General features: G+C 43.7%; 52 protein-coding genes and 4 pseudogenes (2 of these 56 running past the window's edge). 12 read left to right on the top strand and 44 right to left on the bottom strand.

Features of this window, described 5'->3' with window-relative positions:
- The 9 genes from bioB to MKX59_RS13780 all read right to left on the bottom strand — a co-directional run.
- Positions 1-239, bottom strand: partial view of a biotin synthase BioB gene (bioB, locus tag MKX59_RS13820; protein WP_023988882.1) — the 5' portion only. The gene continues 769 nt to the left of window position 1, outside the view; 239 of the gene's 1,008 nt are visible here — the first part of the coding sequence; its start codon is at positions 237-239; the stop codon falls past the left edge of the window.
- 203 nt (positions 240-442) lie between these two features.
- Positions 443-1,744 (bottom strand): hemolysin family protein, encoded by a 1,302-nt coding sequence (locus tag MKX59_RS13815; RefSeq protein WP_179085934.1) that lies wholly within the window; start codon positions 1,742-1,744, stop codon positions 443-445.
- A 388-nt stretch (positions 1,745-2,132) separates the two neighbouring features.
- Positions 2,133-2,588: a spore coat protein GerQ gene (gene gerQ / locus MKX59_RS13810; RefSeq protein ID WP_023988884.1), complete on the bottom strand. Its 456-nt coding sequence runs from the start codon at positions 2,586-2,588 to the stop codon at positions 2,133-2,135.
- 56 nt (positions 2,589-2,644) lie between these two features.
- Positions 2,645-3,067: a cell wall hydrolase gene (locus tag MKX59_RS13805; RefSeq protein ID WP_023988885.1), complete on the bottom strand. Its 423-nt coding sequence runs from the start codon at positions 3,065-3,067 to the stop codon at positions 2,645-2,647.
- Positions 3,068-3,187: 120 nt separating this feature from the next.
- Positions 3,188-3,937: an SDR family NAD(P)-dependent oxidoreductase gene (locus tag MKX59_RS13800; RefSeq protein ID WP_023988886.1), complete on the bottom strand. Its 750-nt coding sequence runs from the start codon at positions 3,935-3,937 to the stop codon at positions 3,188-3,190.
- Positions 3,938-4,071: 134 nt separating this feature from the next.
- Positions 4,072-4,467: a DUF2500 domain-containing protein gene (locus MKX59_RS13795; protein ID WP_013371386.1), complete on the bottom strand. Its 396-nt coding sequence runs from the start codon at positions 4,465-4,467 to the stop codon at positions 4,072-4,074.
- A 188-nt stretch (positions 4,468-4,655) separates the two neighbouring features.
- A complete protein-coding gene (locus tag MKX59_RS13790; RefSeq protein ID WP_264453717.1) occupies positions 4,656-4,838 on the bottom strand; it encodes a hypothetical protein in 183 nt (60 codons plus the stop codon).
- 153 nt (positions 4,839-4,991) lie between these two features.
- Positions 4,992-6,242, bottom strand: coding sequence for a WD40/YVTN/BNR-like repeat-containing protein (locus tag MKX59_RS13785; protein WP_023988888.1), 1,251 nt, complete (start codon positions 6,240-6,242; stop codon positions 4,992-4,994).
- A gap of 164 nt (positions 6,243-6,406) precedes the next feature.
- The gene (locus MKX59_RS13780) at positions 6,407-7,798 is read right to left on the bottom strand and encodes an amino acid permease (protein WP_023988889.1); all 1,392 of its coding nucleotides are present in this window, start codon (positions 7,796-7,798) and stop codon (positions 6,407-6,409) included.
- A gap of 232 nt (positions 7,799-8,030) precedes the next feature.
- Between MKX59_RS13780 and MKX59_RS13775 the strand changes: the two genes are divergently transcribed.
- Positions 8,031-8,960 carry an L-lactate dehydrogenase gene (locus MKX59_RS13775; protein WP_013310450.1) on the top strand — a complete coding sequence of 310 codons (930 nt, stop codon included), beginning with the start codon at positions 8,031-8,033 and terminating at the stop codon, positions 8,958-8,960.
- A gap of 118 nt (positions 8,961-9,078) precedes the next feature.
- On the opposite strand, the gene MKX59_RS13770 is transcribed toward MKX59_RS13775, so the two are convergent.
- Positions 9,079-10,182, bottom strand: coding sequence for a DUF3900 domain-containing protein (locus MKX59_RS13770; RefSeq protein WP_028541652.1), 1,104 nt, complete (start codon positions 10,180-10,182; stop codon positions 9,079-9,081).
- Positions 10,183-10,570: 388 nt separating this feature from the next.
- Between MKX59_RS13770 and MKX59_RS13765 the strand changes: the two genes are divergently transcribed.
- Positions 10,571-11,788 carry an MFS transporter gene (locus MKX59_RS13765; RefSeq protein ID WP_340858483.1) on the top strand — a complete coding sequence of 406 codons (1,218 nt, stop codon included), beginning with the start codon at positions 10,571-10,573 and terminating at the stop codon, positions 11,786-11,788.
- Positions 11,789-11,922: 134 nt separating this feature from the next.
- Here the strand turns inward: MKX59_RS13765 and MKX59_RS13760 are convergent.
- The 6 genes and pseudogenes from MKX59_RS13760 to MKX59_RS13735 all read right to left on the bottom strand — a co-directional run.
- Positions 11,923-12,128 (bottom strand): annotated as a pseudogene (locus MKX59_RS13760) (ABC transporter ATP-binding protein); the annotation flags it as partial.
- A gap of 189 nt (positions 12,129-12,317) precedes the next feature.
- Positions 12,318-13,280, bottom strand: a complete 963-nt coding sequence (locus MKX59_RS13755) for an alpha/beta fold hydrolase (protein ID WP_371263077.1) — start codon at positions 13,278-13,280, stop codon at positions 12,318-12,320.
- A 228-nt stretch (positions 13,281-13,508) separates the two neighbouring features.
- Positions 13,509-14,876: a sensor histidine kinase gene (locus tag MKX59_RS13750; protein ID WP_068942555.1), complete on the bottom strand. Its 1,368-nt coding sequence runs from the start codon at positions 14,874-14,876 to the stop codon at positions 13,509-13,511.
- Entirely contained in the window at positions 14,873-15,547 is a 675-nt protein-coding gene (locus tag MKX59_RS13745; RefSeq protein WP_023988895.1) for a response regulator transcription factor, read from the bottom strand. The genes MKX59_RS13750 and MKX59_RS13745 overlap by 4 nt, the downstream gene beginning before the upstream one ends.
- Before the next feature lie 380 nt (positions 15,548-15,927).
- Positions 15,928-16,302, bottom strand: a complete 375-nt coding sequence (locus MKX59_RS13740; protein ID WP_226887810.1) for a hypothetical protein — start codon at positions 16,300-16,302, stop codon at positions 15,928-15,930.
- Between the two features lie 482 nt (positions 16,303-16,784).
- Positions 16,785-17,081 carry a PTS sugar transporter subunit IIB gene (locus MKX59_RS13735; protein WP_023988898.1) on the bottom strand — a complete coding sequence of 99 codons (297 nt, stop codon included), beginning with the start codon at positions 17,079-17,081 and terminating at the stop codon, positions 16,785-16,787.
- Positions 17,082-17,914: 833 nt separating this feature from the next.
- Here MKX59_RS13735 and MKX59_RS13730 point away from each other — a divergent pair.
- The 4 genes from MKX59_RS13730 to MKX59_RS13715 all read left to right on the top strand — a co-directional run bounded on the left by MKX59_RS13730 (position 17,915) and on the right by MKX59_RS13715 (position 23,506).
- Entirely contained in the window at positions 17,915-19,522 is a 1,608-nt protein-coding gene (locus MKX59_RS13730) for an acyl CoA:acetate/3-ketoacid CoA transferase (protein WP_023988899.1), read from the top strand.
- Between the two features lie 117 nt (positions 19,523-19,639).
- Positions 19,640-20,884 carry an L-lactate MFS transporter gene (locus MKX59_RS13725; RefSeq protein WP_023988900.1) on the top strand — a complete coding sequence of 415 codons (1,245 nt, stop codon included), beginning with the start codon at positions 19,640-19,642 and terminating at the stop codon, positions 20,882-20,884.
- A gap of 83 nt (positions 20,885-20,967) precedes the next feature.
- Positions 20,968-21,927, top strand: coding sequence for a DUF561 domain-containing protein (locus tag MKX59_RS13720; RefSeq protein WP_023988901.1), 960 nt, complete (start codon positions 20,968-20,970; stop codon positions 21,925-21,927).
- Positions 21,928-22,117: 190 nt separating this feature from the next.
- A complete protein-coding gene (locus MKX59_RS13715) occupies positions 22,118-23,506 on the top strand; it encodes a sigma-54 interaction domain-containing protein (protein ID WP_071558673.1) in 1,389 nt (462 codons plus the stop codon).
- 159 nt (positions 23,507-23,665) lie between these two features.
- On the opposite strand, the gene MKX59_RS13710 is transcribed toward MKX59_RS13715, so the two are convergent.
- The 9 genes and pseudogenes from MKX59_RS13710 to MKX59_RS27605 form a co-directional block, all read right to left on the bottom strand.
- The gene (locus MKX59_RS13710; RefSeq protein WP_226887809.1) at positions 23,666-23,959 is read right to left on the bottom strand and encodes an ROK family protein; all 294 of its coding nucleotides are present in this window, start codon (positions 23,957-23,959) and stop codon (positions 23,666-23,668) included.
- Between the two features lie 72 nt (positions 23,960-24,031).
- A pseudogene (locus MKX59_RS13705) lies at positions 24,032-24,279 on the bottom strand (YdeI/OmpD-associated family protein); the annotation flags it as partial.
- Positions 24,280-24,659: 380 nt separating this feature from the next.
- On the bottom strand, positions 24,660-25,376 hold the full coding sequence (locus MKX59_RS13700; RefSeq protein ID WP_075154256.1) for an ABC transporter permease: 717 nt from the start codon (positions 25,374-25,376) through the stop codon (positions 24,660-24,662).
- A 13-nt stretch (positions 25,377-25,389) separates the two neighbouring features.
- Entirely contained in the window at positions 25,390-26,340 is a 951-nt protein-coding gene (locus MKX59_RS13695) for an ABC transporter ATP-binding protein (RefSeq protein ID WP_028541663.1), read from the bottom strand.
- Between the two features lie 90 nt (positions 26,341-26,430).
- Positions 26,431-27,612, bottom strand: a complete 1,182-nt coding sequence (locus tag MKX59_RS13690; RefSeq protein WP_068942559.1) for an alpha/beta hydrolase family protein — start codon at positions 27,610-27,612, stop codon at positions 26,431-26,433.
- Positions 27,613-27,833: 221 nt separating this feature from the next.
- Positions 27,834-28,889 carry a HAMP domain-containing sensor histidine kinase gene (locus MKX59_RS13685; protein WP_028541664.1) on the bottom strand — a complete coding sequence of 352 codons (1,056 nt, stop codon included), beginning with the start codon at positions 28,887-28,889 and terminating at the stop codon, positions 27,834-27,836.
- 1 nt (position 28,890) lies between these two features.
- Positions 28,891-29,586, bottom strand: a complete 696-nt coding sequence (locus MKX59_RS13680; RefSeq protein WP_013310135.1) for a response regulator transcription factor — start codon at positions 29,584-29,586, stop codon at positions 28,891-28,893.
- A 721-nt stretch (positions 29,587-30,307) separates the two neighbouring features.
- Positions 30,308-30,844, bottom strand: coding sequence for a hypothetical protein (locus tag MKX59_RS13675; RefSeq protein WP_069080622.1), 537 nt, complete (start codon positions 30,842-30,844; stop codon positions 30,308-30,310).
- Positions 30,845-30,930: 86 nt separating this feature from the next.
- Positions 30,931-31,116 (bottom strand): competence protein CoiA family protein, encoded by a 186-nt coding sequence (locus MKX59_RS27605; RefSeq protein ID WP_069080621.1) that lies wholly within the window; start codon positions 31,114-31,116, stop codon positions 30,931-30,933.
- Between the two features lie 105 nt (positions 31,117-31,221).
- Here MKX59_RS27605 and MKX59_RS27600 point away from each other — a divergent pair.
- Both MKX59_RS27600 and MKX59_RS13660 read left to right on the top strand, forming a co-directional pair.
- Positions 31,222-32,405, top strand: a pseudogene (locus MKX59_RS27600) (IS1380 family transposase); the annotation flags it as partial.
- A 693-nt stretch (positions 32,406-33,098) separates the two neighbouring features.
- The gene (locus MKX59_RS13660; RefSeq protein ID WP_069080620.1) at positions 33,099-35,060 is read left to right on the top strand and encodes an endonuclease MutS2; all 1,962 of its coding nucleotides are present in this window, start codon (positions 33,099-33,101) and stop codon (positions 35,058-35,060) included.
- 361 nt (positions 35,061-35,421) lie between these two features.
- Here MKX59_RS13660 and MKX59_RS13655 read toward each other — a convergent pair whose 3' ends face one another.
- From MKX59_RS13655 to MKX59_RS13630, 6 genes and pseudogenes are all read right to left on the bottom strand, one after another.
- Positions 35,422-36,324: an ROK family protein gene (locus MKX59_RS13655; protein ID WP_023988912.1), complete on the bottom strand. Its 903-nt coding sequence runs from the start codon at positions 36,322-36,324 to the stop codon at positions 35,422-35,424.
- A gap of 60 nt (positions 36,325-36,384) precedes the next feature.
- On the bottom strand, positions 36,385-37,191 hold the full coding sequence (locus tag MKX59_RS13650; RefSeq protein ID WP_340858482.1) for an HAD-IIB family hydrolase: 807 nt from the start codon (positions 37,189-37,191) through the stop codon (positions 36,385-36,387).
- Between the two features lie 534 nt (positions 37,192-37,725).
- Positions 37,726-38,103: pseudogene (locus MKX59_RS13645) on the bottom strand (MFS transporter); the annotation flags it as partial.
- Positions 38,104-38,139: 36 nt separating this feature from the next.
- Positions 38,140-39,141 carry an ROK family protein gene (locus tag MKX59_RS13640; RefSeq protein ID WP_068942569.1) on the bottom strand — a complete coding sequence of 334 codons (1,002 nt, stop codon included), beginning with the start codon at positions 39,139-39,141 and terminating at the stop codon, positions 38,140-38,142.
- A 455-nt stretch (positions 39,142-39,596) separates the two neighbouring features.
- The gene (locus tag MKX59_RS13635) at positions 39,597-40,553 is read right to left on the bottom strand and encodes a tyrosine-type recombinase/integrase (protein WP_076295085.1); all 957 of its coding nucleotides are present in this window, start codon (positions 40,551-40,553) and stop codon (positions 39,597-39,599) included.
- A 383-nt stretch (positions 40,554-40,936) separates the two neighbouring features.
- A complete protein-coding gene (locus MKX59_RS13630; protein ID WP_028541675.1) occupies positions 40,937-41,209 on the bottom strand; it encodes a hypothetical protein in 273 nt (90 codons plus the stop codon).
- 169 nt (positions 41,210-41,378) lie between these two features.
- Between MKX59_RS13630 and aiiA the strand changes: the two genes are divergently transcribed.
- The 3 genes from aiiA to MKX59_RS13615 all read left to right on the top strand — a co-directional run bounded on the left by aiiA (position 41,379) and on the right by MKX59_RS13615 (position 43,066).
- Positions 41,379-42,134, top strand: a complete 756-nt coding sequence (gene aiiA / locus MKX59_RS13625) for a quorum-quenching N-acyl homoserine lactonase AiiA (RefSeq protein WP_028541676.1) — start codon at positions 41,379-41,381, stop codon at positions 42,132-42,134.
- Positions 42,135-42,203: 69 nt separating this feature from the next.
- Positions 42,204-42,383 (top strand): hypothetical protein, encoded by a 180-nt coding sequence (locus tag MKX59_RS13620; protein ID WP_143757869.1) that lies wholly within the window; start codon positions 42,204-42,206, stop codon positions 42,381-42,383.
- 515 nt (positions 42,384-42,898) lie between these two features.
- A complete protein-coding gene (locus tag MKX59_RS13615) occupies positions 42,899-43,066 on the top strand; it encodes a hypothetical protein (RefSeq protein WP_007432475.1) in 168 nt (55 codons plus the stop codon).
- Between the two features lie 102 nt (positions 43,067-43,168).
- Here MKX59_RS13615 and MKX59_RS13610 read toward each other — a convergent pair whose 3' ends face one another.
- The 11 genes from MKX59_RS13610 to MKX59_RS13560 form a co-directional block, all read right to left on the bottom strand.
- A complete protein-coding gene (locus tag MKX59_RS13610; RefSeq protein ID WP_076265286.1) occupies positions 43,169-44,215 on the bottom strand; it encodes a FecCD family ABC transporter permease in 1,047 nt (348 codons plus the stop codon).
- 1 nt (position 44,216) lies between these two features.
- Positions 44,217-45,281 (bottom strand): FecCD family ABC transporter permease, encoded by a 1,065-nt coding sequence (locus MKX59_RS13605; protein WP_023988921.1) that lies wholly within the window; start codon positions 45,279-45,281, stop codon positions 44,217-44,219.
- A gap of 224 nt (positions 45,282-45,505) precedes the next feature.
- Positions 45,506-46,456 carry an ABC transporter substrate-binding protein gene (locus tag MKX59_RS13600; protein ID WP_371918004.1) on the bottom strand — a complete coding sequence of 317 codons (951 nt, stop codon included), beginning with the start codon at positions 46,454-46,456 and terminating at the stop codon, positions 45,506-45,508.
- Positions 46,457-46,524: 68 nt separating this feature from the next.
- Positions 46,525-48,240: an ABC transporter ATP-binding protein gene (locus MKX59_RS13595; RefSeq protein ID WP_023988923.1), complete on the bottom strand. Its 1,716-nt coding sequence runs from the start codon at positions 48,238-48,240 to the stop codon at positions 46,525-46,527.
- A gap of 32 nt (positions 48,241-48,272) precedes the next feature.
- Complete coding sequence (locus MKX59_RS13590) at positions 48,273-49,280, bottom strand: ABC transporter substrate-binding protein (RefSeq protein WP_023988924.1); 1,008 nt, start codon at positions 49,278-49,280, stop codon at positions 48,273-48,275.
- A gap of 220 nt (positions 49,281-49,500) precedes the next feature.
- Positions 49,501-50,421: a ribose ABC transporter substrate-binding protein RbsB gene (gene rbsB, locus MKX59_RS13585; RefSeq protein WP_023988925.1), complete on the bottom strand. Its 921-nt coding sequence runs from the start codon at positions 50,419-50,421 to the stop codon at positions 49,501-49,503.
- Positions 50,422-50,455: 34 nt separating this feature from the next.
- A complete protein-coding gene (locus MKX59_RS13580) occupies positions 50,456-51,424 on the bottom strand; it encodes an ABC transporter permease subunit (RefSeq protein WP_013310465.1) in 969 nt (322 codons plus the stop codon).
- A 1-nt stretch (position 51,425) separates the two neighbouring features.
- Entirely contained in the window at positions 51,426-52,907 is a 1,482-nt protein-coding gene (locus tag MKX59_RS13575; RefSeq protein ID WP_023988927.1) for a sugar ABC transporter ATP-binding protein, read from the bottom strand.
- Between the two features lie 30 nt (positions 52,908-52,937).
- The gene (gene rbsD, locus MKX59_RS13570) at positions 52,938-53,372 is read right to left on the bottom strand and encodes a D-ribose pyranase (protein ID WP_023988928.1); all 435 of its coding nucleotides are present in this window, start codon (positions 53,370-53,372) and stop codon (positions 52,938-52,940) included.
- Between the two features lies 1 nt (position 53,373).
- The gene (rbsK, locus tag MKX59_RS13565; protein ID WP_068942581.1) at positions 53,374-54,252 is read right to left on the bottom strand and encodes a ribokinase; all 879 of its coding nucleotides are present in this window, start codon (positions 54,250-54,252) and stop codon (positions 53,374-53,376) included.
- Positions 54,245-55,273, bottom strand: a complete 1,029-nt coding sequence (locus tag MKX59_RS13560; protein ID WP_053325576.1) for a LacI family DNA-binding transcriptional regulator — start codon at positions 55,271-55,273, stop codon at positions 54,245-54,247. The genes rbsK and MKX59_RS13560 overlap by 8 nt, the downstream gene beginning before the upstream one ends.
- Positions 55,274-55,485: 212 nt before the next feature.
- Here MKX59_RS13560 and MKX59_RS13555 point away from each other — a divergent pair, with 212 nt between their 5' ends.
- A complete protein-coding gene (locus MKX59_RS13555) occupies positions 55,486-56,214 on the top strand; it encodes a DsbA family oxidoreductase (RefSeq protein WP_023988931.1) in 729 nt (242 codons plus the stop codon).
- Between the two features lie 94 nt (positions 56,215-56,308).
- On the opposite strand, the gene MKX59_RS13550 is transcribed toward MKX59_RS13555, so the two are convergent.
- Both MKX59_RS13550 and MKX59_RS13545 read right to left on the bottom strand, forming a co-directional pair.
- Positions 56,309-57,097: an SDR family oxidoreductase gene (locus MKX59_RS13550; protein ID WP_023988932.1), complete on the bottom strand. Its 789-nt coding sequence runs from the start codon at positions 57,095-57,097 to the stop codon at positions 56,309-56,311.
- A 188-nt stretch (positions 57,098-57,285) separates the two neighbouring features.
- Positions 57,286-57,671, bottom strand: the 3' portion of a protein-coding gene (locus MKX59_RS13545) for a copper amine oxidase N-terminal domain-containing protein (protein ID WP_069080612.1). The gene runs 619 nt beyond the window's last position; only the last 386 of its 1,005 coding nucleotides appear in the window; the start codon falls outside the window, past its right edge — the gene reads right to left on this strand; the stop codon is at positions 57,286-57,288.

Raw genomic sequence — 57,671 nt, 5'->3', positions numbered from 1 at the left:
TGTGAGCAATAACCGCAATCCTCCGGGCATAGGCCACTTTTGGCATTGATGATCATGTTGAGCTTTACTTTTTTTTCATAGAAATGATGCCGCACCCGAAATGAAGCTTGCATAATCGGTAATAATTCTTCATCGTCGGCTTCCAGTACCGCTATGCCTTCTTCCAGCAATACACGGCTGCCGTGTATTGCTTTTTCAGCCAACGAGTCCCATTCTATAACCTTGTTTAGTAAATTCATACTTCTTGCCTCCCAAAATTTAATGATCAGGTAAATGGATAAGATTTTCAGCGTAGAGAAGTTCTTTTTTTATTGTCAACCTAAAGAATTATAATAAGGTTGACAATTACACGAACATCATATCAATTCATGTCCATTCTGTAAAGAAGACAAAATAAAAAGCGACCCCACATCGTTCAAGGTCGCTCTCTAGATTTATTCCGTTATGAGACTCCTGCTTCTTCCACGATGATAGGCTGTTTTATCAGCCGAATACGTGAAATCCGCTTGTTTTCAACTTCTTCTACCGTGAACATACATCCCTCAAACACTACAGACTGGCCAGGCTGTGGGGGAATAACCTCGACATGTGAGTACAGCCAGCCCCCTACCGTATCATAATCCTCATGATCAAGATCCAGTCCAAAGCGATCGTTCACTTCATCAATTAATAACATGCCGTCAATGGAAAATTCCTCGTCATTAATCTGCTCACAACTTGGACGCTCCTGATCGAACTCATCCTGAATTTCACCAACGATTTCTTCCATAATATCTTCCAGTGTTACCATACCCGATGTACCGCCATATTCATCAATCAAAATTGCGATTTGCGTCTTGCTACGCTGCATACGTTTGAGCAGATCACTAATTTGCGTAGATTCAGGGACAGCAAGAATCGGTCGAATCATCGTACGGGTATCCAGTGTGTTCGCCCGTAGAAGGTCCTTAATATGGATAAAGCCGATAATATGGTCCTTATCTTCGGCGCAGATTGGATAACGGGTTCTCATGCTTTCCGTCGCAATCGCGAGATTTTCTTCTGTGGACTCATTACTGTATAAGCAGATCATCTCAGTTCGCGGAATCATGATTTCCCTGGCGGTCGTGTCGGTAAAATCAAATATATTATCAACAAGCGCCAATTCCGTATTATCAATTAGTCCGCTCTTATTGCTTTCTTTCATCAGAATGCGTATTTCATCTCCGGTATGCGCGGAATCGTCATTCTCGGATACCGGCTCCAGACGGAATAAACGCAGCAGGCTGTTCGCCATTCCATTCAACGCCCATATGAATGGATACATCAACTTGTAAAACCAAGTCATCAGCATGGCTGAATACAGCGTAATGGTCTCAGATTTACGAATAGCTATCGTTTTGGGCGCCAATTCACCCAACACAATATGCAGAATCGTAATGACAATAAATGCAATAACCACGGCAGTACCGTGCACATATACCGCTCCTAATCCGGCGGCTGTAAATACAGGTTCGATCAAATGTGCGATGGCCGGCTCTCCGATCCATCCTAGTCCCAACGATGCTAGTGTAATACCCAACTGGCAGGCAGACAAATAAGCGTCCAAGTTGTGTAACATATTGGCGGCGTACACGGCCTTTTTATTGCCCGCTTCCACCAATGTTTCAATACGGCTGCCTCTGACCTTCACCATGGCAAATTCCGCAGATACAAAAAAACCATTCAATAGTACTAATGCAAAAACAATAAATAAGTTAAACATACTCGGTAAAGGGTCACTCAATATGCTCCCCATCAGCCGTCATTACGGCAGACAGGCGCACCTCCTTCGGATAGTTTCATCATAGACAGAACGATAACACATCATAAGCAGCGTCAACTTCCCAACACATTCACTCCTTCCGGCTTCCAAAGCCATATTCCGCATAAATGATTAGATCATTCATCAGCTTATATTTAATTATATAACTATACTCTATACAGTCAAACCACAAGCAATGTCAGAAAAAACAGCTCCTCTATCATTTAGGTCGTAAAGCTCTCGTTTTCGCCGCTTACCATCAAGAAAGCTACTATATTTGAGAAAGATTATAAACAAAATACATCCCCTGCCGTCTGGCAGAGGATGTAGACTCATATATATGAAGGCATCAGCGAACCGGGGATGCACCCGGGTTCCCGATGACGCCGGGATATTGGTACAACAACGGCTCATCAAATGTTGCATAGTCCAGGTTTAGCATTAGTAGAATAGTCCGTTTGCCCGTCGCCGGATCACTAATAATAATGTGGTCCCGACCTGCTGCTTCCAGAATGCCTTTGAATATTTTCGCATTCCATTCCCGGTTATTTTCATAGGTCATATAAAAGGTTCCCGTTTTTCCTAAGTTCAAGCGTAAAATATTTTCGATGTATGATTGCTCGTATTGCGGAGTCTGAACCTGCACTACGGTACCCGTTGGTGTCATAGGGCTGCCACTACTTACTTGAGGTGGAAAGCCAGTCATAGGCTGCATGGTTCCGATTGGAGTCATCCCTCTTGGCCATTCGGGATACCCATTGCCGGAAGCATAAGATACGGGACGGTAAGCTTGCTGTGAAATCATGTAAATTCCTCCTAAAATAGTTTAAATTTAATTCTTAAAGCCATTCTGTAAATTGTCTAATATACATTAGGACAATCCTGTACAGTCGGGCTAAAAAAGCAGTGGGCTTTAAAACGTCCGGTATTGACCTGGCTATACCAGGTATCTGGGCAGTCTCCGGCAGGTCTGAAAAACCATAATGAATTGGATGCCGGACGTATTTTCTCTCCATTGATTACACGCTGGGCAAGTCGAATGTCCCGATCACGGGCTTTCTGATAAAAATACCCCTTCTGAGTAGCCTCAAACCCGCCGGGGCTTTGAAACACCATGTCATTCATCATACGTATGCCCTGGAAATCCAGGCAATTGGATAAAATCCGGTTCACCCCAACATTACCGACCATGAGCATTCCTTGCTCTCCTTCGCCTTCGGCCTCAGCCCGCATCAGTCGGGCGAGGGTCCTTACATCCTCTGAGTTGGTCTTGATTACAGCCACCGCGTCCCCTCCTCGCTTCTCCATCACATACCCTATCGTATGGTACAAATGCCCAATGGGTGACAGTCCAGAAAAACAAAAAAATAGCCCCAAGACTGGGACTACTCATTTAGGCTTTTATTATGGCTCATAAATCATTTTGCGCGTCATGCCACCATCTACTACCAGATTCGTGCCTGTTACAAAATCATTGCCAGGTTGTGTCAAATACAGACAGGCCCGTGCGATGTCTTTAGGGGTTCCTACTCGCCCAGACGGATGCTGTTGATGGTCTTCTGCACGCAGTTGCTCATAATCCCCGGTTTCAATCCACCCTGGACTGATGCAATTGACCTGAATCCCGTCCTTTCCTAGCGACATAGCCATCGCGTGTGTAAGGGCCGCAATGGCTCCTTTGGATGCCGCGTAGGCTTCTGTATCCGGCTCTGACATGAAAGCTCGTGTAGAGGTCATATTGACCACAGAGCCACCTTCTACGTTTCGTTTCATTACCTTAGCCGCTTCCCTAGTGGCAATAAAACAGCTGCGTACGTTTGTATTCAAAATGTCATCCCATTCTGCTATCGTTAACTCATATGGAGATTTCCATTTGGACACGCCAGCGTTGTTAATTAGCGTATGAATCGTACCGTATTCTTCTTCCGTGGCACGGATTAGCGCCACTATATCTTCTTCCTTCCGCACATCACAAGGAATAAAAATGGCCTGATAGCCTTCGTTCCGGGCCGCTGCAGCGGCTGCGGCACCCTCTTCCTCATTGTGGTCCGCAAATACAACATGGGCACCCTGAGCAGCGTAGGCAAAAGCGACCTCTTTCCCGATGCCATGCGCCGCTCCTGTTACAATGACAACTTGTCCCTCAAATGACACAAATCATTCCTCCTCTGAACTACTCTGTTCTAGTATATATGTACCAAAATGTGCTGTACAAGAAACATCTACAGCCCCCTATCCTGATTTCTCGCAGAAGGCTGTAAATGAATCCAAGAACATTAGACTGAATTCTACATTTTAACCTGTTCCAAGCTATAGCGATTAAGACGCTGAAACCCGATATACCTTGTACCCTGAAAAGTAAGCCGTCCCTCATCACCTTCAGCGCATTGACCATATTCTTCCCCAGATACCTTGAACTCCATCCGGTCGCCACTCTCCACCTCGAAGGTTACGTAATAGAAAGTATAGGTACGAGTCCCTTGTTCCTCCTGCCGCCTCTGTTGGAGATGTGTCCTTCTGGCTGTAATTCGGGAACCGACCGTCAATACAGGCTGTCTTTTATTCCGACTCCATTCCATGACTTCCCTGCCTGCAGACAACACGACAATTCCCAACACGACAACGAAAAATACGGGCAGTACCGTGCCCAGCCAATCGAACATCCATAATGACTCAAATCCCATGCACCGCACTCCTCTCCGCCAGGCATTCCACAGGGAAACTACCGGGCATCCTGACCTGACCTAAGCTTTCTATAACAGTATATGTATGTTCCTGCCCAAATTTGATAGCAACTCTCAAGAACGCCAAGAGCCCCCACGGAATAATCCGGGAGGCTCAAGATATGGCGATATCAGAATGATGCATCGATTTACACATGTACAAGCTGGAGATAACGTTGTGTTTCATTCAGAACTTCATGATCTTCGTCTTCAGCGTAACGCTCTGCACACTGCTTGCAGTCCTCTTCAGTCGTGCAACCATAGGCATCCTGGCAAGTATAACAAAATTGAAGGTAGTATTGGGTTAACATATGATCCTGATTCGCTGTCATGATTATCACTCCTATCGTTGTTTACAGGTTTAGTATAACAGCGGCTTATTCGTTGGTTTGTGATTTTTTTCACATATAGTCGTATAAAATTTAAATTTTTTAAAAATAAAACGCCCTGGGAAAAACACCCCAGGGCAATCAGCTTTATAGCGATTATAAAATTCTCCAGTTCGCACCGCCGTCCGTCGTCTTCAGCAGCAGTGACTTCTTATCATCAAGGCGTTCCAAAAGGAGCCAACCCACCGAAGAAGAAGCGAAACGGAGCTTGACCGATCGTGGGTAGTCTTTTAGCTTCAAAGGTAGCACTTTGTTGCCTGTGAGACTTGTCCACGTCTTCCCCCCATCCAATGTACGGCTCATTCCGGTTTCAGTTATGATCCACCCTTCCTTTTCGTTTAGAAACGTACGTCCAGGGATAATAGAATTAATGTTGCTACTCAGACCCAAAGGCACACCGCTCCATTGGGCCCCTGTATCATTTGTAAACAGTCCATTATATTTTGTGCCGTTAGCCCCATAGCAAAGAACCGGAATCCAATACGAGGAACTGCTCCCTTTCAGAGACTGCTGAGCTTCTGCTTTGGCCTGAGGGCAGCCTTGTATTCTGTTAGCTACCGGAGTCCAGGTTTTCCCTTGATTCGAAGTCTTGTATAACTTAACACTGCTATCCAGATTGATCGCTACAAATCCCTGATTGTTGGAAGAAAAGCTCATTCCTGCCAGACTGCCCCGATCGGGTAAACCTGAGCCTGTTTTGTTGGATGTCGTACCAGAACTTTGCGCAACTTTATTCCACGTGGCTCCCCCGTCAGTGGTGTGATACAACAGTTTTTGTTGATCCTGCTCATTCAGTTTTACATATGCCATGATCCAGCCAGTAGTTGGATTTACATATTGAATCGAGCTCACATGATCCCCGCTTGGAAGCGCTGAAACATCCCAGCTCTGTCCTCCATCTGCTGTTCTCAGAATGACGGTTGCTGTTTTGTCCAAATTTTGACGGACAACCCAACCGTGACGAGAATCAGTGAAACTGATGTCCTTTCCATATTCAAGTTTGTCTTGAAATTGGACATTTTCGGAGGGAGAAATATTATTCCATGTCTTTCCGCCATCATGAGTATCATAAAGCCGGAGCTCATTATGGGTAACTCCCCAAACTAACCCTTTATTGTTATCAATTAAATGAAAATCCGCTATTCGCGTCTGAACTACATATTTGGCGTTGGGATCGCCCACCTTTGGAGTCACTGGTGGATTAATAGTAATCGTCTGACCCTGGTCATCAGGTTCCTCAATCGGAGGTTTAGTTAACGTTTCTGGGGCTTCAGCAGAACAGGCAGTCAGTAGAATGCCCGTCAGTAGCAGTACTCCCCCTAAGAGCGCACGCCAGCGCAGTTTCATATAAAAATCCTCCCTCGATGGCATGCTGTAATCACGTGCCAAAAGCTTATCTGAAACAGAATTATACCATAAACGCCTCTATGTGACACTTTTAGCGTAATGTCAAAAAAAACCGGACCCTTCACAAAAGTGCAGGATGCCGGCTTTTTTTATACTAGAATTTATTAAGATTTACGGTTCAACAAACTTTTGTGGTATCCATAGAAGAAATAGATCAGCAATCCAAGCAGGAGCCACACAATGAATCCAATCCAGGTGCTAATATGAAGCTGAAGCATCAGACCGATGCAAACCAAAGCACTTAAAAGCGGGAGCAACGGCACCCACGGCACGGTAAAGCCTCTTTTCAAATCAGGGCGTTTCTTGCGCAGCACGATAACCCCTACCGATACCACAGCAAAAGCGAACAGGGTTCCAATACTCGTCAAATTGGTCAGTGCATGTAATGGAAACAATCCACTAGCCAATGCGATAATGCTGCCCACCAGCCAAGTGCTTCGTATCGGTGTTTGAGTTTTGGCATTTATTTTGGATAAAAAAACGGGTAAAAGGCCATCACGTGACATAGAGAAAATTAACCGCGTTTGACCAAACAACAGCACCAGTAAAACGGTGGTCATCCCCGCAATCGCACCGACTGAAATCAATCCGGCAACAAAATCCTGATGAATAAAGCGGAGAGCAAACGCAACAGGATCACTTACCCCCAACTGCGTATAAGGTACCATTCCAGTTAGTACAACTGAAACCGCAATATACAGTACCGTGCAGATCGCTAGAGAAGAAATAATGCCGATGGGCATATTCCGCTGCGGATTGCGAACCTCTTCGGCTGCAGTTGAGATGGCATCAAAACCCAGATAAGCAAAAAATACGATTGCCGCAGCACTCAAAACACCAGAAAAACCATAAGGCAAAAATGGTGTCCAGTTGTCAGGCTTAACATAAAAGATACCGATCCCAATAAATAGCAATACAACTCCGACTTTAACACAAACCATTATTAAATTGAATCGGACCGTCTCCTTGGCTCCGAGACTCAGTAACAGTGTAATGAGCATAATGATGCACACGGCTGGTAGATCAATAATGGTTCCCTTAGTTGAATCGAAGGCTGCGGTTAAAGCCAGCGGTAAATGTACATCAAATCCAGCCAGCAAGCCTTGAAAGTAAGCAGACCATCCACTACTCACAGAGGCGGCCGCCACTCCGTATTCCAGAATCAGGTCCCAACCCAGTACCCAGGCCAAAATTTCTCCAAATACAATATAACTATACGCATAAGCGCTCCCAGCTGCGGGAACTGTAGATGAAAGCTCCGCATAACACAAGGCTGCTAGTACGCAGGCAATACCTGCAATAACAAAGGAGAGCATCAATCCAGGACCTGCATTTTCTGCTGCTGCCTTGCCAGTAATAACAAAAATCCCAGTACCGATAATACATCCTACACCTAGCATGGTGAGATCAAAGGCACCCATTGTTCTCTTTAAGTGACCTGTAGATCCGCTTTCCTCATGCGGGAGCAGTCCTGTTTTTTTTCGAAATAAGTCCATATGCCGAATCCTCTTTCCATAATTTCATGCGTCAATATCGGTGCTGCAACGCTTTAGTGCGTGTTCTTATCATTCGATTAATTATTAGCGAGCTCGTCTTTGAAGTCAAGGAAAAATGTCATATTTCTTTGCGGTGGGTAAATATATACGGTACACTAAGTTGGAAAGATAAATTTTTAAGAAATACCCCAAAATGAAAAGGTATTCAACCCGAGAAGGAGATGAGGATTTTATGAGCTTAAAACCTTACAAACGAAGTAGAGTGGCCATTGTCGGCATGGGAGCGGTTGGTACAACAACCGGCTATACCCTACTGCTGCGCCAACGCATGTCAGAACTTGTCTTTATTGATGTCAACGTCAAAAAGGCGAAGGGGGAAATGCTCGATATGAATCATGGGCTTCCCTTTCTCGGCGGTGTCAAAGTGTGGGCAGGTGATTATGAAGACTGCCGTGATGCAGATATCATTATTGTTACAGCAGGGGCTTCACAAAAGCCGGGAGAAACGCGCATTGATTTGCTGAAGCGTAATGCCGAAATTTTTGAAAGTATTATTGATAATATCGTTAAGGTCAATACACACGGCATTTTGCTGATCGCTACCAATCCAGTGGACATTCTCTCCTACATCTCTTGGAAACGCAGTGGTTGGCCTTCAAGCAGAGTCATTGGGTCAGGTACGTTGCTGGACAGCGCACGCTTCCGTTATTTGATCGGGAAGCAAAAGGGCATCGATCCACGAAGCATCCACGCCCATATTATTGGAGAACACGGTGACTCCGAGTTACCTGTATGGAGCACAGCCAACGTAGCTGGAACTCCACTGGAGCTGGGTGAAGAAACGAAAAATGAAATTTTTGAAAATACCAAGAATGCTGCCTATGAAATTATAGATGCTAAAGGCGCAACTTCTTATGCTATCGGGCTGGCTCTCGACCGAATCGTAGCCGCCATTCTCGGGGACGAGGGGTCGGTACTTAATGTGTCCACCTTGCTGGAAGATTATAACGGAGTATCTGACGTATATTTAGGTGTTCCAAGTATCGTAGATCACAATGGGGTACGTGAAATTTTGGATCTTCCGCTCAATGACGAGGAACGTGCAAGATTGCTTCAATCTGCGGACAAGCTGAAGGATCAAATTAGCAAAGTTCATATGTAGATCGCGAACATAAATACTAAACAAAACTGGCCTCCACAGCGGTAATATCCGTTGAGAGGCCAGTTTTTTAGTCATTATAATGTAAAAGTTCAGTTTGTCGTCCTGCTATGCATTCGAATTACCAAGGTGGCGTATCGCCATCCACGTCCTCATTTTCATGCTGGCGTTTCTCTTTTAGCCGCTCAGCCACCGTTTCAAACGATTCAGGTTGGAGCAACTCAATCGGTGAAAATCCCTTTTCAAACGTAAATGCATCACCTTCAATAATAAGTGCATATCTATCATGAAGTTTCGTGATATGCAGTTTGGCGCCAAAGTCGGACAGTAGCCCACGCACGGCCGTATCATCTAGTTTGAAACGAACTTCAATTTCTGGTTTCAGCTCGACAATATGCTGTGCAGCCTCTACGACCTGAAGGGGTTCCCATTTCCCTTGCAGATCCCGTTTTTCGCTAGCCGCCCACAATTCCAGATCGCGCTCTTCCTGCTGTCTTTCCTCATTAGATGCATCCGGCCATTTGGTTTCTACATAGTTCTGAACGAAGCCCATGACATGCTCATTGACGATTTCCGGCATGGATTGCTCATAGGTCACGAATTTCAAAAAATCTTCAAAATACCGGGCATGCGAAGACTGGTGAATTTTAAGCTCCCACTCATCGTTCATCCCTTCCTCAAGCATGTAAGGATACATGATGGATTTCATATTACGGGCAGAAATAGCCATTTCGACCTCACTCACCAGACTGCTTTCAGTAATTCTGGCAATTTTAGGTTCAAAATCACATTTAAGCACAAAAATAAACGGATCATCCGAGTGTGTATTCAAGGTAGCCTGTACAATGATCAGCGCTCCGCCGCGTACTGCGCTCGTATCCAGATACATCCGCACCAGATCGTCACAAGCATTTTTAAAATCTTCCTTATCCTCTGCTGCCCGCAGTCGGGCGAACATATTGAAATTCGGATTACTGCTCAATTCATGCTCCGGTTCGACGATAAAGCGGCCGATTTTGGTCGGTGCCTGCTCTGTGCTGGGGTTTTTTTCAACCTTCCGCTTGCTAATACGAGCAAATTCCCCGTCCAGAAATTTTTTAACATCGCTTTCGTCATAATCGTAGTCGTCCATTGTAGCGTAATGCTTATAGGACTTACCACCCTGTCCTTCTTTTCCATCTACCTGAATTACAAAAAAAGATAAAAAATCCACTTGAAAGTTCATTTACGTTCCATTCGCTCCTTTTCAGGCATGTACGCGTAATTATATCACTATGATTTTAAAAGGTACATCGGATTCAGATCCCTATTATTAGATAAATAGTTTAGTTAACATAATATTTATTATGTTGATAGTTTTTTATTTAGATATTATTCCCAATTCACAAGTTTAAAGTGAGTACTTTTACCACTATTCTAATTCACGTCCTTAAGGATCATTGACCTCTTTATTTTCCATGCTCTACTTTCTTCATGATTTCAAAAAACATTTGACTAATCAGTAGTTTATTTATTATATTATCTATTATTATATAGACAAAAATATATTTTGTTTATATAAAATGATATTTCAAGGGGGTTGCGCCCTGAAAACAGGAAAGGAGAGTTTGTTGTTGTTTAAAAATCCATATATAAGGACCATTATCGCCTCCAATGCGCTGCTAAATTTGGGCATTTGGGTGCGCAACTTTGCCATACTGTTGTATGTAACAGATTTGACTAATAATGATCCCGTATACGTATCGCTCATTTCGGTTGCTGAATTCATGCCTATTTTTCTGTTCGCTATCATTGGAGGAACATTCGCGGACCGTTGGCGGCCCAAACGGACCATGATTAGTTGCGATTTGCTATCCGCGGCCTCTATTTTTATTGTTTTGTTGGCATTATGGTACGGGTCATGGCAGGTGCTTTTGCTGTCCACTTTCTTTTCAGCCATTCTATCTCAATTTTCTCAGCCGTCTGCGATGAAGATATTTAAGCAGCATGTAGCACCAGAACAGCTACAGGGAGTGATGGCCCTTTTTCAATCTCTCATGGCATTATTTATGGTTATCGGCCCTGTTATCGGTACATTTATTTATCAACACTTTGGAATTTTCACTTCAATGTCTATAACCGGAATATTGTTTCTCATCTCGGCGCTTGTTCTGACTCGCATTCCACAAGATGAACAATCACTTGAGATAGATGATCAACCAACTCATTTCATTCAAGAGCTTAAAGAAGGAATACGTTATGTATGGAATAACCGCACACTTCGCACGCTTGGGGGAACATTTACCGTAATTGGGCTGGCTGTCGGACTTATTCAACCATTAATGGTTTTTGTCGCCATCGAGAACCTTGGACAAAACAAGGAATTCCTGCAATGGCCGTTAATGGCGAACGGAGCGGCTATGCTGGTGGGAGGCGGCCTGATTATGGGGGTTGCCAAAAAAGCACAGCCGCAATTGCTGCTGGTGGCCGGACTTTTGGTCAGCACACTGACAACCTTTGGTGTCGGATGGTCACACAATATTGTGCTGACAATGGCACTACAAGTTTTCAGCGGCATATTTTATCCTTGCATTCATATCGGTATCAACACAATGATGATGAAAAACGCCGAAGCTGCTTTTATCGGCCGCGTCGGTGGTGCCCTCTCTCCCCTGTTCTCTGGGATGATGGTCGTCGGTATGAGTATGGGCGGAACACTCAAACACGAATCCTCCCTGAACACCGTATATACCGTGAGCGCCGGCTTGTTTTTGGTCGGAGCGATGCTATTGTTACCATTGCTTCGTGACAGGCAGCCCGTACAAGCTGTCATAGCCGATGATTCTAAATAACAGCACAAGAAACCGCCCCTGGAGATATGATATGGCATCCTCCGGGGGCGGTTTCTTAATGTTTGTATCATGATTTCATACAGATTATGACTCTCTTCCTTCATGCTGTCTTTTCCACAATCGTGCATACAGGCCGTACTTTTTCCGCTACCAGAAGGACCTACAAGCGCTGTGAAAGAATGGAATGGCATAAGCCTGCTCACATCCCGCAGTACACAGGCTGGTCATCATACCCAAAACTTATGCGCCTCAGCTCAATGTCGTGTCTTTCCGAAGGCAGCTGGTCACCCGGCATCACTGGCTCGTTCAGCAATTGGACGATACGCTCCCCTGCCTGTTGTTGTCTCTACTTTTATAACTACGAGTGATTTCAGTCTTAACTCAAACAGCGCGCACCGATTGAGTATCCGCACGCGCTGGCTACATAGCTTTTTTCATCTGTCTACTTGACAGGGATATGACAAAAGGACGGTTTTTTATATCACTTATACATTTGTAGAAAATAGTGAAGGTGTCTTTTTCAGTGCACTTATTTTATTTCTTTCATAAAGCTCCTGAAGTTTTCAACGATTTCCTTTGATTTGGTATGGTGTAAATAATGTTCTCCTTCAAGTGTCATTACTTTTCCATGAACAGAATTTTTGACTTGCTCTTCATGTAGTGGTATCCATCTTTCCACATCTGTATTATTCGCTTGTATAAAGAAAATAAGGGGCAGATTTTTTGGGAATGTTAAATTTTTAGCTGCTTTAAAATTAGGATAAATATTTTCCATTTCGTTTGAGGTGCTGGAATTATACATGTTTTTGAGAGAAAGAATTCTCATTTGTTCTTTTGTTTCATCATCATAGGGTAGTCCAGCATATGGGTCACCAGTAAGTTTCATTACCAATCTGGCTAAACCTGATTTTTTGAGAAATTTAAACGTTTTTATTGGTAATTCAGCATCCATACCACCTTGCGTTGGAACACTGCTATCAATTCCGACAAAAGCACTCACTTCGTTTTCATATTTGTTCACATAATCCAGTCCGTAAATGCCTGCAATGGAATGACCCATTAGAATATATCGGTCAATTTTAAGACTCTGTAAAGCTTCATGAATTTCACTTACAATATTCTCTGTGTTTCGTTCCTTTTCGGTTAGATCACTTAATCCATAACCAAAAGGCTCAATAACGATGACTTTGTAAAATGGAGATAGCTCTTCTACTAGCGGTTTAAAATCAAGTGCTGGTGCTGCTGTTCCATAACCTGGTAGTAACACGACGGTCTCTTCGCCTTTTCCTTGAATCAAAACATTCATTTTTTTCCCATCTACAGGTACGAACTGACCATAGGATTGTATTTTTCCTTGCTCTGATTTGCTGCTGATAATATTAACTGTATAGACAACGGCTAGAAAAAGCACGATTGCTATAACTATTGTTCCTATTATTTTAAGCAAAATGCTTCGTACTTTATTTGTTCTCGTTCCATTCCTCATTTTCATTACCTCTCTTCGTTTCACGCTCAACTTCTCCTGTCCCATTCTGTTTGTTGGGCTACCTTAACGAGCCGCTAATGAAAGCTTAACGAAAGAAGATGTACTCCCTATGACGACAATATGAACGGAGTATGAACAAGCAAAAAAATGCTACGTTGTCCAAGGAAACTGCACATTATGCTGTATCATGGAAAATGCGGTTTAGATAATCCGAATGATACCCTATGAATCTAACTAATCTGGTGGCGTTGTGATTGGCAAGGTGACAATGACGGTCGTTCCTTGGCCGGGTTCACTTTCCACTCGAATGTCGCCTTGATGAAGCGATACGATCTGTTTAACGATGGCGAGTCCCATACCGCTACCGCCATATTTACGACTGTGGGAACGATCAGCTTTAAAAAATCGCTCGAATATACGCTTCTGGTCCTCAAGGGAAATGCCAATGCCCGTATCGGATATTCGGACTGCTACGCTTTTGATATCTTGCTTGATGCTGACGTTAATAACGCTGCCATTCTTGGAAAATTTGATGCTATTACCGAGTATGTTCGTCCATACCTGGTTTAATTGATCTTGATCCGCCAATAGGCGAACGGTCTTCAAATTGAGCTCGAAACGGATGTTGCGAGCCGACCATTGCGGCTGGATCGCGACGATGACTCGTCTGATCTGTTCATCAAGGCTGAACGTGACCAGCCGCATCTGCTGTGACTGCGATTCAAGCAAACTCAGCTTTAGCAGGCTATCGCTCATCTTGGACATCCGATCTGCTTCCGCGATGATGATATCGAGATAACGACTTCGCTCGTTATCTGCTATATCTACTTGCTTGAGTGCTATAGCATAACCGGATATCGAGGTGAGCGGCGACTGAACTTCATGCGACACATTCGTGACGAACTCCCTACGCATCTGCTCAAGTTGCTGTAGATCATGCATCATTTCTTCAAAGCTGCGAGCCAAAGTACCTAGCTCACCCTTTTGCTTAATATTCAGCTTGACGTTGAAATCTCCAACTGCTATACGTCTGGTCGCTTTTGTCAGTTTTTTGATCGGTCTGACTAGGAATATAGAGGCAACCAAAATCAATAGACTTCCTGTTACCAACGAATAGGTCAAAAAAGTAAATAACCATTTTTGGGCAAAAGAGACGGAAGGATACATAAGCGGCTCCACAAACATCGCTTTCATTCCCATTTCCGTTTTCAACCTCAGTCCCAAGAGGTTCATTGAAACACTACTCGGATTAACTTGAACAACTTCTCCACCCAATACTTTCCTTACTTGATCCATCGTCACAGTAACAGGTTTTTGTCCGTTAAGCGTTCCGTAAGACTGGAACTGCCCCGTTTCATCAAAAATTCGAATATAATAGGAATCGAGTTGTTTCATTCCACTTACGAATAAGTCCGCTTCACGTAACGGAATGGTTTCGTAAACCCGGACAATGTCCTGACCAAAGTTAAATAAGGTGGTTTGCAAATTTTCGTTCAATTTCTCTTCAAACACCCAAAATGTTACAAAAAAAGCAATGATCGTGCCCGCGAGGACGGAGACCAGAAATGTCAGGACAACACGTGTATATAAGGATCTGATCATTCGTAAACCTCAAGCCGGTAGCCAAGTCCACGCACCGTCTCGATACGAAAATCGGGTGTTGTAGCGAACCGTTCGCGCAGGCGTTTAATATGTACGTCTATCGTTCGATCATCTCCAGTATAATCGATCCCCCAAATTTGATCGATCAACTGCTCGCGCGTATACACTTGTCCAGGTGTTCCAGCGAGCTTATACAGCAATTCGAACTCCTTGAGCGGCAACGTGAGCGACTCCGTCCCTCTCATCACCTTATAGGTCTGCCGATCAAGGATGACGTTGCCGAACTGGATCATCTGCGTGGTGCCAATCCGATAGCGTTTCAGCAGTGCTCTGACCCGAACTGTCAATTCCAGTGGATCAAACGGTTTCGTCAAATAATCATCGGTTCCAAGTTCGAAACCTTTCACTTTCTCCCATGTTTCGCCTCTCGCAGTCAGCATAAGTAAGGGAAGATCAGGATTGGCTCTTCTGAGCTCCTTGCATAACGTCCAACCATCCATTATCGGCATCATAATATCGAGCACGACAAGATCGACATGCGTTGTAGCGTAGACGGTCAGTGCTTCCTTGCCGTCTGCGGCTTCGGCTGTTGCGAATCCGTCGTTGCGTAGAAATAAACAGACCAGTTCGCGAATGTTCGCATCGTCGTCAGCAACCAGTATAGTAGGCATTCGTTTCCTCTTTCCCTGTTTTCATCCCATATTGAAGTAACCATTATACTATAGATAAAATTGAATCGCTCCTATTCTTCCTATAATTTTACAGAGTTATTCCTCCTGGTTTCCGCAGGCCTCAGAGCCCTCATCATGGCCCTGTTGTCCTGATTTACCAATACCCAAAGGGCGGGCACTGCAGGACGTCTTAAATCCCTGCCTCGGTTATACTTTTTTTGCTTCTTGAAACCAGGAATGCTCATCATTTGTCATAAGGACACTCCTGTTAATTTAAAAACACCCTACTAGCATTAATGGGGACAGAGCTATAAGTTCCAGTGCCTTACTCTCCAAAAAAGCTGTCGGGTTATGCCCTGATAAGGATGAGATGACAATTCCTAAGCAATAGCTCGCATGTCAGGAGTAATTAGCGTCTCCATACAAGCAAAAGATTGCTCCAGACGAATATCCAGTTCTTGTAGCAATTCTCTCCATAGCAAAGGGTTAAAACGCAGCTCCATGTGATTCATCGCCTTGCTTGCTGGCATCGCCGCATGGATCTTCACATCATTCATGTAAATGAGCTGTACATGCCTTCCATGCTCACGCTCTGAACGAAATTCATCCACGGACCAGGCGGCTGAATAGTCGATGTTCAGCGCTAGTTCTAAATAAGGCGTAACGAACCTTCTTGTAATCTGGACTGGATCATGAAATAGCATTTTACTGTGCGAAAGCTCGAAGCCTTTACGTAAAAAATGTGTACGATGCACACCGCTTCCCCACTATTCGGGTATATGATAAATATGTTCATGTTTCAATGCCGATTGAGTGAGATCATTTTCATCGTTTATAAGGTTTGAATCGGCTATATGGTTATATGGTTATAGTAATCATTAAATGTAGACGGAGAATTATGTATCTTCATCTTGTTATCGCTTCCTCCCTTATCTGGATTCGTAGTGCATACGAGTTCCATTCATGATTACAATTATAATGATTATCATTCTCATCCAAAAGATAATAACATCCATTCGCTACTAAGTTAACATAATATTTATTGCGAGATTAATTTTCTATTCTGTAGTTTTAACATATCAATATCTAATCTCTGTTGTTTAATTTATCGAATTTTCAAAATATGGATGCTTGAACATAACTTATGGATACAGAAATAAAAAACCTTTAAGACTGCTTATAAGTAGTCTTAAAGGTTTAAATGTGAGGAATGATAACGCTTTATAAAGTTGGCGATTTAAATCATATCCAGCGCTGTTTTCAGCACATTCGCTCCATTCATCATTCCATAATTCATCATATTGATTACAGTGACTGGAATCTCGTTGCCCACTTCTTTCTTCACGTCATCTTCCGCGTGTCCCATTTGGGGGCCCAGCATAACAATATTGACCGGCATATGCTCTCTTATGCTACTCTCACTACAAGCTTCGATTACAATTTCCACATTTTGTGCACGAGCCGCCTCTTTCATTCTCTCCACCAGCATACTTGTAGAAAATCCTCCTGCGCAAGCCAGCAATATCTTTTTCATTTATCAGGCGTTTGCTTCCTTCGAGGACAGGGCTCGAAACGTAGCTCTTAGCTCGGGACGGACTGTGATAGCTAAGTAATACCAAGTTTCTACAGTCAAGTATTTCCATTTCCGAAAAAGTCTATCGTAGCAAAATTGCGAAAAAATCTACCTCGACAGACAACATAAATTTTTTTCATTATTTTTGAACTCCTTAAACTGTTCATGCAGAATTCTCCCTTCGCCCTGGGTATATGAATTGTTATGTATTGGACTTACATAGTGCTTACTTGCTGAATATCCCCAGTACCCTCAAGGTTTAATGGCTCCTCTGCCCATCGTCCATTCTCACAAGATCAAGAAAGTGTTGCATTTTTGCCAACGCATAATAACTTCCCCAGACTTTCCCTCGGCTCCCCTTGATTCTTCTTATTGAAACAAGGCATCGTTCCTTTTATATCCCGTGTTCCAAGGCTCTATTATGCTCAGGCCCCTTGCCATAAACAATTTTTCTTCCTTATTTGCATGCTTTTCTAACCTTTCACCCCTCATCATATTCGCAATTTTGCTACACTTCCTCACCTCTATCCCGAGTCGTTGGCCCCCCGTTGACGAGAAAAAAAACACGCATTATGATTCAAGTGAAAATATTCACAATTCATTCCGGAGTGAAAGTGAATGTTTTCACACAATAAACAGAATATCCGCTTTTCTATTTTTCTACTTATTCCGTGATGACGGCAATTAGCTTGCACATGACACTCGGCAGCTTGCCCGCACGTAATGTGAACTTCTAATATATGTACTTATATCCATATGATTTCAATCCATTTTATTGAAGGAGTGAGCACTCTATGTCCAAAATCATTTCAGCGAGTGAAGCAGCAGCACTTATCCCGGATGGAGTCACCATTGCCGCAAGCGGATTTGGGCTCTCCTGTTGGGCCGAGGAGATGGGTATCGCCATCGAAGAACGATTCTTGGAATCTGGTCATCCTCGCAACCTAACAGTTGTTCATGCCAGTGCGGTTGGCGACCGCCGGACCAAGGGAATGAGCCATCTAGGCCATGAAGGTCTGATCAAACGCTGGATCGGCGGGATCGCCCTTGCTTCGCCTGCTATGGCTAAATTAATTGAAGACAATAAATGTGAAGCCTACAATTTGCCGCAAGGCGTAATCACACAGCTGTTCCGTGAAATTGCTGCCAAGCGCCCAGGTGTCATTACCAAGATAGGCATGGAGACCTTCGTCGACCCTCGTGTGGAAGGCGGCAAAATGTCAGCCTGCACAACGGAGGAGATCGTCAAGCTGATTGAACTGGAAGGCGAAGAATGGCTGTTCTATAAGAGCTTCCCGATTCAGGTCGCATTGATCCGCGGTACCATAGCTGACGAGAACGGGAATTTGACGCTGGAAAAGGAAGGCCTGCATATGGAGGTTCTACAGATTGCTCAGGCAGTGCGCAATTCTGGCGGTATCGTAATTGCTCAGGTAGAGACTGTGGCCAAGAACGGGACCCTGCATCCGAAGGATGTTAGAGTGCCAGGCATTCTGATCGATCATCTAATTATCTCCGAACCGAAAAATCATTTCCAGACTGAAAACACACAATACAGCCCTGCCTTCGCAGGACATGTGAAGGTACCGATGGACGCCATGGAAGTGATTCCGCTCGACGAGCGTAAAATTATCTCCCGTCGTTCCGCAGCTGAGCTAGTACCAAATACCGTTCTGAATCTTGGCGTGGGTATTCCGGTATGTGTGGCTACGGTTGCGGCAGAGGAAGGCGTCAGCGACCAATTGATTTTGACAACCGAAGCAGGCTCAGTCGGCGGCGTACCAGCAGGCATCAAGGATTTTGGGCATGCGTACAACTCTGAGGCCATCGTAGATCATGTGTCCCAGTTCGACTTTTACGACGGTGGTGGTATTGATCTATCCGTGCTAGGGCTGGCTCAGACCGACGAATCCGGGAATGTGAATGTCAGCAAGTTCGGTACCCGTGTTACTGGCTGTGGCGGCTTTATCAACATTTCCCAATCAGCCAAAAAGCTCGTCTTTGCCGGAACTTTCACAGCAGGAGGCCTGCAAATTGCTGTTGAGGACGGCAAGCTACGGATTGTACAGGAGGGTAAAACTAAGAAATTCCTGAAGGAGGTCCAGCAAATTACCTTCAGTGGCTCTTATGCGACCAAGGTCAAGCAGCGGGTCGTCTATGTGACGGAACGTGCGGTATTCCAGCTGCAAGATGGAAAAATGACACTGACAGAGATCGCGCCTGGCATTGATTTGCAGACCCAGATTCTCGATCAGATGGACTTCATGCCTGTCATCTCACCAGAACTGAAGGAAATGGACGCCGGCATGTTCTGTGAACATTGGGGTAAGCTGCATGACGTGATTACGATCAAGGGTAGCGAGCAAGCGAAGCATGAGGATGTCGCTTTGACTACTGTATAGTACAGCTCAGGAGATACCGGTAGCTGTCAAACGGACTACCAGACACGAATTATGGAATTGCGGAGTAATGCTTCATCCCACGCGCACTGATCCTGCATCAGAAAGGACCAACACGAAATGGAAAATGTACAACTGAATCGCTGGCGCATTCTAATCGCCGCGACCCTGATCAATATTTGCGTCGGCTCTATTTACGCCTTCAGCATTTTTGCACTGCCACTGAGTAAAATGCTTGCAGTGAGCATGCCTGAAATTATGATGGCCTTTACGATTAACGGCGCAATTGCACCGATTCCGGCGATTCTTGGCGGAAAGCTCGTAGACCGGGGAGGTGCCAGAATTGCCATCTTCATTGGCGGTACCATGTTTGGACTTGGCTTCATCTTGACTGGCCTTGCGACTGCACCTTGGATGCTATATCTGACGTATGGCATCATTTCTGGTCTTGGACAAGGTGTCGTCTATGCGGCAACAATCGGTAACACCATCAAGTTCTTCCCAGACAAACGCGGACTCGCGGCTGGAATCGTGACTGCAGGTTATGGCGGTGGAACAGTAATCATTGCCCCACTTGCAAACGCGATGATTACCCACTCAGGAGTTCAGACCACTATGATGATCCTTGGCACCTCCTTTCTGATCGTCATTTTGGCAGGTGGGCTATTTACTCAAGCTTGTCCGGCAGGATATATCCCTGCTGGTTGGACACCACCGCAGACGTCAGGTTTACGTCCGGTTGCCGTGAACTTGAACTGGCGGCAGATGATCAAGCAACCCCTGTTCTACGTCATTGCTTGCCTGTTCCTGATCGGCGCTTTATCTGGCATGATGGTTACATCCAATGCTTCCGTCATTGGCCAGACGATGTTCGGTCTATCGGCCAGTATAGCAGCCTTGTTCGTGAGTCTTTATTCGCTTAGCAACTGTCTGGGACGCATTTTCTGGGGAGCCATATCAGACAAGATTGGCCATCTGCGTTGTCTGATGATGATCTATCTGGTCATTGCCACCATGATGCTGACACTTGCATTATCCGGCTCCATAGTTGGATTTGCTATTGCCATTATTGGCATCGGCCTGTGCTTTGGTGGTACGATGGGCGTCTTCCCTTCAATCGTCGGACAGAAATTTGGCATGAAATACTATGGTGTCAACTACGGAATAACCTTTATCGGCTATTCCGGTGCCGCATTCTTTGGACCGCGAATTGCGAACTCGGTAGCTGCCGCCAATAACGGCATATTCACCAACGCCTTTTACATTGCGCTCGTTATTGCCTTGGTCGGGTTCGCGCTGACATTCCTGTATAAGGCCTTGGAAAATGGTAAGAACCCTGCACCAGCTGCTGTTGAAACCGTTTGATCAATCCGTTGCTATATTAGCAAATCACTATTTTTAGTATTAAGTATAGTACAACCTATAAATTTATATTGGAGGAATTAACCATGAATATTACAGAACTGCTCGGTATCCAGTACCCTATTTTCCAAGGTGCTATGGCCCAAATTGCCCGTGAACCACTCGTAAGTGCTGTATCCAATGCTGGCGGGCTGGGCATTATTGGCTCTGGGGGCATGTCGGCTGAGGTACTTCGTGAAGAAATTCGCAAGGTTCGCGCAGCCACCAACAAGCCGTTTGCCGTAAATCTGATGCTGATGATGCATAATATTCCCGAATTGATCGAGGTTATCGTCGAGGAAAAAGTCAACATTGTTACGACGGGCGCGGGCACACCAGCTCCGTATATGCCAATCTTCAAGGAGCATGGCATTAAGGTGATCGCCGTCATCCCTTCCGTCAAGATTGCCAAAAAAATGGAGGCTATCGGCGTACATGCCCTCGTGGCCGAAGGTACAGAAGCTGGCGGCCATGTCGGTGAAACAACCACCATGGCACTCGTTCCACAGGTTGTTAGCAACGTATCCATCCCTGTCGTTGCCGCAGGCGGCATTGCCGATGGACGCGGAATTGCAGCAGCCTTTGCACTCGGCGCACAGGGAGTTCAGGTCGGAACGCGCTTCCTCACCACCGTCGAATGCCCGACGCACGACAATTTCAAGCAAGCCGTCATTGACGCCGACGATACCAGCACTACGGTTACTGGACGCAGCATCGGTGGACCCGTCCGCAGCATCAAGAACAGCATGATCGCCGAATACCTCAAGCTGGAGCAAGAGCATGCCTCCCGTGACGAATTGGAGAAGATCAGCCTTGGCTCCCTGCGCAAAGCCGTCTTCGAAGGTGATACAGATCGCGGTTCGGTCATGGCAGGACAAATATGCGGCCTGTGCGACGAGATTACGACAGTTGAGCAGATGATTACGACAATGTTCAGCGAAGCGCAGGCACTGCTAAATCGTCTTGGACAGACACAGATTACCGGTGAGCAGATAGCATCAGTATAATATAACTTGTAAACAAAGAAAAAAACGGACCATATCCATATTTAATAGGAAACGGTCCGTTTTTTGATTAGATTTGCGTGCTAATTTTTATCTGGGTAACCTCTGTTGTTCGTAGCGTAAAGCAGATATAATAAAAATGAAACAATCACTTCAGCATAGCCTCGATAATCCAAAAGTGAGTTGATCGATCATGACCCGACGTATAGATAAACGTTCCACCGATGAGAGCGATCAGTCCCCTGCCCCTCTGTTTGTCACGGATTCCAAAGGTAATATTTTAATCTCCAATGAATTCACTGCCTTGACTATCGGCATTCCGTTGGAGGAGCTGTTGCGCTGCAATGTACAGGACCTGGTGAAAGCCGGCTACTACAAGGAATCAATAACAATGAAAGCAATACAGTCCAAACAAAAGGTAACTCAGTATATCAACACTGTACGTGGCTTTAAGCTCAAGTCCACTGCTCTTCCAATACTTGATAGTACAGATGAGGTGCAGCTCGTTGTTACCAGTACTAACAACTATAAAGGTGGATTATCCATCATAGCTGCCCCTACGCTGCCACATGCGTATGAGAACAGCAAACGTTCAGTCACTTCAGCCTCTGTACTTAAGAATAACGGGATCATTGCTGAGAGCCTGGCGATGAAGCAAATTATTCAGGTGTGTGACCAGATCGCTTCTTACGATAGCAAAGTACTGATTTTGGGCGAATCAGGGACAGGCAAATCAGTAATTGCCAAATACATTCACCGCCAGAGCGCGAAGTGGAACGGACCTTTCATTCCGATTAATAGTGCCGCTATTCCAGCCGCATTATTCGAATATGAGCTGTTCGGATATGTTCAGGGGGCTATGCCCGGCTTAATGGACGAGAAGCAAGGCTTGTTTGAGGTGGCCAGAGGAGGCGTTTTGTTCTTTGATGAGGTCGCCGAGCTTCCACTGGAAATACAGGCCAAACTGCTTGATGTGCTTGAGCGTGGTGAATTCCGGCGTGTGGGGAGCACCGAAGCCATTCTCATTCAATGCCGGATGATATTTGCTACCAATCGTGATCTATGGAGTATGGTGAAAAAAGGATTGTTTCGCGAGGACTTGTACTATCGAATCAATGTCATTCCGATCCATATCCCGCCGCTACGTAGTCGCAGACTGGATCTCGTCGGACTGATTTCCAGCTTTATTGCTCATTTCAATAAGGTATATGATAAAAAGTATGTATTGCCAGCGGACGAATTTCAAAGAATGCTAGCCGAGCCATGGCATGGGAATGCGCGTGAGCTTCGTAATTACATCGAACGATTGATCGTAACTGATCAGACCGTGCTGCGCCAGCAGCAGCCGGTCGAACAAGTTACAGACTGGTTCACATTGGACCATTTCATTCAGGCCAATCGCAGTCAACTGAGCGGGCTGAAGGAATATACGGCGTTAACCGAGGGACGATACATTCAGCAGATGCTGCAGGTCTGTGGTGGCAATAGTGCCGAAGCAGCCAGACAGCTAGGAATTGATCGCTCCGCTGTTTATCGTAAGCTGAAGAAGATGGAGGACATTCTTGCAAAGCTGAAGGTTTAACTACGAAGTACAGAGCACACAGGGCCTATCCTTCCCATTTTCATAGAAGTCACCTATACTAGTGGCTTTCATACAAAAAAGCGTGTCTCAGGTTAAAGGCACTCTTTTTTGTAACGGTTTATTTTTCTCAATTATGCACCCGTCAAAATAAAATGAATGTCATACTTCAAGATCATGTGTTTGCTTGTAGTTATATATAGCGCCTAGCAAATTGGCTTCATTGCCTAATTTACTTTGCTCAATATCTGCACGTACAAAATTTAAGATCGAATCTAGATATAGCTTCTCTAGCTCTTCTTTAATGGTAACAACGAGTAAAGGATTCGCAGATATGCCTCCCCCAATTACAAACTTTTCAGGGTCAAGAATTGTTTGTAAATTAATAATCTGAGTTGCAATGTTTCTATAGTATTCTTGAAAAATCGTTGCTGCTCCCTCTGTAATTCTAAGCAAAAAACACCTGCTCTTCGGCAGATGTTCCTCGCCTTTCGTATTTCTTGAGACTATCCGATCCATTTGTCCGTTCTAATCGTTCAACCCTTTGCCCTCCAGAATGGGCTGTGTGTATTTTTCAACCCTTGAAACGCGCGTTTTGAACTGCTTCGGTTCTGAAAAATACAGCAGATACGCTCTCTGGCGTCCGAGCGTCAACGCTTCAAACGCCGTTTTTAGGACCGGTCGCTCCTCGAATTTAAGCCGCAGTTCTTCGGGAACCGTATACTCGGCATGTTTTTCAGTTCCACTGCAAGACCGGCTTCCTCCATCCAAACAGCGCCTCCTCCTAAACACTGTTGGACAAATAGCCGCGCTCAGGGTCAAAGATCATCTTTTGAACGGGTTCTATCCGCTCGTCTATAATTTCTATACGGTGATCTTCCATATTCAATTTGACAATACCGGGATAATTTAATGTAATGAAATGAAATAATGCGAGCCGTTGGATTCAATAATTCTCGAAAACTTGCTCTGATCGTTATATTTATGCCCTTTGTCACTGGCAGTTTTATAAAGTTTACGGCCGCTTTGATAGATATGGTGGTACACTCTCCAATCCAGCGCTTAGTTTATCGTCAAGCATGAACGTGCGAGCAGCGGAGAGATTGTTGTTCCTTTTCATAATTGATATATCTACAACTCAGTGCATGTAGCGCGTTTATTGCTGCTCGGCAAATCTCCACCAGGCAAATGTTCCGACTATTCCGGCTATTCCCGTAGACGCAAGAATGATTATACTACTCAACTTTAAAAACCCGGTGCTTTGAAATACCGACGGGATGGTCCACGGAAAATAGGGGGCGAATCCAAAAGAGGCCAAAACATTTGAGAGAATGACGATTATCAGGATGAGTCCTAATGGTGCCAAGTATCCCTTGCTCACATTGGCCAGAAGAGTGCCTGGTGTGGTAACAATAATAAACAATAGCGATGTTATAATGAATTTAAAGAAGATATTCCAAATAAAAGAAGCTGACCCGCCCGCAACTCCTAGAATATCCCCCACGGCAAAACCTATGGCAAACATATACATGGAAAGTAATAGGCTCCATGCTAAAATTACAATAAATTTGGAAAGTACAATTTTCGATCTGGAAACGGGCTTTGCAAGCAAATCTTTAATTGTTTTATCCGAAAACTCTCGTCCAAATACCCATGCCGCGATAAAGGTGTACCCGATAAGTCCCAGCGGGGCAAGACTATCAAGCAATTCGGTTAAATACATTTTCCAATTGATGCCGCCGGCGTCACTGGATAAAATAATTCCGACACCCATCATGATTGGCCCAAATGCAAAAATAAGAAATACCAACCAAAACACATTGGCGCGGATAATCTTGCGAATCTCACAATGTAAGACAGAAAAAATATTCATTATATATTCCCCCTTATATATTCCCCCTTGTCATACCAATTGTGCGGAGAAAATATCCTTCCAAATCCTCCGTAATCACTCGAAGCAATGTTGGCGGTTGATTGGATTTAACAAGCAGTTCGGCCAGTCGTTCAGGACTATCCGCTGCGTGGTCATCGGTTAGTTTAATATAGCCGTCTATTGTCTCCTCAAATTCATATCCATGCTCTTCAAGCACCTCCTTTAAGGCATGTTTGTCGCGGCCATTCACCACTAAGTTTTTCTGTAACGATTGCTCCAGCTTATCCATTGCGACTTCTTTAACAAGATGGCCATTGTGAATAATCCCAATGCGTGTGGAAACTTTCGAGAGCTCCTCTAACAGATGGCTGGATATAAAAACAGTTACGCCGAAATTTTTCGCTAGGCCATATAACATATTCCGTATCTCCGCCACGCCTGCGGGATCGAGGCCATTTATCGGCTCATCCAATATTAGAATTTCCGGATTGTGAATCATTGCTTTCGCAAGTCCCAGGCGCTGTTTGTTTCCTAAAGAAAGATTCTTTGCCTTTTTCTGTTTGTGCGGCTCAAGCCCCAACTTATAGATAACCCGATTTACGGAATCTTTGTCAGGCACCCCTTGCATGCGTCGTGCTATGTCAAGATTTTCAACTACAGTTAAATCGGGATAAAAAGTAGCCTCCTCCAAATATCCAACCTTGTCCCATAATTTATAGTTTCCGGCATCGACCTTTTCACCTAACATATAGAGCTTGCCGGAGGTTGGCTTGAGCATCGCCAAGAGCATCTTTATGGTCGTTGTCTTTCCAGCGCCATTCAGTCCCAAAAATCCAAATATCTCTCCTCGGCTCACCTCCAGCGAAAGATTGTTCAATGCGATATAGTCGTCAAATTTTTTGTGCACTCCCTCAATTTGTATGGCGGGCGTTCCTCCATTTTTTTCCTTTGATAAAATACTCATAGCCTTCAACTCCTCCATAAAGAGAGAGCTTATTCAGGATTCTAAGTACGACACTCCTGAACAAGCTCAATCAGAAATTTTTCAATAAATCTACTTTATGATGTCCTGGCAATCGCTTAAGCGAGGCGAGGCTGGCCCAAGCCCAATTGAGCAGAGCCAATTCAGCACTACCTCATGCAGCACGTTGATGTTGTCTACCTGACAGTGTTCTAATCCGCCAAGTCGTCTATCCTCTATCGGGTAGAACGTCTTGTTTTTCGAACCCGCTTGCTCGTAATTCTTCAAGGCTTGTGTCAGCGGATTTGGCTGAACCAATATCTCTTCCGCTCCGTGCATTACAAGAAGCGGACATTCTATCTGGTGGAGCACGCCCTCAAGATCATAGGCAAAACGCGGATTCCCCGCAAAATCCTCCAAGCTTTTTGCCCCCAGAATTCTCATGCCGTGTGCGGCCAGACTCGGCGGCATCCATTTAAGCATGGCATCCCAGTCGAAGGCGTGCGTACCGCCGTCGGAGATGACGGCAGCAATCCTGTGATCGAACGAAGCGAATCGCAGCGAGTCGTAAGCCGCAAAACTCTCCCCGTGCACGATAATCTTATCGGGATCGACTTCCGGCCGCGTTAGAAGAAAGTCGATTGCTCGGGAATGGAAAGCCTCACTGTCCGCTCGTCTTCCTTTTCCCTTTTCGTACAGCGAGAGGCCGGTGCCAGGCTGGTCATAGACCAGAAAGTTATATCCACACGAAATAAAAGCGGGACCTAGCCAGAAATAGTTTTCAATTGACCACTCGTCGCCACCGTTGAGAGCAAAAAGGGTCGGCTTCGGACCTTTTTTCCAGGAAGGGGAGAAGAAGTAACCATCCAACTTGACATCTTCGTAATCGACTTGGATCTTCTCCGGTTGGACATCGAAGTACTTTCCGGCAGCTTCGAAGAGTTCATTTACTTTCTTAAATATACGGATTTTCTCGGTGTCATCATCCATCACCACATATTCCGCAATTCTGTAGTAATTGCAGGCACGAATGTAGCAGTTTCGTGCTGTATACCAGTTTCCAGCCGTTTCGGCCTCCTTGCCGTGTCTTTCCAATGCCTGAGCCGTTATGAGCCATTCCCTGTGCCACGTGTCCTTGTCATCGGGGTCGATTTTTTTGCAGGCCTCGTAGATCTCGGTGACGTCCGTAGCACCGAGGCTTGCCATACCTAAAGCTTTGGTGACTTGGTATGACATCATGTAGTTATTGGGCCAACGGCTGAACTCAATTGACATTGCAACATCCTCCTTTTCCAGTTCTAGTGATTGTAGTTTTTTTACTACAAGTAATTTTTACAACACAAAGATAAAGCTTCTTTAAAAGAAAAATAAATGTTTATAAAGAGAATATAAAAAACTATAAACCGCTGAAAAAACAAAAAAGGCTGCTGCCTGGGTGTTCACACCTGGCAGCAGCCTTTAACTCCTGTAGTAAAAGAAAATGTGCAAAAATAAAATCAGTGTTGTGCGGCCAAGGGAAGGCTGAATCTTATCCCCAAACCGCCATATTCGGAAGGGTAGGCGCAAATTTCGCCCCTATGATGTTCAATAATGGATTTACAGCTTGCAAGACCCAGACCCAGCCCGCCCTTTTGGATTTGCCGCGATTTATCCACAGTGAAAAATTTGAGGAACAGAGAAGATATATCCTTATCCGGCACTCCAATTCCATTATCTTCGATTTGAAAAAAGGCATACTGTCCTAGCGGGTATCCGGTCATATACACTTTCAGTTTATTTTTCCCTCCATATCTTACAGCATTGCTAAAGAGGTTGCCGAAAACCCGACGTATCATCGGTTCATTGACCATCAGCAATATATTTTCCGTGAATGAATGGCGGCAAGTAAGCTCGTTGTCAAGTCCCGCCAACTCATACTCATATTCAAGGGCAATGTTTTCAAATAATTTTGATGCTTTTACAGGTTTAGCTACCATAGATTCCAACTCCAGTTTTTCTTTGGTGAAACTGGAGAAATCATTGATGAGTTCGACCATATATCCTGACTTCCTTTGAATCAAATCATAATATTCCTGCTTTTCAGTTTCTGGTAAATCCTTGTGTGTAGCCAGCAGTTCAGTAAAACCATTAATAGATGTCAAGGGTGTTTTCAAGTCGTGGGCAATTGCCGCGATCATATCGATCTGCTCTTTGTGCGCGAGTTGAAGCCGATGCTCCATCTTATTGAAGTGCTTATAAAGTTCTCCGATCTCATCATTACTTCTCAGAGCTAGCGGAGGCAGTGGATGTACAATATTTACTTCTTCAAGCCTGGTATTCAGAAGCTGAATGGGTTTCTCTATGCAAAAATGAATATAGATAATCAGAATAATAAATATGAAACAGGCAATTGCAAATATGGGCAGGAGCAATGCTATATATCGCGAGTCCAGCAATGAACTGCGTATAGGGGAATATACTGCAAAGACAAGCTTCAGATACATTCCAATCGAAAACATGAATATTATAAACATCAGCAGGAACAAAAGAGGAAGCTTTATTTTCAGTTTCATACTATTGCTCTCTTTCCGTGTATTTATATCCTATGCCCCATATTGTTTTAATAAAGTCATATTCAGAACCAAGTTTCTTACGGATATTTTTTATATGAACCGTTACGGTATTTATTTCTCCGTATTCGTCTCCCCAGACGTTTTCATATATCTGCTCACGAGTCAATACATGATTGGGGTGGCGCATGAGGATAGACAGAATCTGAAATTCCTTCGTTGATAAGTCGAGCTTCCTGCTATTCAGAAATGCTTCAAACGTCTTATCGTTCAAAATGAGCGGAGCATCCGCCTTTTCGTTACTGGGACTAAGTTCATCCCACTCTTTAAAAAGCCTGTCCACTTTTCTGAAGTGAGCCTTTATCCTGGAGACAAGCTCCTGAATACTGAAAGGTTTGGTCATGTAATCGTCTGCTCCTATTTCGAGCCCGACGATTTTATCAATGTCCTTATCACGCGCACTTAAAAACAGAATTGGGACATTATAAGAATTTCGGATACTTCTGCAGACATCAAGTCCATCCATATCAGGCATCACTATATCAAGAACGATGAAATCAATGTGATTTTCTTCCAATGCAGATAAGGCTTCTTTCCCGGAACATGCCGAAATTATTGCAAATTGCTCGTACCTTAAACTCTTTGTGATGAGTTTTACGATTTCTTCATCGTCGTCTACAACTAATATCGTTTTTGGCATCTTTATACCTCCCAACCTCTTTAAATGGACTGCATTTATATAACACAAGAACCGCATGGACTCGAATTGACAAAAAAAGTCGCGCTCAAAGCGCCTCTCCAGTTCCGGATACGCTGGAATAAGAGCTTGAGCAACGCCTTGGGGAATTCTGGATTTAACAAGCTGGTATGCCCTTCAATAGCGGTCGAGTTATGGGCGTCAGTGTCAATTTAGAACAGATAAATATACGAACATTTATTCCTTTCGGATAAATAATATCAACAACCAGCGCAAAATCTTTCTTCTTATGCGGTGTTCATGAATTTCATGATTCAGGATTCTTTGGTACCGGCTATTGTAGGCTATTTTTAAACAATTGATGATCAGAATTACGCAAATGGATCTGATATAAATAATAATTCCTTAATCTTGTTGATGCAATTCTCCACTTCGTAAATAGAATCAAGGTATAAATATTGAATTGCATAGTCCGTAGAAGTACGTGCACCACCATGAACACAAAGCTTGATATTAACCTCTTCCAGCATTTTATTTACGAAGATTTTATTTCTCCTTGTTAATCTATCCAGTGTGTCTCTGTGCTCTGTATACACATACTCCACTAACGAGATCTCATTTTTGTGTTTACTTGTTACATACTCTCGTAGAGTCATGTCCCCCTGTCTCTTTAAAGCACCAATCAGCACAAAATCACTAGGGGAAATAAGCTTTGTTAATGCTCTTAATGAAATATCTTCGCTATCTTTAAATTTATTGAAGTTCTCTCTTTATCATAAGATCCGTCATCAAATGAACCTACTGAAGTTTGATAATAAGAAAATTCCCTATCACTATCCCCAATAATTACCTTTAAGCGATTCATAAACTTTTCTCCATAGATAGCGCTAGCAAAGCTAACCATTTCTTGCAGTTTTTTTAGAAAAAGTTCTTCCCGCTCTTGTAAACTTTTTTGTAAAAGAAGATTCAGGATATATCTCAATCGATCTTCCATGAATGGTTCTAAACTATCCGAAACCAAAACACAGTAATCGTATGTTTTGCATTTTCTTACTCTCACATTAGATATTTGAACCGAAATATCTTCAGGATTATGATAAGTAAAATATTGTTTTCTATCGTGGCCGTTTACATTGGTCGTTCTTGATGTTAAAGAGTAATTGAACTCAATGGTTAAGGTTGGCTTCTTCGACATCGAGAAAGTATACCAAACCTGTTTTTTTATAAATGTATTCATCGAAATCCACTCTTTTTCTAGCATCTGTATAGTCTCTAGCCGAAGAAAATTTCATGAATTTGGACTTATCAAAGATCCAGAAATCTTGAATACTAACGGACTCAAATAAATTATGACGTTCTTCCCATTGGGCAATGGTAAGAGGGGCTATGCTGAAATTCAAAAGCCCTTTTCATTCCCTCATACTCCCCATCTTGATGCTTAACATAAATATCTGCTATTTGCCTTGTAGTGGGGATATACACTTCAAATTCCACAAATGCATTAGGAAATTTACCTTTTAACCAATTGTACATTATCCTGAAAGTAACCTTCTATAAAAAATAAAAAAAGGGCTCAAATCTTTGGTAGAATGGTGTTTGTCGAGAACAAAATCACCCAAAGAGAGGAGCACCTTTTAGGTGAAGTCTACCACACCCATCCATAAAATCAAGACCTAATTTTCCCTAAACCAGTCCACAAACATCGGAGGAAGCAAGATCTTCCTCGATTATCTCGAAAAAATTAAACTGAGCCTTGTGCTCCAAACCTTAACCGGAGGCAAAGCTCACAATGCGCTGTTCCCAGTGCACCGCATTCTGCTATACCTCATCGTCGGCTGGATACTGGGCTGTGAGTGTCTGTTTCACTTTCGCCGATGGCAAAAGGACTCCCTCCTTCAGCGGTTTCTCGGTGGACGCTGTCCACACCACTCGCTTCTGTACAAGGAACTGGATCGGCTGGGAAAAACGAATCCTAATGTACGAATGGAACTCCGGCAAGTGAACCTCGAAGTGATCCGGCCTTGTCTGCCCTCCAAGCTCATTCTCGATTTGGATTCGACCGTGGAGACGGTCTACGGCAATCAGGCCCAAGCGGCGAAAGGCGTGAATGCCCATAAGCCGGGGCGCAAAAGCTATCATCCCTTGCTCGCTTTTGAAGGACAGTCCCGCCTTTGCCTGAATGCCGTGCTACGGGCAGGAAACGTTCACTCGTCCACCGAGGCCGCCCCTTTTCTGAAAGAGACCTTTGACCTCTTAGGTCAGCACCCGGTCCAATACGCCCGGTTTGACAAGGGCTTTGGCGGCGAAGACTTCTATTCGCTCTGGAAAGGACGGCAGATCGGCTATGTGGGCAAAATGAAATGGACCAAACGTTTGGCGGCTGAAGTGGCCGCTTGTCGGTATTGGAAACGTTACGTGGACGAAGACTGGATCATTGAAGGCATCGCCCTTTGGTACCAAGCCACGTCTTGGAAGAAACCACGGCGGGTCGCCGTCATCCGCAAGGCAAAGTCGTTCAGGACGACTAAGCTTGTCTCCTGCTGGATACCGATTGGGAGTATGAAGCGATCGTCACGAGCCTGGAGTGGGAATCCATCGATTTGTGGCGCTTTTACAACCAGCGGTGTTGTATGGAAAACTACATCCAGGAAGCCAAGTGCGGATTTGCCATCGATAAAATCGCCACGGGCTCTTTTGAAGCCAATGAAATTGACCTGCTCGTCAAATTACTGGCCTATAACCTGTACGAGCGATTCAAACAAGATTGCTGCGAACCGGTTCATAGGGGCTACACGATTGCAAGGTTTCGTCTGGAATTCTTCCGGAATCTACGTGCTGGTAAGCCGTTTTGGAATATTCCCCCTGTTAATACACCCTGATTCTTACAGGTTTTTTGAGCGGTGAGTCTCTGGCTTCTTTGATCTTACGGGCTTTCGAAATTCAGGATAATATATATTATGTTATTTTTATGATCACCATTGTATCGAATTAAAGAAGTCGACCTTGACTTCAACGCCTGTCCAATCGTATAGTATGGTTATATCTTCAATTAAGGGAGAGATTTTGATGTCGGTGAACGTTCTTAACTAAGCAATTGCATATTCAGGGAGTATCATCAGGCGCTTGTACCCTTCGGGGACAGGTTTGTTTGTTGCCGTGTTGTTACCCTGATATTAGTTAAGAACATGCGGATATCATAAATCGCCTTCGGGATTATCTTCATCCAGGCCCTATTCCGTGCTGTGTTCAGCGCGGTTTTTTTGTTTTCAGATTTTGTAACTTCCCTTTAAACGTCTTCCATTCGATCCAAATAGCTTAGAAAAGAGCTGTTGCGTGAATAAATTGGAAACACGGAACTCGGAACTACAAAAGCTGCATAACAGGCTTATTTGATGATAATTCCCTCTTTCCTTAAGGGCGGAGAATGAACGTTTTGTTCATTCTCCGCCCTTTTTTATTTTAACAGCAAGGTTTCCAAAATCCTGACACTACACAACTAAAGGAGCGATTTATTCATGAACGAAACTACAATGCTGCGTTTGGAATATGATCAAATTAAAACAAGAGTTTCCGAATGTGCTTTTTCTTACCTGGGTAAGCGTCACGCTGCTTCTATGCGGCCAATTGCTGATATCCGTACAATTAAGATTCGTCTTGACGAAACGAACGAAGCCTTACAGATCATTCGCCATGGAGCAAGCGTCCCTGTTCCTTCGTTGGAAGGAATGGAGCACATTCTTCATCTGCTCGGAACCGGGTATATGTTCAGCGAGCTCGATTTTTCTCATATGGCCCAATTCATTAGAAGCTGCATTCAACTAATAAAATATATGCATTCCAAGGCGGACGCTGCTCCAACCGTCAGCGCTTATGCATCTTCCATGTATAGCATGGAGCCACTTCTATCCGAAATCGAAAGATGTATTCATTCGGGACGTGTGACGGATATCGCCAGTAAAGAACTAGCTAAAATTCGCAAAAAAATTGCGGTTACTGAAGAACGTATCAAGAGGAAACTTGACTCTCTCACCAGACGTCACCGATCCATTATGCAGGAAAATATGATTAGTCAGCGCAATGGCCGTTACGTGCTTCCAATCAAAAAAGAATTCCGTAAACAAGTGAAAGGCAATGTACTGGATGAATCGGGAAGTGGTCAAACGGTTTACGTTGAACCTGCCGAGATCACGAATCTGCAATTCGATCAGAGCGCGAACATGGCAGAAGAGTCAAAAGAAGAAATGAAAGTGCTGGGAGACCTGACGGCAATGGCTGAGTCATACAACCGGGAACTAAGCATCAATACAGAGACGGTAGGTGCACTGGATTTTTTATTGGCAAAAGCCAAATACGCCATGACTCTGGATGCTGTCCCTGTCGAACTTAATCTTGACGGGATTATAGACATCCGAGGTGCACGTCACCCGTTGATGTCCAATACCATGGTGCCGCTTGATTTCTCAATTGGTGAAGGATATTCCTCACTCATCATCACCGGACCGAACACAGGCGGAAAAACGATGGCCCTCAAAAGCGTCGGTCTATTAACATTAATGGTGCAATCTGGGCTACTGGTACCTGTTTTGCATGGCAGCCGAATGGCAGTATTCGAGGAAATTGTGGTTGACATCGGGGATGGACAAAGCATTGAACATGCTTTGAGCACCTTTTCTGCACACATCCGCAACATGATTAGCATTTTAGAAACGACGGGCAACTCTACTCTGATCCTGATTGACGAGATGGCATCTGGTACCGATCCGGGAGAAGGGGTAGGCCTCTCTATCGCGTTGCTAGAAGAATTCCACCGTCGCCGGGCGACAGTAGTGGCTACAACCCACTTTAGCGAAATCAAGCATTTTGCTGAAAACACACCGGGATTTCAGAATGCTCGTATGGAGTTTGATACCGAAACGCTACAACCTTTGTATCGACTTCGCATTGGAGAGGCCGGAGAAAGCTACGCATATGCAATTGCCTTGAAGCTGGGCATGTGGACACGTATTATCGAGCGTTCTGAGGCCATTTCTGCAGGTAGAGCGTCTCGGAATACACATGAATCCTTTGTTATTCCCCCTTCTGTAGATGATGAAAAGTCTGATGATGCAAAGAAGCCTCTCCCTAAAAAAGCGGCTTTAGACGGTACAGTCACAAAACGGGGGAAACAAGAAATTCCTCTCAAAACCAAGCCATTTGCCCTTGGTGATAGTGTTTACGTAGGCTACCTGGATCGAACTGGAATTGTATACAAAACCGAGGATGAACGGGGGAATGTCGGGATTTTAATCCAAGGACAGAAGCTAACCATAAACAAAAAGAGGCTCGCCCTTCACATCGCTGCTACTGAATTGTATCCTGACGACTATGATCTGGATATTGTTTTAGAAACCAAGGAAAACCGCAAAAAACGAAAACTGCTGGGACGCAAGCATGTCGAAGGAGTGATGATTGAATCTCCCCCGGAAAATGAAATATAGACACATGCGTATATTCTCAATATAAAAAATAAGTTACTTTTATATTGTCAGTGAAACTTGAATCTGCAAGCGGACACTTGATAAGAGTGATCCACTTGCAGATTTTACCACACAAAAAAACATAATATATATTATGTAAACTTAATGATTTCTTACTAGAGAGGGACAAGATAAATCAGACATCCAAAGTTCATGTAAAACTTGGCTTCTAACCTTCAATCCAGCTTCATTATATAAAGCTCCTATATCAAACGTCTGTAATGCAAAAAAAGCGTGTCCAAAGTTAAGGCACGCTCTTTTATTGTTATTTTATTTGTTTGTAATACTCAATCCCGCGCTCATCGAAATATAACTTTTGTTATCATTCAAGATGATAGGATTGTTTGTAGTTATATATAGCACCTTGCAAATTCGCTTCATTGCCTAATCTACTTTGTTCAATATCTGCACGCACAAAATTATAGAAAGAATCCTTATAAAGCTTTTCTAGCTCTTCCCTAATGGTAATAACCAGTAATGGATTTTCAGATATGCCTCCCCCAATTACAAACTTTTCAGGATCAAGTATGGATTGCAAATTAATGATTTGTGTTGCGATGTTCCTACAGTATTCTCGAAAAATCGTTTGGACCGTGCCATCACCTTCTTCAATGAACTTGAATATCTTTTCACCTGTCATAGAATCTGCAGGAAGGTCTTTGGCTTTCGCAACGGTTTTAGTTAAAACAAAACTACTCCCTTGCATACCAAGCAGATAATCATCATTGTCTGCATTTTCGTTGTTCGTTCTAATGAAGGAGAACTCCCCAGCTGATAAATGATGGCCCTTCAACAATTTCCCTTGAGAGATGATTCCACCGCCCATCCCTGTTCCAACGACCAGAACGACACCATCGGTAATCCCTTGTAATGAACCACGCCATGCTTCTCCAAGAGCAGCACACTTTCCATCATTTTCAATCGCTACAGGCTTGTGAAACGCTTTCTTAAAAACGTCAAGCATATTTATATCATTTATATATCTTAATGAACCGCCATGCACCATGTGACCGCTTTCCGAATTCACAATACCTGGCATGCTGACGGCTATACCTTCACATTCATCCATAAACTGATTATGAATTTGCTTCAAAGCTACAAGCAGATTCTCAAGTGAGTCCAATGGAGTTTTAACTTTCCCCTTGCACATAAATTCACCTTGAAAATACAAACTAAATTTAATAAAAGAGCCACCAATATCAAAAACCAGTATTTTATTTTTCATGCTACGTATAGTCCTTTCATGAGGCAATTTGGGGTCTTCTCTCCATAACGATAATTAATATTATTGTTTTTGTAAATCCATCATTTTTTTTATCGTTAATAAGACACCGTTTTCTTCGTTGGATTTAGTGATAAAACTGGCAGCATTTTTAGTATTCTCACATGCGTTTTTCATAGCAAAACTATATTTTGCTATACTCATAAGTTCCACATCATTTTCACCATCTCCAAAAGATATGGTCTCATCCTCAGTAACCCCCAATATCTCTTGGAGTTTTCTTACCGTCTCCCCTTTATGGGTATGAAGGGCTGTAATATCCAGCCAATTTGCTTCAGAATCAACGATATAAATTTGATCCATTAGAGTCTTTTCAACATGTTTTCTTAATAAGGAACTTCTTCCAGTTGGATCATATACAGTTATTTTAAGAAAGCTACTGTTGATTTGATCAAATGAATCAATTTTAATCACTTCTTTATACGAGCCTTTCACAATTTTATAGTATTCGTCTTGAATATAAGAATGAACAAATGCTGCTGCCGTTGTACATGCTATGATAATGAAATCATTGGAAAAACTTTCGATGTCTCTTATCGCTTGTAAAGCTAAATTGCGTTCAATCGTAAACTCTTTGACGACGACTCCATCCTTTTTAATCCGCGTAGCACTGTCCCCTAAGATCCAGATCCCTTTTCCGTGCTCGCCAAATAATTCTTCTACTCTTTCACACTGCTTGCCTGTACAGGCTACAAAGGAAATATTATTTTCTTGCATTTCTCCATACACCTGATTAAATAATTCCACATCAAAAGTGCTACTATTATTCAGAAAAGTACCATCCAGATCACTTACTACCAGTTTAAACATATATAAATCCTCCCTTAATATATAAAGATCTTTATTAGCCAAGTTTAATTTACGGCTTTTCATTTTCTTTCCATGGATCAACATCAAAATCTCTATTAAAATCTTCAAACATTCATTTAATAGGTGCATTACATACCCTGTACACTTATTAAACCATTTAATTAAACATATTAATAAAGCGAGTAAAAAAAGCCTCTTTATTAAGTGGACATACAAAGTTATTCAAAAAAATCATCGATGGAGCGGTAAGGTTTTACTTCCTTAGGCTGCCCGGATAATGCTAAGCACCAAAAAGTACCACCCCATATAACTGAGCAAAGTAAAATCAGTGAGATCATAGAGTGCCCTCGCTTTCTCTTTTAGGTTACACGTTTACTTTAGCTGATGAAACGCGTTTCAGGTCAAGTGATAATTTATAGAAAAGCACGTTATTGTCATGGGTGTTTATGATTTAAGATATAATCTTGGGTTAACCGTTCAAAGTTCTCTTTTTCAATGTACGATTCACTTGTTCTGAACTGAACAGCATAAAAAAGGAAGCAACAAAATGAGTCCTCCTGTAATTGCAGTAAGTTGGCCAGCCAGAATTAACATACGATTATTTATTTTTAAAGTTACGAACCCCGTAATAAGCCTGCCTATCGTAATTCCACCGTAGTATAAGGATATCCAGCCAGCTGCAGTTTCGGCTGTAATGTTTCTGGCCCCTACCAAATAGCTGGCTCCCCATAAGCCCACCATGGCTTCCACACCACAATAAAACAAAAAAGCAATAAGCGTGTCCTTAACTCCTTTCATTCGAATTAGCTTTTGTTTGGGGATGTTCTTAACTTGTACAGTATTGTGATCTCTCTGTGAGTAGTCTGATTGGATTTCGGTTATGGGATTTTGTATCGCGGCAACACGTTGCCATCATTTCTCTCCCTCTCTTCACTACACATATATACATTATTTAAAGACAATGATTGGACGTTCCAATTCTTTTAGAGTTAACCCTCTCAACCCTGTTTTAAAATCTTCATAAAATAAATCTGAGAAAATAACCTTAGGATACAAAGGCATCTTATGTTTAGATTTGTAGGATTCTAAAAAATGAAAGAAAGACACTTCTTCTATATTCTCTCTATAGATCACAATTCGATCAGGATCAAATACAGATTGTAATATTTGAATAATTTCACATATACTATTGAAGAAAACTTCCGTTCCCTTGCTCTCATCCCAAACTATCGACGGAAGGAATTTGATTTCACCAGCTAATCCATGTTTGCCTTTTAAAACCCCATTTCGCAAATAAATCCCCATTCCTGGTGGAGAATTCTCAGGAAAATAAATAGCCAGTACACATTGATCTTCATCTATTTGTTCTCTATAGACGTAACCACATACAGCGGCATTTACGTCATTCTCCACAATAACCGGCAAACCAAATTTGCTTTGCACATCCTCTGCCAACCGAATTCCATTTAATCTTTCATGACTGCTGACTGTAATTTCTCCATTTACAGATTGTCCCGGGATTCCTATTCCAATAACTTTAATGGAAGGATAGAGGGAAATGATGTCTTGAATCGTGGAATAAAATTGTGTAGCATTAAAAATTTGAAAGGGATGCTCTTCTTTCATCAGAGCATCCTCATTTAAATTCACTACCGTAGTACACACTACATCTGTCCCTTGTTTTTCGTTAATATGTATAATCAGTGCTAGACTATACTCATAATTAAAACGATAGGTTAACGCATGCCTGCCTCCGTTTGAAGGGACGATTTCATCTTCAAAGATCTCTCCATTATTAAGCAATTCCTGCATAAGGGTATTGATAGTTACCACACTTAAATCAGTCAATGCGGCTAGTTGGGGTTTTGTTGTCTTACTGATCTGTTTCAATACTTTGCGAACCAGGTTCAGATTTATTTCTTTAATTAAATTTGTATTAGCTTTTTCCATACATAGCACCTTCTTTTTATAACATCATAAAACAACTTTATAAACCATATTTATAAATTTGTTTCACTAATTTTGCAGTAAAATATTACCTTTGTCAAGGTAATATCGTACTAACCTTTAATTCACTATTGCTTTCCAGCTTATTCTGAATTATTCTCATGCTTAACATAAGATGATCGCTAAAATAAGGAGGCTAATCTATTGAAGAATGCTGTTGCAGAACCAAAATCGAATCGTATGCGCAAAATGATTGGGTGGCAGCTAATCAGTATCAGGTTGGAGCAAATCAATCAAAAACAAAACTAACGCTATGAAAAAGAATACTACGTTCATGATCATAATGACCTAAAGCCGTTGATGTGATTTTCAAGTCAGGATGTAATTTCCTCTGACGAGTTTGCATAATGATTATTATGTAAACTATTTTTCATTTAATCTCAACTTTCATGCTATACTTACAATCTTGATATTGGTATCTGAATATCCAGCTTATCCATTGCTTTTTCTTTTTCCCGATCAGTGACATGTGTATATACTGTGGTTGTCTGAATGGATGAATGCCCTAGTAGCTCCTGTACGGTACGCAGATCTGCTCCCTTACGTAATAGCATTGTCGCAAATGTATGTCTCAGCTTATGGCTGGAATAAGCCTCCCGGCGATCTATACTCTTATCTTGCTGGAATCGTTCGAACGTTTCTGTAGCGATCTGTTGAATGGTGCGCACTGCCAGACGGCGGCCTTTTTGGGATACGAACATCGCATCCTCTTTACCTCTCCACGGCGTCAATCTTTCCTCCAACGCATGCTCTACAAAATCACATACGGCTTCCGGTACCGGGAGAGTACGCCACTTACGCCCTTTACCGAACACATCTAAGGTACGTCTTTCTCGGCTGTAATCCGAGACATTCAATGAATGAACCTCCCCCACCCGCAATCCCATGTAGACCATCAGCAGAAAAATAGCCATATTACGATTTGCATATTTCCCCTCCACCGCGAGCAAAAACGGATGAATATCCTTTTCATCCAGATAGACGGGCATACGATTCTTTTCAGTCTTTGCTTTCTTAATTCCCGCTGCCGGATTTGTGCTGCATAACTCAAATTCCTGTAGCGCTTTAAAAAAACTGTTCACCGCTGCATGCTTCCGGTTCCGCGTACTATCTCCGGCGCCTCCCTCCCGCGCTTTAGACAAATACGACATAACATGAATCTTCTTCACCTGATCGAGTGGTTTTTCACGCAACGTGCGCAAAAATTGCTTTACATCCCCCATATAATTTTTTTGCGTATGTATCGTATATCCCGCATCCTTCATCCAGATCAAAAAAGCTTCCAGCTCCTCAGTATATATTTCATCAGTTTCTTCAGTTGTATCGAGCTCCACATGTCGCAACTCTTTTTTCATCCCGTTCGCCTCCAATTCAGTTCATATTCCGAAATATACTGTAAAACGATCATTTTCGTCTGATTTTTATCGACAATTCAATCGACATCTTATGCAGGAGAGATTCTAAAAGTCGTTTTAAACCTAAACAGCGTATAATTTATATTATACGCTGTTTTTTAAGCGCTTTTTAAGTATAAATAAAGCGCTCCCCTCTTGTCCAGCCTGGTATCGCCTTCAAGCAGACATTTCAAAGAACTTAACGGGGTGGCATAGGGTCAGAGGGGGTCGATCCCACAATGTAGACAAATTAAAACACGCTCAAGAAAAGTTCTCCGAATGTAATTCATTCATATCCAAAACAAAACTAAATAGCCAATAGTCTTGCATGCAGCACCACTTCTCTACTTCATCAGCAAGCTGGGGCGCTGCTCTCGATCGGTAGCAGTCAAAATCGCCATAGTGGCCAAAACATGAATATCATATGCAGTTTCCAGCTCGCTATCCGGATCATCTTCCGGCGCGTGCACCATCTCCATATGATAGCCTGCTAGCTGATTGTAATTTTCACCCAATAGCAGCAGTGGATCACCAAGAATTTCACCGATTTTCGAGATGATGACCGTGTGATCCAGCTTCTGGGCAAATTTCTGCTGGACGCCTACATGCCTTATCATTTAAACTATTAAAAATTAATTTTCGAAAGAGTGAGATTACAACGACAGCATGAGGCTCCAGCACCCGGATCTTACAAACGAAAATACAAACATCACTTTCTGTCAGCCGAAACCCTGATTCATAACTACATAATAATTATTATGTAAACTAAGATTGGAGGATGATTGTATGATTAACAAATTGTACTGGTTACCGATCGGTCAGCTTGATATTGATCGCTCCTCACTCAACCATCATGCACAGCCCGGTGAACTGGTGCGCCTGCAAATCTGGTCGTATCTGCTGGAGACAGATCACGGTCCGATTCTCATTGATACCGGTATGCCGGATTCGTTTATCGACAATCCAAATTATTTTAAAAGTACACCGTTTGAAGGGCGCTTCATTCCCCATATGTCAGCCGATGATAGTATCGTGGCTGTACTGAATCGGATCGGCTATCAACCGGACGATATCCATGCCATCGTAATCTCTCATATGCATATGGATCATGCTGGAGGCAATCCGCATTTTCCGAATACACCGATTTATGTGCAGCAGACCGAAGCAGACGCTGCGATCGGTAATCTGGAGTATGCGCCACCTGAATGCGTGCAGGCGGACTTGAATTACCGACTGCTTCAAGGGGATCATGAGCTGGTTCCAGGTTTGCAACTGTTCTATACTCCGGGTCATTCGCCGGGTCATCAGTCCGCGCTGGTCACAACAAAGGAATCGGGTCCGGTCATGCTGACGATTGATGTTGCCTACACGCAGGAGAATTACGCAAACGACGTGCCGTTTGACTGCTTTGACCGTGAACAGGCACGCCAGTCAATCACCCGCATTCAGCAGATTGTGCAGGAGGTTAAGCCGAATCAGTTGTTCTTCGGTCATGATCCTGAGCAGGTAGCCGTTCAGCCGGTATATCCACAATACAAATAATGATGATAAAGCAGCTATTTCTCCACCATTTCGGATCTTTTCGGTCCGGGGTATAAAGAAATTGGTATTATGAATGCACACAAAATAGACGTATCCGGAGCCGTGCTTCATTCGGATCATGGCTTCCAGTATACGTCTACGGCGTACACACAGGACATGAAAAGTTCGGCCTCAAACGCAAGTGGTGCGGACTGGCAGAATAGTCGTAATTCGGCCAGCTCCCCTCATGATCTCAATTTCTTCATTTGATTTTTAAATAATCATTATTGTATCTCCTCACTTCCAAAATGTTATAGCCTCTTATTCTTTTCTTTTCATTAGGTAGTTGTAATGACTCCGACATTTAGAACTGCAAAATTTGGTTAACTGAACTCGCTGATATAGAATAAACCAATGATTGCATTGAATACACCTTTGCAGTTCTAGTTGCTCCCCTCCATAGCTTTCAGCAAAATTTTAAATGGATTAATACACTAAATCCGTTTATATCAAAAAACATGAGCTAGTCAAATTATATACATGAAGTTAATTACGACTAATCCCCTGTTATCGCCAGCATCAGGAAGTATATCTAAGAACTCATGGGGTGAGTCGCTGTCGACACGGAATGGATGATGAGAAAAAGTAATTTGCAGTCTCGCTCCGTTTTCCCTTGATCATCTAGCACGATATACTTAAAGAAGTCGAAAGGCAAACTTATATTCAGCCTATGCTCATTTCAAAAATGTAGGTTTATTCATGACAAAGGGAGTGTTCATTTATTTATGAGTACCGAAATGCTGGAACGTCGAAGTGAAATTCTAAAACGAAACATCCATCAGTTGCTGGTTCAGGAAAATCAACACGGCGTGACACGTCAGGAAAATTACACGTTGCATAAAATGATCAGAGAGCTGCATCAAACCTCTCATGCCTTGAATACTTCCCGTTGAGATGAAAGGCTGCTAAATCAAATGAAAAAAATAACCTTCAGCCCCACTTCCTTAGTGGTGTTGAAGGTTATTTTAATTGACAGGTGGTATCCTTTCGTGATGTTACCCTTTGGAGCGACTCAGCAGATATAAAAAGTATGGCGCACCAATGATGGCTACAATCAAACCTGTCGGTATTTCTTTCTGTAAAGGTAAGGATCGTGTGATCGTATCCGCTACAAGGACCAGGAGTGCTCCGACTAAAGCACAGGTTACCAGTAGCGTTTTATGCTTCGGACCCACCAGCTTTCTCGCCAAATGTGGAGCCACCAAACCGACAAAGCCGATACCGCCGCTAACCGAAACACTAGAACTGGCCAATCCAACCGCAGCAGCGAGAAGGAGAATACGTTCCTTTTCGATAGGTGTACCCAACCCCGATGCCGTCTGATCTCCCAGATTAAGCACATTCATCACATTTGCTTTGTAGTATGCGAAAGGAAGCAATACAATCAGCCAAGGCAACAGAGCCATTACGAATTTCCAGTTTGAGCCCCAGATGCTTCCTGCTAACCAATTAGCTACAAACGTGTAGCTTTCAGGTGTCAGCTTAAGAGTCATAATGATCATCGCAGCACTGATACCCGCCGCTACGCCAATTCCGCTCAGCAGTAGCCTTGTCGGGGAAATTCCTTCGCCTTTCTTGTAAGAAAGCGCGTAGATGAGAATAGCAGCTGCTCCTGATCCAATCAGCGCAAGAGCGGGAAGTAAAAACAATGAATTCGTAGTTTGCATAGATGGAAAAAGCAATACAAACAGCATGACCATCAGCCCGGCGCCCGCATTAATCCCCAGAATACCAGGGTCCGCTAAGCCGTTACGTGAGACCCCTTGCATGATGCAGCCAGAAACAGCGAGACCTGCACCGATTAGAAGAGAAATAACCATTCGCGGCAATCGGAATTCAAAGAGGATTAATTCCTGCTGTGGAGTCCCTTGTCCAAACAAGGTTCTAAATAGCTCCATTGGCGAAAGCCGGATGGTTCCCGTATTCGCGCTTATGGTGAACGCAGCAATGAGCAATACGAGCAGAATAATTACAACCATCCAATCATGGATTTTTTTACGATGACTAGCTTTGGCAATAGCCCCATTCGTAACGTTATTCATCTTACAGCGCCCTCCTTTCTTTACGTGCCAGATAAAGGAAGAATGGAACCCCAATTAAGGCAATAAGTACGCCCACCGGTGTTTCCTCAGGTGCGTTAATCATACGGGCTGCCAGATCGGCAAACACAATGAGTAAAGCTCCCATAATGGCCGAGCATGGAATAATCCAGCGATAATCGACGCCAACCAGCTTGCGGGTTATATGGGGAATAATTAATCCCACGAAACCTATAGAACCAACCAACGACACCGCTGCACCCGCCAGAATCAGAACAAGAATCATCCCGACTACCTTTACCACCCCAGTTCGCTGACCAAGACTTAACGCAATTTCGTCTCCCAAACTAAGCAGCGTAATGGAGCGCGACAACATGAGAGCGCCGATAAAAGCTGCCACAACCCAAGGCAAAACTATACCGAGCTGAACCCACTTGGTTCCACTAAGCCCTCCGGCATACCAAAAGGCTAAATCCTGTCCAACATTAAAGTACAAACTGATCGCATCTCCTAAGGCAGACAGCAATGCCGTGACAGCTGCACCCGCCAATACAAGACGAACTGGCGTAAGACCTGATTTGGATATGGAGCTTGTACCATATACCATCACAACAGCCAGAGCTGCACCAACAAAGGAATACAACATTAACTGTAAAAAGGAAGATCCGGGAAAAAGGGCAAAGCAAATCGCCATCGCCAAGCTGGCTCCCGAGTTCAGTCCAAGCAAGCCCGAGTCAGCAAGCGGATTTCGGGTCATTCCTTGCATAATTGCACCTGCTACGGCAAAGCAAACTCCGATTAGAACCCCACCCAGAATCCGAGGTAGACGGATTTCCCAAATAATTTGATGGTTTTGTAACTCGGGTTTAAAATGAAAAACGGCGTTCCATACCTCTTCTAGCCTAATAGAGGCTGCACCAAAAGATAGGGATAGCGCGACACCGAACGCTAAAAGTCCAAGCCCAGCTGTCAGGATAAGCGAAGCCGCCCAAGGTCGCGAGTGGAATTGAGTCGGCGACTGGTTATGATTACTTTGAGCGGGGCTATCCGATGATTCTGATAATTTCATAACTATTGTTCACCCTTACTGTTGAATAGTATGTAGCTATCACGAACTGTGTTGAAGATGATGTTGATAATGAGAATTATTATCATGCAATCTTTACTATTGTAAATTAATGTGGCAACGGCTTCAATAGCAAATTTCGAGGAATGCCTAATGATCTGCCCTATTGTGAAAAAATAAAGCCCTTCGGCATAAATACCAAAGGGCTGCCAACAACACCGAAGCGACTACTTCTGTGCGGCGTTCTCTTTATTCCGCTGGACGATCATATCTGCGATTTCTTCAGCTTGCCCTACAATAGCGATGGGATCGAAGTACCAATATCGATCCTCCTGGAGCTCAAAAACCTTACCTTGCCGGACCGCATTCAGTGATTTCCATATGCTGTCTCCTTCGTAACCACCCAAATCCTTGTTAACCGTCAGAAAGATATAAGAGCCGGCATATTGATTAATGACTTCTTTTGACACCGATTTCCATTGAGTCTCACCTAATAATTCTTTTTGGACAAGCGGCGGAGGTGTCAAATTCAGTCCTCTGTATACCGCCTGTCCTCCTCTGCCAAAATTATCACCATAGACATAGTATTCTTTTTCCGAAGCTTCCATTACGGTGAAAGTATCCCCAGGCTGAACAATTCCCTTTAGCTTGTCACGTGCAGCCTGCATCCGCTGATCGTATTGAGCAAGCCATGTTTTGGCTTCCTGTTCTTTTCCAAGCAGCTCACCAAAAGCTGTCAGTTCCTCATGCACATTCTTGTACGTTCCATAAGGAATCACGATGGTCGGAGCAATTTTACTGTATTTTTCATATTCAGAAGCATCTTTGGAACCAATCAGAATCAAATCCGGCTGCAGAGTCAATACTTTCTCAATGGATACACTTCCGCGGTCTCCAATGCTTGTAATTCCCTGTACAAGATCCTTCGAAAACGGATTATCCAGATAATATTTAACACTTCCCACAGGTTTAATTCCTAGTGCTAATAAATCATTCAGGTACAAATCCACTACAACCCGCTGAGGGTGAACCGGTATCTTAATATCTCCATGAATCGTTTTGACTGTTTTCGTTTCCTCTGATTTTTGTTCATTAGAAGTTTGATTCTGCTTTTCATCCGGCTGCTTTACGTTTCCACCACAGGCGGTAAGAACTAAAATGACTGACAGAAGCATCATCACAATCCACATTTTCTTTGTCAAACTCGTTCATTCCTCTCTCTATTTACGGCGTCATATCGACCTATTTACGTTCCATATTGAGCTTGGTGCAGGCGGCTATATGCCCCTTTTACTGCTAATAACTCTTCATGTCTGCCTTGCTCGGCAATCCCTTGATCTGCAACTACGATAATGCGGTCAGCATTTTTGATCGTTGCCAAACGATGCGCAATAACGAGTGTCGTACGGCCTTGGGATAGCTCTGTCAGCGCCTGCTGAATCGCGGCTTCTGTCTCTGTATCCAATGCTGATGTCGCTTCATCTAAAATGAGAATTGGCGGATTTTTAAGGAACATCCGGGCAATAGACAAACGTTGCTTTTGACCACCGGAGAGCTTCACACCTCGCTCACCGATCATTGTATCCAGACCATCCGGATATGAGCGAACAAGGTCTTCAATCTGAGCTCGACGAGCAGCATCCCAGATTTCTTCTTCCGAAGCATCCAGCTTACCATAAGCGATATTTTCACGAATCGTTCCATCAAAGAGGAATACATCCTGCTGTACGATACCAATCATGGATCGCAGCGATTCCAGCTTCATTTCACGGATATCCATCCCATCAATGGTAATGCTGCCTTCCTCGACATCGTAGAAGCGAGGCAACAAACTGCAAAGTGTCGTTTTACCTGCTCCTGAAGGCCCCACAAGTGCTACGGTTTCACCCGCATGGATAGATAGGTCCACTTTGCGTAATACCTTATCTTTGTTCTCGTAACCAAACGTTACACCTGCAAAGTGAATATCTCCGTTAAGATGGCTAACCGCCTTGGCTCCTGGCAGATCTTCTACATCCGATTCACTTTCCAGTAAATCCAGATACCGTCGGAAGCCAGCAATCCCTTTCGGATACGTTTCGATGACAGAATTAATTTGTTTAATCGGCCCCAGGAATACATTAGACAACATCACAAATGCGATAAATTCCCCGTAGGTCATCTGTCCTTCGATAACAAACCATGTTCCACACACAAGCACAAACAATGAAACCAGCTTCATTAGTATAAAACTAATTGAGGAATTCCAGGCCATAATCCGGTACGCGATCAGCTTCGTTTTACGGAAACGCCCATTATTTTCAGCAAAACGTTCCATCTCATGGGCTTCGTTGGAGAACGCTTGAACAACGCGAATCCCGCTGACGTTATTTTCAATACGAGCGTTGTAATCCGCAATATCAGAAAACATACGATGGAAAGCAGCAGACATTTTTCGGCTGAAATAAAGAGACAAGTAAATCATGAGGGGTACAATAATGAAAGTCAGTACAGCCAGCTTCCAGTTAATACCGAGCATGATACCAAAGGCTCCCCCCAGTGTCATCAATGCGATAAACAAATCTTCGGGGCCGTGGTGAGCAATTTCCCCAATATCCATCAGATCGTTGGTCATACGTGAAACGAGATGCCCTGTTTTGTTATTGTCAAAAAAGCGAAAAGATTGCTTTTGTACTCGATCAAACAGCTTTTTACGCATGTCCGATTCGATGTTGATGCCCAGCTTGTGCCCCCAATAGGTAACCACGTAATTCAGCGCAGCACTTATGACATAAATACCGAGTAGAGCTAGACAGGCATATAAAATCCATTTCCAGTTTCCGCTAGGCAGCAAATCATCGACCACCCGATTGACTGCAAGGGGAAAAGCCAACTCCAGCAGTGCAGCCAGCAAGGCACAAGAGAAATCAATGATGAACAAAGTCCGGTAAGGACGGTAGTATTCAAAAAAACGTTTAAGCATAGTCATTGCTTCTCCTTTCTAATTTCGAGCGATTATTTAGGATCGATGGAAAGCATGTTAACGGCTTCATCCAGCGATTTGTCAATAGCAAGCGGTGAGTAGGTAAACCACGGGTCGGCTTTGATGAAATACACTTTGTGGTTCTTGACAGCCGGGAGATTTCTCCACAGTGCACTTTGCTCAATTTGCTTAAGCATTCCGTCCTTAGTCGCTTCATCATAAACCAGCATAATAATACGGTCTCCTGACAGTTCGGGTAACTTTTCCATTGAAATGCTATCGTATACAAAGTTAAACTTCGGGTCATTTTCCAGCTTCTGTCGTATGTACTCAGGAGGATTCAATTCCAGTGAACGGTAAATGACATGTCCTACATTTCGCGCTCCATATACTCTTAGCACATCCTTACCGTAGGTCATATAAATGGTAACCGTTTCATCTTTTTTGAATTTTCCAGCCAGCTTCTTTCGACCTTCTTCAGCCTTTTTGTCGAAACTAGCGATCCACTGCTCGGCTTCCTTGTCCTTACCCAGCACGGCTGCGATATCCCGCAGTTGCTTAAATACATCCCCATCTCCAAACAAAACGACTACGGTTGGAGCAATTTTATCCAGCTGCTCTTTCACTTCTGGCGTGGTATCTTCTGTTGTGATGATCAGGTCCGGTTGTAGCTCCAGCACCTTTTCTACATTTGTCGGGTTCCCAATATCCGCAACTCCGTCAATCTTACCTTTTAAATATTCTCCTTCTAACAAATGGGAAGCAGCACCTGCAGGCTTAACTCCCAAGGCCAGCATAGCATCCAAATATTGTGTTGTGACGACTCGCTGTGGATTTGCAGGGATACTGATCTTATTGCCAGTAGCATCAGTATATTCGCGCATGACAACCGTTTTGGATTGCCCGGAAGGATCATTAGTGCTGGTCTTATCGTTTGTCTGGTTGTTGCTAGCTGCGTTTCCACATGCACTCAATACAACCATCAAAAGAACCACAAGACAAAGCGTGGATTCCCATTTTAATCTGTACCTTTGTTGCACAATATACGTCCTCCTTAGATATATACAATTCATAATATGATAGTGATTCTCATTATCATATAATTGTTATTCTATCTTTTACCGTCTCTTCTTACAATACAAAAATTAAAAACTTCCATTTATGTGGTATGTATCATCATCGTAGATTAGTCAAAAAAAGGACTGATGCGTATGTTTTGCATCAGTCCGAAGACTTAATATGTCGGGTCAAGTACCCATTTTATTTCGATTGGTCCACCAACTCCAGCTTAGCAGGAATTGATGTTTTCACGGTTTTACCTTGAAGTACATCCTTGGCTGCCTGCACCGCCAATTGTCCAATAAGCTCGGGTTGCTGAGCTACAGTGGCTGTCAGTTTCCCTTCCTTAATTGATTTAAGCGCATCCTCGTTACCGTCAAAACCAATGACTGGAATGTTCTTACCTGAGCTTTGGATTGCTTCGATAGCACCCAACGCCATTTCATCATTGTGGGCAAATACAGCCTGTACGTCCGGGTTTCCTTGCAGCAGATTTTCCATCACGTTCAAACCTTTGGTCCGATCAAAATCGGCCGATTGTTTTGCTATGACTTTCAGATCCTTATCTGCTACTTCATGGAAGCCTTTCCCACGTTCACGGGTAGCGGATGCTCCTGGAACACCTTCCAGCTCAATCACTTTGGCACCTTTTCCAACTTGATCAATCACATATCTGGCAGCCATTCGTCCTCCCTCTACGTTGTCTGAAGCGACGAGTGCTTTTACGTCTCCTTTGTCAGCAGAACGATCCAGTGTAATAACCGGGATGTTCAATGCATTCGCTGATTGTACCACAGTGGAGATGGCCGACGAATCTGTCGGATTAATGAGTAACGCGTTTACTCCCTGTTGAATCAGATCATCCACGTCATTACTTTGTTTCGCCGAATCATTTTGTGCATCCACAACAATGACCTGCATTCCTTGTTTTTTGGCCTCTGCCACAACTCCGTCTTTGAGAGAGACGAAGAATGGATTGTTCAGCGTTGAGATCGACAAGCCGATTTTAATGTCCTTCAGGTTCGCGGCCGCTTTAGGTTTGGCCCATTCGGGCGGTTCCAAGGAACACCCTGTCATGAGCAGGAGCAGCAAGGCAGTCATGATTAATATAAGCTTTTTCATATTTATGTGTCTCCTTCTACGCAGATTAGGTGTATTATGCGGATTTTTTACGGTCAATCAATACAGCAATAGCGATGACTATCCCTTTTACGACCATTTGATAAAAAGAGTTAACCCCCAGCAAGTTCAAGCCATTGTTTAGTGTACCGATGATAAGCACACCAATTAACGTACCTACGATTCGTCCGCGTCCTCCCGAGAGGCTTGTTCCACCTAATACGACAGCCGCAATGGCATCCAGTTCATAAGAAGTACCCGCTGTCGGTTGTGCCGAGTTCAAACGTGAGGTCAAGATAGCACCCGCCAACGCGGAAAGCATTCCAGCCAGAGAGTAAATCCAAATTTTCACACGCGGTACTTTAATACCGGATACAATCGAAGCCTTCTCGTTACCACCGATGGCATACGTTTTGCGTCCGAATGGTGTTTTATGCAAAATGATCCATAGGACAGCAAAGGTAATGAGCATCGTAATCGCTGGAACCGGAATACCGAACTGATAGCCACGACCGAACAATTGAAATACCAGACTGTCTCCGAGTCCTGTAATAGGGTTACCGTTGGTATAAACGAGTGTTAATCCTCTGAAAATGGTCATGGTTGCTAGTGTAGCGATGAACGGAGCCATTTTACCTTTCGTAATCATCAAGCCGTTGACCATGCCCATCACGCCACCCAATGCACAGCCAATGATAATCGCCAAAATAGGATCGAACCCGGCCAGCATCATATTTGCGACAAACGCACTGGATAGTGCTAATATGGAGCCGACTGACAAATCAATTCCGCCTGTGAGAATAACGAAGGTCATACCGAACGCAATTAACGCATTAATAGATACCTGGCGCAATAAATTCAAAATATTAAGCGGTTCCAAAAAGCTGGGATTTAAGACCGATACGATAATTACCAAAATAATGAGTCCCAACAACGGGCCAAGCTTCTGTGTGATTTGTGACATTTGAAAGCCTTTGCTGCTTTTTGATTCATTCATAGTTGTCATATTACTGTCCTCCTGTAGCTAGCGTCATAATATTTTCTTGTGTGGCTTCTTCCCTGCTCAGCTCTCCGCTGATCTTTCCCTCGTGCACCACGACAATACGATCGCTCATGCCGAGTACCTCAGGGAGTTCCGAGGATACCATGATAATCGCGACTCCACGTTCGGTCAGCTCGTTCATCAACTGGTAGATTTCCCGCTTGGCTCCCACATCCACACCTCTCGTCGGTTCGTCAAGAATGAGTACATTTGGACCAATACCTACCCATTTGGCAATAACCACCTTTTGCTGATTACCACCTGACAAACTGCGAACCGTTGTTTCGCCCGATTGGGTTTTAATTTGTAAGCGCTTAATTAAAGTGTTAACAAAATCTAGCTCTTTTTTACCTGAAATAAATCCTTTTGAAGTAAAGCTGAACAGATTTGGCAGCACCATATTTTCCCGGATGGAAAAGTCCAGCACCAAGCCCTCATCTTTTCGATCTTCTGTAATGAAGCCAATCCCTAGTTTCACCGCATCATCCGGCTTACGAATAGACACTTTTTTTCCACGCACATGAATCTCACCACGATCCAAAGCATCCAGTCCAAATAACGCCCGCATGATCTCGGTCCGTCCCGAGCCCATTAAGCCTGAAAAACCTACAATTTCCCCAGATCGTACAGTGAAATTCACATTTTCAAATAACCCTTTATGCGAAGCATTTTTGACCTCCAGCACCACTTCTCCCAAAGCAGGCGTTCTTACCGGGTAGCGTTCAGTCAGCTCTCTACCCACCATTTTCCGTACAACTTCATCAAAATGCGTATCGGGAATCGCCTGAGTATCCACCGTTTTCCCGTCACGCATGATGGTAATCCGATCACAGATCGCGAATATCTCCTCCATCCGATGTGAAATATACACAATCGAAACACCATCTTTTTTCAAGGAAGTAATAACCTCGAACAGCTTCTGAATTTCTCGTTCGGTTAAGGCGGCTGTCGGCTCATCCATCACGATAACTTTAGCATCCGTCATGAGTGCTTTGGCAATTTCAATCATCTGCTGTTGACCCACTGAACAATCGCCTGCTTCACCGTTCAATGGAAGATTTACCGAAAGCTTGCTGAATTGTTCATTTGCTAGCGCTTTCATTTTGGAGCTGTCTAGTAAGCCCCACTTGGATGTCATTTCCTTGCCGATAAATAGATTTTCCAGCACGGTCATCTCCGGCCACACATTCAGTTCCTGGTGAATAAAAGCAATTCCTTTTTGCTCCGCTTCTTTGGGGTCGGCAAAATAGGTTTCCTGACCGTCAATGATGATCGTTCCCTCATCTCGCCGATGCAGTCCGATTAAAATATTCATCAGCGTTGATTTGCCTGCACCATTCTCACCCATGAGGGCATGTACTTCTCCTTCACGAAGATCAAAGTCAACACCACTCAGTACCTGATTGGTTCCAAAGGCTTTGTGAATTCCTTTCATTTGAATCTGCATGCTGTACCCTCCTTTTTATTCAACATTGATTTATCCAAAATGAACTCCTGCCTGCAAAATACAATTGGCAAACGGCTTAGCCTCTCCTGTACGAATGACCGCCTTCGCATACCGGGTCAGCTCCTTGAATTGTTCATGAGGGCAAAACTCAATGACGGCTGCCTGCTTATTAAGCTGTGGCTGTTCTAATTGCTCCCCTGCAAAGGTGCGCATAATATACTGTAATGCTTGTTCATTTTCTTGTTTAATTTCTTCGGCCAGCATTACTTTTTCGATCACCATATCTGCTGCAATGACATCAACGACGTCCTGAAAGGATGGAACCCCCAATTTAAGGGCCAAATCAATTTTGGTAACGCCTTCAGGAACAGGTAAGCCAGCATCAGCCACGACAATATAGTCTGTGTGGCCGAGATCCGACAGTATTCTGGATATATGACTGTTTAGGATTCCATGTTTCTTCATATTATATTTGCTCCTCCACTTCACGTCGGGTTGGCATTCCACCTTGGGCTCCAAATTTGGTTACGGACAATGACGCAGCACGATTAGCAAATTTCACACTGTCTGCCAACGAATTTCCTTCAGCCAATGCCACTGCAAAAGCAGCGTTAAACGTATCTCCTGCACCTGTTGTATCAACGGCTTCTACTTTATAAGTAGGAACCACGACTTCCTGTTCTCCGTCGAAGAATCGTACACCGTTGCTGCCCTCAGTCACAAACAGCTTGTTGGGATATTTGCGCAACGCTTCTTGCAGGCTCATATCCTTAAACATAATGGCAGCTTCATGCTCGTTTGGCGTAATGTAGGTCGCATTTGCAATTACGCTTTCTTCCACTTCACGAGCCGGGGCTGGATTCAGCAACAAGGGTACCTGGTACTTCGCACAAATTTCGCTTACATAAACAACCGTTTCCGACGGTATTTCCTGTTGAATTAACACAATATCCGAACTTCGAATGACGTCAAGTGCTTCTTCCACATAGGCGGGTGTCACTTCATTATTTGCTGCTTTTACCACGACAATACTGTTATCACCTTCAGCTAGTACAATATGCGCTGTACCGCTTTCCATATGTGTAACCGGTTTCACATAGCCAGTATGAACATGATTTTCTTCAAAATTCCGTAAAATCTGTTCTCCAAAATGGTCATCCCCTACACGTCCAATCATCGTAACGTCTGCTCCGAGTCGTGCTGCGGCTACTGCCTGATTGGCTCCTTTACCTCCAGGTACGGTTGTAAAGCTTTCACCCAATACCGTTTCACCAGCACCGGGACGTTTGGACGAAGTAACTACGAGATCCATAGAACTGCTTCCGATAATTGAAATTTTAGCCATCATGATCCACCTTTCTTGTCGTTTCCCGTTCTATAAATTTGACGGGCAATTGTATGCTTGAATAGGTAAGTACTTTCGAATGAAGATTAGGTACGCTTGACTTCGTTACTTGCGACTGCTCAATCAACTGAATGAGTAGCCCTGCTGCTTCCCAGCCCATTTCATAAGCAGGTTGTCGGATCGTTGACAAAGGCGGGAATAACAAACTACTTAATGGTATATCATCAAACCCGATAATTTGAACATCATCCGGGATTTTCTTTCCTAATCTATGTGCCTCATGCATCACCGCTGTAGCCACGATATCGTTACTTGCGATAACTCCGTCCGTATCCGGGTACTTGCTAAACAGCTCTTTGGCCCACGACTCGGCCTCCTTGAACGAAAAGGAGGTTGTCTCGACCACATGGTAAGCAATTCCGGATTGCTGAAGCTCTTCAACCGCCCCGCGAAAACGGTCTTGTGCTGGACGAATATGTGCAGGGCCCTGCATGACTGTAATTTGTTTGCTGCCGCGGGCAACCATTTCTTGAGCAGCCAAGCAACCGCCATGGGCTCCATCTGCATATACGGAGAGGCTGTCACTGGAAGTTCGATCGAGAAAAACGACCGGGATCTTCAGTTTGGCATAACAATCGGCATCGGGATCATTGGTAGAAGAAATAACACCAACGACATTATTTTGAACAAAAGTATCCATGTAATCCAATTCTTTTTGGCGATCTTCATCACTATTACCGAAAATAATCCGAAAATCATTTTCCTGCATTCGATCCTCCACCCCACGAGCTAACAAGGGAAAGTAAGGGTTCGTAATATCCGGCAGCAGCAGGCCGATTAATCTGGATTTCTTTTTATACAAAGAACGTGCAACTTCATTAGGCTTGTAATTTAACTGCTTCACAGCAGCCTCTACCTTTCGCCGTGTATCCTCATGTACATATCCAGTTTCATTAATAACTCTGGATACGGTCGCTACGGAAACACCTGCAAAGCTGGCGACTTCTTTAATTGTTGTCATAGTGTAGGTTCAACTCCAATGTGTAACCGGTTACACATATAAAATATCACAGCATTAATTTTTTGACAAGCATTAATTATTTGCACGTTGAATGCTTTAGCTTTATAATTCTTATTGTAACTAATGAAGTTCCACCTTAATACACATTCTAAAGGGGGGAGCACCACTCCCAGTTACTCAATAAAATACGTATACATGGAGGCTTTTTCCTTATGAATATCGAAGTTTGGTCTGATTATATGTGTCCATTCTGTTATATCGGCAAACGCCGTTTGGAGCAAGTATTACAGCAATTCCCACATCGCAATGAGGTGCAATTGACATTCAAGAGTTTCGAATTGAACCCGAATGCTGTGAGAGATAGTGGTAAAACGATCAATGAAGAACTATCAGCTAAATATGGGGTCAGTCTGCAAGAGGCTCAGGCTATGAATGATCGAATGAACGAAAACGCACGCTCTGCGGGTCTTGATTATAATATTCATGCCATGGTGCCGACGAACTCTCTTGATGCTCACCGCTTAACACTTTGGGCTCAAACACAAGGCAAAATGCTGGAGCTGAGCGAGCGTTTATTCCAAGCTGTTTTCATCGAAGGCAAGCATACAGGGGATCATGAAGTGCTGGTAGCGCTGGCTACTGAAGTTGGTTTGGATCAAAAGGAAGCGGCTGCTATATTAGCCAGTGACCGTTTTACCGACGAAGTTAGAGCTGATGAAGCCGAAGGCGCTGAATTGGGTGTTCAGGGTGTGCCATTCTTTGTATTTGATCGAAAATTTGCTATTTCTGGTGCCCAGCCGGAGGAAGTATTTCATGATGCGCTTCAAAAAGCATGGGATGAACGCTCACCTTTCACCATGATAAGCGGCAGCTCGTCCAAACAAGATGCAGGTGGTTTATGTACCGATGAGGGTTGTGAGCTTCCAGGCCGTGAGGGCTGAACAGTCCGTGAATGAAGATTTTCTACTTCCTAAATAAATTTTAAAAAAGCGTGCCAGCACTCAATTAAACCTGAGGCTGGCACGCATCTTTATTTTATAACGATTTAATCATTCCGCCATCCACAAGGATGGTACTCCCTGTCAAATAGGATGAAGCTGAAGACGCCAGAAAAGCAACAACTTTACCGAACTCTTCAGGCTCTCCATACCGTCCCAATGGAATGCCCTCTTCTGCTTGTTTGCGAACCTGATCCGTCGTTTGCTGGGTTTTCTCAGCTCGATGCTCGTCCAAGCTACGCACGCGATCAGTTGCAATTCTCCCCGGTGCTACAGTATGTACCAGAATATTATGAGGAGCTAATTCCAGAGACAATGTTTTTGCCAATCCAGCAACTCCAGTACGCAGCGTATTTGAAATGATTAACCCCGGAATTGGCTGCTTAACTGAGGAAGAAGCAATATTTAAAATCCTACCGCTTTGTTGTTTTTTCATATATGGTAACACTTCACGGATCAACCGGATATGACTAAGTAAATTTTGTTCAAAGGCCTGCATCCACACTTCATCTGTAAAATCATCAAAGGTACCGGCAGGAGGCCCACCCGCATTGTTAACCAAAATATCTACGGTGCCAAACAAATCAGCTGTACGGCGGATGGCCTGGGAGATATGTTCTGGTTTTGTTACATCGCAAACTACATATTCAACGCGGCCACTCGCTGTTTCCAGTAATTCCGCCTGCGTCCGCTGAAGCTCTGCTTCGTTCCGTCCTGAAATGACGACATTCGCACCCTCGCGTGCCAGCTCTCGTGCGCTTGCCTTGCCGAGTCCTTTACTGGAACCTGCAACAAAGGCTGTTTTTCCCGTTAATCCTAAATCCATCTATGACACTCCCTTTTCTAAGCGTTCTCTATTTAATTGTACACATGACCAGCACATAATGCGAATAGCTTGGTAGTATTATGAAGGCTATCTATCTTCTCACCATTAAAAAGAATACGAAATCATTAATTGCAAGGTAAAACAAAAAGGCCTGACAGTTAGTCAGGGCCCTTTTTGTTTACAGCACGTTAAGATGTTGATGCAGGTGTTGTTGTTGTCTGCTCGTATACAACAACGGACTGGCTCTCAGGCTCCCATTTTACATTTGTCCCCAAGGCCTCTCCGATTACCCTTACAGGTACCATTGTCGTCCCATCCACTATGGATGCTGGCTGCTCGATAGAATACGGCTGACCGTTAATATATGCTTTTGGACTGTTAACAAATAATTTGACGGACACGCCGTTACGGGTGACAGTAACAGCCTTTTCTTTCGGATCCCAGGAAACCTTTGCATCCAAAGCTTCGGAAGCTGTTCTAAACGGAACAAGTGTGGTCCCATTGCGGTTAATCGGTTTGGCATCGTATTTTTCACCATTCACGAACAGCTTCATACCCGACGGCCGTCCGGCCT

Source organism: Paenibacillus sp. FSL R7-0340, from assembly GCF_038002205.1.
Taxonomy (GTDB): domain Bacteria; phylum Bacillota; class Bacilli; order Paenibacillales; family Paenibacillaceae; genus Paenibacillus; species Paenibacillus polymyxa_B.
Note: the sequence above shows the minus strand (reverse complement) of the source record. Positions and strands in the feature narration are given on the sequence as shown.

Bases quoted from the DNA above. Each gene is read 5' to 3' on its own strand.
- MKX59_RS13815 (WP_179085934.1), bottom strand. From the start codon at position 1,744: ATGTTTAACTTATTTATTGTTTTTGCATTAGTACTATTGAATGGTTTT.
- gerQ (WP_023988884.1), bottom strand. From the start codon at position 2,588: ATGATTTCACAGCAAGCTTACCGTCCCGTATCTTATGCTTCCGGCAAT.
- MKX59_RS13795 (WP_013371386.1), bottom strand. From the start codon at position 4,467: ATGGGATTTGAGTCATTATGGATGTTCGATTGGCTGGGCACGGTACTG.
- MKX59_RS13790 (WP_264453717.1), bottom strand. From the start codon at position 4,838: ATGACAGCGAATCAGGATCATATGTTAACCCAATACTACCTTCAATTT.
- MKX59_RS13785 (WP_023988888.1), bottom strand. From the start codon at position 6,242: ATGAAACTGCGCTGGCGTGCGCTCTTAGGGGGAGTACTGCTACTGACG.
- MKX59_RS13780 (WP_023988889.1), bottom strand. From the start codon at position 7,798: ATGGACTTATTTCGAAAAAAAACAGGACTGCTCCCGCATGAGGAAAGC.
- MKX59_RS13775 (WP_013310450.1), top strand. From the start codon at position 8,031: ATGAGCTTAAAACCTTACAAACGAAGTAGAGTGGCCATTGTCGGCATG.
- MKX59_RS13770 (WP_028541652.1), bottom strand. From the start codon at position 10,182: ATGAACTTTCAAGTGGATTTTTTATCTTTTTTTGTAATTCAGGTAGAT.
- MKX59_RS13755 (WP_371263077.1), bottom strand. From the start codon at position 13,280: ATGAAAATGAGGAATGGAACGAGAACAAATAAAGTACGAAGCATTTTG.
- MKX59_RS13750 (WP_068942555.1), bottom strand. From the start codon at position 14,876: ATGATCAGATCCTTATATACACGTGTTGTCCTGACATTTCTGGTCTCC.
- MKX59_RS13745 (WP_023988895.1), bottom strand. From the start codon at position 15,547: ATGCCTACTATACTGGTTGCTGACGACGATGCGAACATTCGCGAACTG.
- MKX59_RS13735 (WP_023988898.1), bottom strand. From the start codon at position 17,081: ATGAAAAAGATATTGCTGGCTTGCGCAGGAGGATTTTCTACAAGTATG.
- MKX59_RS13730 (WP_023988899.1), top strand. From the start codon at position 17,915: ATGTCCAAAATCATTTCAGCGAGTGAAGCAGCAGCACTTATCCCGGAT.
- MKX59_RS13725 (WP_023988900.1), top strand. From the start codon at position 19,640: ATGGAAAATGTACAACTGAATCGCTGGCGCATTCTAATCGCCGCGACC.
- MKX59_RS13720 (WP_023988901.1), top strand. From the start codon at position 20,968: ATGAATATTACAGAACTGCTCGGTATCCAGTACCCTATTTTCCAAGGT.
- MKX59_RS13715 (WP_071558673.1), top strand. From the start codon at position 22,118: ATGACCCGACGTATAGATAAACGTTCCACCGATGAGAGCGATCAGTCC.
- MKX59_RS13700 (WP_075154256.1), bottom strand. From the start codon at position 25,376: ATGAATATTTTTTCTGTCTTACATTGTGAGATTCGCAAGATTATCCGC.
- MKX59_RS13695 (WP_028541663.1), bottom strand. From the start codon at position 26,340: ATGAGTATTTTATCAAAGGAAAAAAATGGAGGAACGCCCGCCATACAA.
- MKX59_RS13690 (WP_068942559.1), bottom strand. From the start codon at position 27,612: ATGTCAATTGAGTTCAGCCGTTGGCCCAATAACTACATGATGTCATAC.
- MKX59_RS13685 (WP_028541664.1), bottom strand. From the start codon at position 28,889: ATGAAACTGAAAATAAAGCTTCCTCTTTTGTTCCTGCTGATGTTTATA.
- MKX59_RS13680 (WP_013310135.1), bottom strand. From the start codon at position 29,586: ATGCCAAAAACGATATTAGTTGTAGACGACGATGAAGAAATCGTAAAA.
- MKX59_RS13675 (WP_069080622.1), bottom strand. From the start codon at position 30,844: ATGCTAGAAAAAGAGTGGATTTCGATGAATACATTTATAAAAAAACAG.
- MKX59_RS27605 (WP_069080621.1), bottom strand. From the start codon at position 31,116: ATGTACAATTGGTTAAAAGGTAAATTTCCTAATGCATTTGTGGAATTT.
- MKX59_RS13660 (WP_069080620.1), top strand. From the start codon at position 33,099: ATGAACGAAACTACAATGCTGCGTTTGGAATATGATCAAATTAAAACA.
- MKX59_RS13655 (WP_023988912.1), bottom strand. From the start codon at position 36,324: ATGAAAAATAAAATACTGGTTTTTGATATTGGTGGCTCTTTTATTAAA.
- MKX59_RS13650 (WP_340858482.1), bottom strand. From the start codon at position 37,191: ATGTTTAAACTGGTAGTAAGTGATCTGGATGGTACTTTTCTGAATAAT.
- MKX59_RS13640 (WP_068942569.1), bottom strand. From the start codon at position 39,141: ATGGAAAAAGCTAATACAAATTTAATTAAAGAAATAAATCTGAACCTG.
- MKX59_RS13635 (WP_076295085.1), bottom strand. From the start codon at position 40,553: ATGAAAAAAGAGTTGCGACATGTGGAGCTCGATACAACTGAAGAAACT.
- MKX59_RS13630 (WP_028541675.1), bottom strand. From the start codon at position 41,209: ATGATAAGGCATGTAGGCGTCCAGCAGAAATTTGCCCAGAAGCTGGAT.
- aiiA (WP_028541676.1), top strand. From the start codon at position 41,379: ATGATTAACAAATTGTACTGGTTACCGATCGGTCAGCTTGATATTGAT.
- MKX59_RS13620 (WP_143757869.1), top strand. From the start codon at position 42,204: ATGAATGCACACAAAATAGACGTATCCGGAGCCGTGCTTCATTCGGAT.
- MKX59_RS13615 (WP_007432475.1), top strand. From the start codon at position 42,899: ATGAGTACCGAAATGCTGGAACGTCGAAGTGAAATTCTAAAACGAAAC.
- MKX59_RS13610 (WP_076265286.1), bottom strand. From the start codon at position 44,215: ATGAATAACGTTACGAATGGGGCTATTGCCAAAGCTAGTCATCGTAAA.
- MKX59_RS13605 (WP_023988921.1), bottom strand. From the start codon at position 45,281: ATGAAATTATCAGAATCATCGGATAGCCCCGCTCAAAGTAATCATAAC.
- MKX59_RS13600 (WP_371918004.1), bottom strand. From the start codon at position 46,456: ATGATGCTTCTGTCAGTCATTTTAGTTCTTACCGCCTGTGGTGGAAAC.
- MKX59_RS13595 (WP_023988923.1), bottom strand. From the start codon at position 48,240: ATGCTTAAACGTTTTTTTGAATACTACCGTCCTTACCGGACTTTGTTC.
- rbsB (WP_023988925.1), bottom strand. From the start codon at position 50,421: ATGAAAAAGCTTATATTAATCATGACTGCCTTGCTGCTCCTGCTCATG.
- MKX59_RS13580 (WP_013310465.1), bottom strand. From the start codon at position 51,424: ATGACAACTATGAATGAATCAAAAAGCAGCAAAGGCTTTCAAATGTCA.
- MKX59_RS13575 (WP_023988927.1), bottom strand. From the start codon at position 52,907: ATGCAGATTCAAATGAAAGGAATTCACAAAGCCTTTGGAACCAATCAG.
- rbsD (WP_023988928.1), bottom strand. From the start codon at position 53,372: ATGAAGAAACATGGAATCCTAAACAGTCATATATCCAGAATACTGTCG.
- rbsK (WP_068942581.1), bottom strand. From the start codon at position 54,252: ATGGCTAAAATTTCAATTATCGGAAGCAGTTCTATGGATCTCGTAGTT.
- MKX59_RS13560 (WP_053325576.1), bottom strand. From the start codon at position 55,273: ATGACAACAATTAAAGAAGTCGCCAGCTTTGCAGGTGTTTCCGTAGCG.
- MKX59_RS13555 (WP_023988931.1), top strand. From the start codon at position 55,486: ATGAATATCGAAGTTTGGTCTGATTATATGTGTCCATTCTGTTATATC.
- MKX59_RS13550 (WP_023988932.1), bottom strand. From the start codon at position 57,097: ATGGATTTAGGATTAACGGGAAAAACAGCCTTTGTTGCAGGTTCCAGT.